Here is a 57,671-nt window from a genome sequence, read left to right on the forward strand (position 1 = left end):
TGGTAGAGCTCCAGCCTTCCAAGCTGGTTGTCGCGAGTTCGAGCCTCGTCTTCCGCTCCACAAAAAGCCTTGCAATTGCAAGGCTTTTTTTATTTCAATTCGTTTAGTTCGGTTTCAGGCGCTACTTCAATTGGTGTTTCGTTTCTTTTGAAAATTATAGCGGTAAAAGTTCCTTTTAATTTCACAGAATCGCCTTTAACTTGTAGCCAACTTCCTTCTCTCAATCCAACAACAGGTTGCGGATTAAAATGATGAAATTCATTAATTCTAGTTTCGCGTGTTTCTCCCATGTGTGTTGAACCTTCAATAGGATCTAAATAATGTGGATTAATATTGAAAGAAACAAATCCTAAAGTTCTAAAACTTGGTGGATATACAATAGGCATATCATTAGTAGTACTCATAGTTAAACCGCAAATATTACTTCCAGCGCTTGTTCCTAAGTAGGGTGTGCCGTTTTTAACTACTTTTTCTAAAGTGTCAATTACATTGTTTTTGTATAATTGGCTTACTAATAAAAAAGTATTTCCTCCTCCAGTAAAAATTCCTTGTGCTTTTTCAAGAGCTTTAATTGGATTTTCAAATTCGTGAATTCCTTTAACAGAAATATTAATTTTGGTAAAAGCTTCACTAACTTTTTTAGTGTAATCATCATGTGAAATACCACTTGGCCTTGCGTATGGAATAAAAATCAACTCTTTTACGTTCGAAAAGAAAGATTGCAATTCAGGTAATAAATAATCTAAATAGCTACCGCCATGTAAAGTTGATGTACTTGCAATTATAATATTTTTCATTAAATTATTTTTTACAAATTTATCAAATTGTATTAACATAAGTTTATCATCTCATTAGGATTTCATTTTGATGAGAACTAATTACATTTACAATGTGATAATATTTCATTTATGATAAAAAAACTATTTTTCTTTTTTTTACTACTTCCAACTTTTGTTTTTTCTCAAAACGACTCTATAATAAATGGTAAAGTCGTTTCTGAGTCATCTTTATTGGAAGGAATTCATATTATTAATTTATCCAAAAAAAATGGTGCTGTTACAGATGCAAGAGGTTATTTTCAAATAAGCGCCAAAGTTTCCGATACACTTCAGTTTAGCGCTGTTAATCTGAAAGCTAGACAATATGTGTTAACTACAAATGATTTTTTAAAAGATTTGGTTTTTGTAAAAATGGAATCACTCATTAATAAATTAGATGAGGTTGCTATCATTCAATATAAAAATATAAATGCAGTTGCTCTTGGAATTGTACCTGCCAACCAAAAAACATATACTCCTGCAGAACGTAAGCTTGCTGCGGCAGAAGAATTTCACTGGTATAGTCCATTATTAATTCCTTTAGGAGGAATGAGTGTAGATGGTTTGATTAATTCGATAAGTGGAAGAACAAGTATGTTAAAGAAAGAACTAGTTGTGGAGCGAAAAGAATTTCTTTTATCAAAGATTTCAGATTATTATGAAAGAGAATATTTTACAAAAACATTAAAAATTCCAGCAGATTATGTTGATGGATTTTTGTTTTATGTAGCGGAAAACGAAAGATTTACAAGAGCAATGAGAGATAAAAATAAAACCATGGCGTCTTTTATTTTGTCAGAACTTGCAGTGGAATATTTAAAAGTTAGTGAATTAGAACCTTCAGATTCAAATAAGAATGAAAAATAGTTTTATACTAGTAATTGCGATTTTATTTAGTCAGTTGTTCTTTTCTCAAGAAGTAGAACGAAAGATTTTGAAAGGAAGAATAATTGCAGATTCTATAGAAGTTGAAAATCTAACAGTTTTTAATATTACATCTAACATTGGAGCTGTCACTAATGTAGATGGAAAATTTTCTATCAAAGCAAAAGCAACTGACACTTTATATATTCAAGGGCTTTCATATGATTCTAAAAAATATGTTTTAACAGAAAAGGATTTTTGGCTAGAAGAATTACAAATTAAATTACATATAAAAGTTACAGAATTAAATGAAGTAGAGGTTACACCCTATACATTAAGTGGAAATCTTACTCATGACACAAAAAGAATTCAAGTTTATGGCGAAGGCTTTTCAAAAATAGATATGAATATAAAACATTATGAAGATGATGTTCGGTCTGGAACTCCTATAAATAGAGCAATAACAAGTCAGTTGGCTCCTAATGGTTCGAATTTTAATTTTCTTGCAATTGGAGCTGGATTAGTGAGTTTATTAGTAAAAGATAGAAACCCTAAAAAGAACTCTGAACGCGTTTTTGAAGAACGAAGACAACATGATATCATGTCAAAATCTTTTTCCGATCATATGTTTGAGCGTTTTTCTCATAATTTTTTTGTAGAAACCTTGAAAATTAAGAATGAAGATATTCCAATGTTTTTACAATATGTCGAAATGCCTGCCAAAGACTTATCCTTGTTTTTAAAGCCTGAATGCGAGTTGCAGCTTATTCAATATTTAACCGATAAAGCAAAAGCATACAAATTAGAAAATCAAAAAGAATAATTACTATTTTTACCAAATGAATAAGAACTTGTTACGATTTTTTTTACCAACCATTATGATTGTGATGTTGAGCTCATTTGCTTGGCATAAATTTTATGTTTCTGTAACCCAAATCGATTATGTGCCTAATAAAAAAAGAATAGAAATTACACACAGAATTTTTATTGACGATTTAGAAAAAGCATTGGAAAAAAAATACAAGAAGAAAGTGTATCTGACTTCTAATAAAGAATTGCCCGAAGCCGAAACCTTAATCAAAGATTACTTAAAGGAAAACGTAAAAATTTCCATCAATAAAAAAGTACAAAACCTCGAATTTTTAGCTCGTGAAATAGAAGGCGATGTGTTAATTTTTTACACTAAAATTGCTATTTCAAAAAAAATAAATACCTTCGAAATCTTTAATTCATTACTAACCGATGTTTACAGCGAACAACAAAATATTGTTCATGTAAATATTAATAGTAACAAAAACAGCTTTTTGTTTACTAATAATGATACGCAACAAAAAATAGTCTATTAAAAGAAACTAAAATACCATGAAAAAGTCAATTGTACTATCTGTCTTTTTAACTTTAGCTGTTGCTTTTGGGGCAGTTGCTCAAGAATTAAAAACAGAAGAGAAAAAGCGTGAATTAGGACATTATAATGAGAATAAATTCCGTCAAATGTATGACGAAATGGCTACTCCTAATATGTACAGAACAGCTTCTGGAGCTCCAGGACCTGCTTATTATCAGCAAAAAGCAGATTATAAAATGAATCTGGAATTAGATGATAAAAACAAGAAATTATATGGTTCTGAAACAATTACCTATCACAATAACGCTAAAGAATCGTTAGAATATTTATGGGTGCAATTAGAACAAAATATTGAAAGACCTGATTCGAAAACACCTTTAGTTGAAAATCAAAATATGGACAAAGCTATTTCAACAAGTGGTTTTGCAAAAAAATACATGGGAAGTCCTTTTCCAGGAGGTTTTAACATCGAATATGTTAAAGATGCTAAAGGAAATCCAATGAAATACACCATCAATCAAACTATGATGCGTATTGATTTGCCTAAACCATTAAAAAATGGTGAAAAGGTTTCGTTTTCAATCAAATGGTGGTACAATATTGTAAATTACATGGAGCAAGCCAATAATGGTCGTTCTGGTTATGAACAATTTCCTGATGGAAATCGTTTGTTTGTAATGGCCCAATTTTTCCCAAGAATGGCTGTCTACAATGATGTAGAAGGATGGCAAAACATGCAATTTTGGGGTAGAGGCGAATTTGCTCTAGTTTTTGGAGATTATGAAGTAAATATCACAGTTCCAGCTGATCACGTTATGGAAGCAACAGGAGTTTTACAAAATAGAAGCGAAGTCTTTACAGCAGAACAAGTTAAAAGATGGGAATTAGCTGAAAAAACATTTGATAAACCAGTTGTGATTGTTACGCAAGAAGAAGCAGTTGCAAAAGAAAGTAGCTTTTCAGACAAAAAGAAAACATGGAAATTTAAAGCTCAAAATGTGCGCGACTTCGGTTTCTCAACTTCAAGAAAATTCATAATCGATGCAATGGCAGTTGATTTACCAACAAACAAACCATTAGCAATTTCAATTTATCCAAAAGAAGCAAATCCACTTTGGGGAGATTTATCTACAAAAGCGGTAGCACACACTTTAAAAACGTATTCACATTTTACATTTGATTACCCTTATCCAAAAGCAGTTTCAGTTTCTGCAGAAGATCAAGGAATGGAATATCCAATGATTTGTTGGAACTACGGTCGTCCTGACGAAAAAGGATTTGTAAGTGATAGAATTAAATACGGAATGTTAGGAGTTATTATTCACGAAGTAGGACACAATTTCTTTCCAATGATTGTAAATTCAGATGAAAGACAATGGTCATGGATGGATGAAGGTTTAAATACATTCTTAGAATATTTAACAGAAATTTCATTCGATCCAAAATTTCCTGCTACGAGAGGTCCAGCTAAAAACATTGTGCCTTACATGAAAGGAAACCAAAAATATTTAGAGCCTATTATGTCAAACTCGGAGAATATTTACCAATTTGGAGCTAATGCTTATGGAAAACCAGCAACAGGGTTAAATATTTTGAGAGAAACTATTATGGGTCACGAATTATTTGACCATGCTTTCAAAACGTATGCAAACCGTTGGAAATTCAAACACCCAACTCCAGAAGATTTCTTTAGAACAATGGAAGATGCTTCTGCTGTTGATTTAGATTGGTTTTGGAGAGGTTGGTTTTATTCTACAGATTATACAGATATAGGAATTAAAGAGGTAAAACAATACTATGTAATTGAGCAAGATCCTTCAGAAGCTAAAGCGCAATTTAATAGAAGAGGAAGAAAAATTGGAGATGCAAATCAACCAATGTTAAAAATGGTGTTAGAAGCTTCAAATGATTTTAAACCAGAATTAGCAAAAGGTTTTGATTATTCTAAAGTTCAAGCTTTAAATGATTACTTAACTAAAAACTATTCAGTAGCCGAAATTAATGCATTAAAAACACCAAGTTTTTTCTATGAAGTTGAATTTGATAAGCCTGGAGGTTTAATAATGCCAATTATTGTAGAACTTCAGTTTGAAGATGGAACTACTGAAACTCAAACGTTTCCTGCTCAAATTTGGAGAAGAAACAATGAGACTGCAAAACGAGTTTTTGCTACTGAAAAGAAAGTGGTAAAAATTCAATTAGATCCTAAATTAGAAACTGCCGATATAGATGTTACAAATAACTATTGGCCAAAAGAAGAAACAGAATCTAAATTTGATACTTTAGAAAAAAAATAAGAATTAAGACTATCTTCGGATAGTCTTTTTTTTTGATTACTTTAAGATAAATCGCAATAAAACTTTGTAACTTTGCGAAGTTAAATTTTCAAAATTAAACTATGTTTGGAATAGGCGGAGGTGAATTGTTTTTCATCATTTTGGTTGTTTTAATGTTATTTGGATCAGATAAAATTCCAGATATTGCTCGTGCTTTAGGAAAAGGTATGGCGCAATTAAAGAATGCAACAAACGAAATAAAGAATGAAATTCATAAAGGAACTCAAGACGCTGGATTGGATATGAATACTTTAACAGGAGGTGTTTCAGATGAAATAGCAAAAGCAAAAGAAGGAATCACTAAAATGGTAAATCCTTTGGAAAATATCAATTTAGATGTTCAAAATCCGATTGAAAAAGTAAAAGAAGATATTGAAAGCATTACCGGACCTGTAAAAAGACAATTGTAATTTGGAACAGTTAATTAACTTAGATAAAGAATTATTCCTTTTTTTAAATGGATTGGGTTCAGAACCATTCGATGGTTTTTGGAAAATTATCACCAAACAACTCTATTGGTCACCACTTTTTGTTGGTGTTTTTTATCTTCTTCAAAAGAAAGTGGGTTGGAAAGGTTTAGGAATCATAATTCTTTTCTTGGCTGCTTTAATTACGTTTACAGACCAAATTACGAATCTATTCAAATATTCTTTCGAACGTTTACGACCATGTAATAATCCCGAATTTGATGGAATAATTAGAGAAGTAATTACAAGAAAATCATTTAGTTTTTTCTCTGGACATGCGGCCAATTCAATGGCATCAACAATGTTTATTTTCTTAATTGTCAGAAAGTATTATAAGTTTGCATATTTATTGTTTCTATTTTCGTTAATTTTTGCTTATAGCAGAATTTACTTAGGATTACACTATCCCGCGGATATTGTAACTGGTTATGTTTTTGGTGGATTTTTTGGATTTTCGTTTTATAAATTATACTGTTATATAAACAATCGATACAAAATAAATTCAGAAATTATTACTGAATAACTGTTTTGACTTCTTTTAAAATTGCATCAATTTCTTTTCCATTAGTATCTATCCCAAAATTATTATCATGATAAGGTTGGTATAATTTTTTCTCTGTTACTGAAAAAAGTCCAATTGTAGTTGTATTAGTAGAATTAGATAAATGCATAATGCCGCTATCAGCACCTATGAAAAGTTCTGTATTAGCAATTAATGCAGCTATTTTTCGCACATCTTTACTATAATAGGATGGTGCTTTAAAGTTAATTTGCGAAACATTTTCGGCGGGTAAAACTTCAATAATTGTATAATTATTAAATTCTTTTTTTAAAACTTCATAAAAAATAGTCCACCATTCTTTTGTGTATTTTTTATCACTCGTTGCATACGTGAAAATACAGATGGTTTTTTTTGTATTACCAGTAAGTTCAAATAAATCGTTTGCTCCTTTTTTTAATTCTTCTGAGTCCAAGCGTATGTTGATTTTAGGAATTGAATTATCAGGTAATTCTAATCCTAGTATTTTAATCTCTTCTCTAAAATCGTAAACAGGACGTTTGGCGTTATGTAAGTAATCATTGTAAACGGAAGATTCCAAATCTTTAATACGTCCAAATATTTTATATTTTGATTTTGTAATTTTTGTAGCAATAGAACCAGAGGAAGAATAACTAACGGTATTGATAATTAAATCATATTTATGTTTGCGTAAATAAAGCCAACATCCTAAGTATTTTATAAATTCTTTAAAATGTTTTCGCGGTAATGAAATTATTTTATTGACTTCAGGATAATTTTTAAATAATATGGAACCAAGGTTACCCTTGAGAAAAAGATCAATTTTTGCGTCTGGGAAAGTGGTAATTAATTCTTGTAATAAAGGTGTAATTAGAAGCTGATTTCCCAATCTGTGATTTGGTCTAACAATTAGTATTTTTTTAATTTCAGACGGATTTTTTATGCTGTTTTGATACGATTTTGTCTCGTTAATCGTTTTTACAAACAGATTTTTTGTAATACTTTTTCTAAATAAATTTATTTCTTCTTTCAAATTCATTATAAAACTCGACTTACGGTTAAACCATCACGAATAGGCAATAAAACCGTTTCTACTCTTGGGTCAGTGTTTAATAGTTGATTGTATTCTAATAAAATGGGAGTGCTTTTATCGTTTGGTTTTACTTCTTCCAAAACTTTTCCGCTCCATAACACATTATCCGATAAAATAATTCCGCCTTTGTTCATCATCGGAACGATTAAGTGGAAATAATTCACATAATTTTCTTTGTCAGCATCAATAAAAACCAAATCAAATTTTTTATTCAAAGTTGGGATAATGTCAACCGCATCACCTAAATGTTGAAAAATTTGATCTTTCCATGGCGAAGCGTCAAAATATTTTCGCTGAAAATCTACTAATTCTTCTTCAATATCAATCGTATCTAAAGTTCCGTTTTCCATCAAACCTTCTGCTAAACACAAAGCTGCATAACCTGTATATGTACCTATTTCTAAAATATGTTTCGGACGAATTATTTTAGAAAGCATACTCAAAACTCTACCTTGAAAATGGCCACTCAACATACGAGGTTGCATGATTTTTTGGTAAGTTTCTTTGTTTAATTTCGCTAATAATTCAGGTTCCGCTTGTGAATGATTGGCTACGTAATCTTCTAAATCTTCTGATATGAAATGCATTTTATAAACTTTTGGTTGGGTCTTGTAATGTGTTAAAAACTCTAATTACGAATATTTCAGAATCTTTGATGTAATAAAGAATTTTGTAATTTCTGACAATAATTCTCCTACAATCTTTTCGGTATTCATCAATTTGAAATTGCTCTACAAAAGTAATTGAATTTGGCGCTTGATAAATTTCGTCAATTATTTTATTTGCAGTTTCTGATGAAATTTTATTGGAGAGATAATGATGTATGTTTGAAATATCTTCGAAAGATTTAGAAGTCCAAATAATTGAAAACATTATTTATTGCTTTTTTAATTGCTCAATTTTAATTGCCATTTCTTCGTTGGTAAAAGTTTTATTATTCTTAATATCTTCAAAACCTTCTTCAACTTTTAGTTGGTATTCTTCTAAATTTAGAGCATATCCTTTTGAATCAAAAGCGATAGTTTCTTTCGAATATTCATTTAAAACCGAATCTACAATGCGAAGCACACGCTCATCGGCATTTTCGAGTTTTAATTTTATAATTTCTTTTAATTCAGGAATTCCCATAAAATTCTTTTTAACAAAAATACAAAAAGAATTCATCCAATTTTCTAATTTTTGAATTCTAATTTCTAAATTCATTACTTTTGCACCATGCAAATCGAGAAAAAAGACATACGAGCACTTACCAAAGAACAATTACGTAACTTCTTTGTTGCTAACGGAGACAAAGCTTTTCGCGGCAATCAAGTTTATGAATGGTTGTGGCAAAAGCGAGCGCACACTTTTGAAGATATGACCAATGTGTCTAAAGAAACTCGAGCTATGTTAGAAGCTAATTTTGTAATCAATCACATTAAAGTTGATACGTTACAACGTAGTGAAGATGGTACCGTTAAAAATGCTGTTCGTTTGCATGATGATTTAATTGTAGAATCGGTTTTAATTCCAACTGAAACTCGAACTACTGCTTGTGTTTCTTCGCAAGTAGGTTGTAGTTTAGATTGTAATTTTTGTGCGACAGCGCGATTAAAACGTATGCGTAATTTGGAACCGGGAGAAATCTACGATCAAGTGGCTGCCATTGATAACGAAAGTCGTTTGTATTACGACCGACCGCTATCAAACATTGTTTTCATGGGAATGGGAGAGCCTTTGATGAATTATCCAAACGTGATGAAAGCGATTGATATGATTACTTCAAATGAAGGTTTAGGAATGTCGCCAAAACGTATTACAGTTTCTACTTCTGGAATTCCGAAAATGATTAAGAAAATGGCAGATGATGAGGTGAAATTTAAATTAGCGGTTTCCTTACATTCGGCGGTGGAGGAAATTCGTAACGAAATCATGCCGTTTACTAAAAACTTTCCGCTAACCGATTTGCGTGAGAGTTTAGAATATTGGTACAGAAAAACCAAAAGTAAAATTACTTACGAATATGTGGTTTGGAAAGGAATCAACGATGATAAAAAATCGATTGACGCTTTGGTGAAATTTTGCAAATATGTACCATGTAAAGTGAATTTGATTGAGTACAATCCTATAGATGACGGCATGTTTCAACAAGCGTCGGAAGAAGCTACTAATGCTTATATTACGGCTTTAGAAAAAAACAATATTGTTGCTAAAGTTAGAAGAAGTCGAGGAAAAGATATTGATGCAGCTTGCGGACAATTGGCAAATAAATCTTAGTTTATTTTGTTATACTGAATCTGTTTCAGAATCTAATTTTTTGCCTATATCAATTGTTTTCGTACTTTTGATACCTCAATGAAAATAACCGAACAAATAAAGCTACCCATCGCAAATGAAATGGAACTCTTTGAAGAGAAGTTTCGCGATTCCATGTCTTCAAAAGTGGCTTTATTAAACAGAATCACACATTATATTGTAAATCGAAAGGGAAAACAAATGCGACCAATGTTTGTTTTCTTAACCGCAAAAATGGTTTCAGGAGGTACTATTAATGAACGAACGTATCGAGGTGCTTCGGTTATTGAATTAATTCACACTGCAACTTTAGTACATGATGACGTAGTTGACGACAGTAACAAACGTCGTGGGTTTTTCTCTCTAAACGCACTTTGGAAAAACAAAATTGCCGTTTTAGTGGGCGATTATTTGTTGTCAAAAGGATTGTTGCTTTCTATCGATAATAACGATTTCGATTTACTAAAAATCATTTCTGTTGCTGTTCGTGAAATGAGTGAAGGCGAATTACTTCAAATTGAAAAAGCGCGCAGATTAGACATCACCGAAGATATTTATTACGAAATCATCCGACAAAAAACAGCTACTTTAATTGCGGCTTGTTGTTCGCTTGGTGCATGTTCTGTTGCTCCAGAAGATAAAGTGATGGTCGAGAAAATGCGCAAATTCGGTGAACTTATCGGGATGGCGTTCCAAATCAAAGATGATTTATTCGATTACACCGATGACGCCATTGGTAAACCAACTGGAATTGACATCAAAGAGCAAAAAATGACTTTACCATTGATTTACGCTTTGAATAATTGTTCCCCAAAAGAAAAAAGTTGGGTAATCAATTCGGTAAAAAACTACAACAAAGACAAAAAGCGCGTAAAAGAAGTGATTCAATTTGTAAAAGACAAAAACGGATTAACGTACGCCGAAGAAAAAATGGTACAATTTCAACAAGAAGCACTTTCATTATTACAAGATTTCCCAACATCCACTTATAAAGATTCCCTTATTTTAATGGTAAATTACGTTATTGAAAGAAAAAAATAATTTTCTTTTTCCAAAATTTCTCCATTGATTTTGTCATTCCGAAGGAATCTTATAATTTTTAGTTGGTAGATAAAACCTTTTCAATTTCATTCTAGTCTTTTATTTGGGATATAAATAATCTACTTATATGTTAAATATGACTTAAATCCGATGTTCAAGAACAATAATATTGATCAAAACAACGTTTCATTAGGAATACGCTTTGATTTTAATTAGATTTAGGGTTAAGTTAAGTTCTCTGTTTAAAAAAGCACTTCAGTTACATGAAGTGCTTTTTTGTTTTTATAAGTTTTTTTGTAGATTAACTTTACAACTTTGTATCTTTGAAACTTTCCGAATTAAAATTGCAATTTGATATCAAAAGACACCATAGAAAAAGTATTTGAAACCGCCCGAGTTGAGGAGGTAATTGGTGATTTTGTACAACTCAAACGCGCAGGAAGTAATTTGAAAGGATTGTCTCCGTTTGTAAATGAGAAATCGCCTTCATTTATGGTTTCTCCAGTAAAGCAAATTTGGAAAGATTTCTCCTCAGGAAAAGGTGGGAATGCTGTGACTTTCTTAATGGAACACGAACATTTTACGTATCCAGAAGCTATTAAATATTTAGCGGTAAAATATAATATTGAGATTGAAGAAACCGTTCAAACTGATGAAGATGTAGCGCAAGCCAATGAAAAGGAAAGTATGTATTTGGTTTCCGAATTCGCTCAGAAATATTTTCATTATACTTTATTGGAAACCGAAGAAGGAAAAGCTATCGGATTGTCTTATTTTAAAGAACGTGGTTTTACTTCTGAAACAATTAAGAAATTCGGATTAGGATATTCGCCTGAAACTTGGGACGCTTTTACCAAAGAAGCACTTGGAAAAGGTTATAAATTAGAATATTTAAACAAAACCGGACTTTCCATTGTGAAAGAGGACAAGCAATTCGACCGATTCAAAGGTCGTGTGATGTTTCCGATTCAGAGTATGAGTGGACGTGTTTTGGGTTTTGGAGGTCGTATTTTGACCAATGATAAAAAAGCTGCAAAATATCTGAATTCACCCGAAAGTGATATTTACCACAAGAGTAAAGTTTTATACGGAATTTTCCATGCAAAACAATCCATTGCCAAACTGAATAATTGTTATTTAGTGGAAGGTTATACCGATGTTATCCAAATGAATCAAGCTGGTATTGAAAATGTTGTAGCTTCTTCTGGAACTGCTTTAACTCCAGATCAAATTCGTTTAATTAATCGCTTAACGCCAAATATTACGGTGCTTTTTGATGGTGACGCAGCCGGACTTCGAGCTTCGATTCGAGGAATTGATTTGATTTTGGAAGCTGGAATGAACGTAAAAGTTTGTACGTTTCCTGATGGAGATGACCCAGATAGTTTTGCTCGAAAAACGTCGTATGAAGATTTGCTATTGTATTTTGAAGAAAACGCCAAAGATTTCATTCAGTTCAAAGCTTCTTTATTGATGCAAGAAGCCAAGAATGATCCAATTAAAAAAGCAGATTTAATTCGTGATATGGTCATCAGTATTTCAAAAATTCCAGACCGAATTAAGCGTGAAGTGTATATTAAGGAATGTTCCCGAATCATGGATATTTCCGAAGATGTGCTTTTTAATACCTTAGCGCAATTAGTTAAGAAAGATTTATCAGAAGCTAACAAACAATATAAAGAGGAACAAAAAGCATTTGAAGTAGTTAAGAATGATGTTTCTCAACCTACAGCAAAAGTTGATATTCAGTACGAATTAGAGCATAAAATCATCCAAATTTTATTGTTGTACGGAGATAAAGAAGTTACTTTTGAAGACACTATTTTAGCTCAAAATGAAGATGGCGAAATGGTTGGGGTAAAAGAACAAAATAACTATAAAGTATACCAACGTATTTATCTGAGTTTGCAAGAAGATGAGGTAGAATTGGCTAATCCAGTTTTCAAAGCAATTTATAACCATTTGATTGCTTATTTTAATGAAAATGAAGTTTTTGAATTAGATAAATATTTGATGTATCTTCCAGAAGAATTAGCACAAGAAGTTACGACAGTTCTTATGAATGAAGAACGCGAAGTGCTACATAACTGGGAAGTACAACAAATTTACGTAAAACAAAAAGAAGCTACTATAAGTCAATACGTTACCGAAACAATTATTACATTGCGGTGGTATTTGGTCAATAATATAATTGACGATTTGAAAAATAATCTTTCTAAAGAGGAACAATCTGATAATTCAGATACATTAGAAATGGTTATGGCCTATTTAGGACTTACACATGTTTTTTCCCAAAACTTAGGGCGAGTTTTGTCAAGATACAATTAAATTATATCTAAGTCTTTTGCTTTTTTCAACAAGTCTACTAAATTAGTAACGTTTAATTTGGCTAGTAAACGCAATTTATAAGTACTGATTGTTTTTTCATCTAGACCTAAAATTTGAGCTACTTCTTTATTTTTCTTGCCATCATTAAGGTAACGAAGTACTTCAATTTCTCTGGTAGATAATTTTTTAAACAAGCGTTCCGATTTTTTTCCTTTGCTCAGCATTTCGATACTTTTTTTAACCGTTTCGCTGAAAACAATTTTACCTTCTGAAACTTTTGAAATAGCGTTTTCTAACTCTTTTAAATCACTATTTTTAGAAATATATGCCGAAACTCCAGCTTTAATTGCAGTTGGGGCATACATTTGCTCGGTTACTGAAGTGAAAAGGATTATTTTAGTTTCAGGGAAATCTTTTAAAAGACTTTTAATATCTCTAATGCTAGATAATCCTGATAATTCTATATCTAAAAGCAATATGTTGCATCTTTTTTCATCTAAAATTGTAAGTAAAGATTCTAAATTTTTAGCCGATGCAATAATTTCCATTCTGTTATTATTATGAAAATAAGATTGTAATCCTTGGATTACAACGGGTAAACTGTCTGCAATACATATTTTAATCATAACTAAAAAATTAAATTACACCTTGATTTACTTTCAAAGTTACTAAAAAAAATGTAATTACTTGTTAATTAGTATAAATATTATTTTAATCCAAATGGTATTTTACATATAGGAATTGGATTCATTTTGTGTTGATTAATCGTATTTAACCTTTTGAAGATATTAAAAACTTCGGCTTCTCTTCCTGAAAAATCTTCCAAGGTTTTTCCGTTTTCCATTTGAATCATGGCCCATTCTAATTCATCATAATTAGCGCCTATTTGATCTTCATCGCTTCTGTCATCTCCAAATAAGCCATCTGTTGGTTTAGCTTTCAAGATGCTTTCTGGGACTTTTAAATATTCGGCAAGCAATCGTACTTCGCTTTTTACTAAATCTGCAATCGGACTAACATCAACGCCACCGTCGCCATATTTTGTAAAAAAACCTACGCCAAAATCTTCTACTTTATTTCCTGTTCCAGCTACCAATAATCCATGAATTCCAGCAAAATAATACAAAGTGGTCATTCGTAAACGCGCACGCGTATTGGCTAAAGATAAATTCAAAACGGCTTCATTTTCTGATGAAGGAACTTGATTTTTAAATGTTTCAAATACGGGAGTTAAATCGGCTCTTTCGTTAAAAACATTTGGGAAACGTTTTTTTAATTGATCAATATGCTCGTTAGCTCTATTCACATGACTTTCCGCTTGATGTATTGGCATTTCCACACATAAAGTGGGTAAACCAGTTTGCGCGCAAAGTGTAGAAGTTAATGCACTATCAATTCCGCCCGAGATTCCCACAACAAAACCCTTTACTTTTGCGTTAGTAGCATAATCGAGTAACCATTTTACGATATGTTGATTGATTTTTTCGGCTTGAAAGGTGGTAGAATTTGTCATTTTTTTATGAAAATTTATTAGTCGATAACTGTATATTTGCAAACCAAATTAGTTTTGATAAAAATATAAAAAATACGCTATATGAAGCAATTATTATTTGTCCTTGTTGCGATTACTTTATTTTCATGTAAAGATGATAATAAGGTGGAAGAAGCGGTCGCTAATATTCCAATTGAATTTAAAGTAGAACGTTTTGATCAAATCTTTTACCAATCAAAACCAGAGGATTTAAATAAGATTAAAGCGCAATATCCTTTCTTTTTTCCTGCTGGAAACCCAGATTCTATTTGGGTAAACAAACTAAAAAATCCGTTGTTAAAAGAGTTGTACAAAGAAGTGCAAATGAAATACGCAACTTTAGGTCCAGTTGAAGCAGATATGGAGAAAATGTTTGCTTACGTGCAATATTATTTCCCAAAATATAAAACACCTCGAGTTATTACTTTAATTAATGAAGTAGATACTGAAGCTAAAGCGTTTTATGTAGATACGTTAGCTTTAGTTTCTTTAGATTGTTATTTAGGAAAAGATCATCGTTTTTATGTAGATTTTCCAGAATTTAAGAAGACAGAATTAGAAGAAAATCAAATCTTACCTAATTTAGTTTCAACTTTTTGTTATGGAAAAATTGCACCTCCAACAGATAGAACATTGCTTTCTGCTATGATTTATTATGGAAAAGAACTGTATGTAAAAGACAAATTGATTCCGTTTTATTCCGATGCTGTAAAAATTGGTTATACCGAAACTCAGTTGCAATTTTGTCAAGCAAACGAATATTACATGTGGAGTAATCTGGTAGAAAATAAGCTATTATTCGATTCTAACCCTAAGAACGAATTGCGATTCATTAAACCAGCACCATTTACTAAATTTTATTTAGAAATCGATAATCAAACACCAGGAAGAGTAGGGCAATGGTTAGGTTGGCAAATCGTAAGAAGTTATATGGAAAACAACGATGATGTAACTTTAGAGCAATTATTAGCAATGGATGCCAAATCCATCTTCGGCAATTCAAAATACAAACCAAAGAAGCAATAAATATGAAAACATCAGATATAAAAATCACCGTAGGTTTAGACGAAAATAACGTTCCTGATACATTATTATGGACGGCACAAGATGGTGGAATTGAGCAAGAAGAAGCAAAAGCATTATTGTTGTCTGTTTGGGATAGCAAAGCAAAAGAAACACTTCGTATTGATTTATGGACAAAAGATATGCCTGTAGATGAAATGAAACAATTCTTTCATCAAACTTTAGTAGCAATGGCAGATACATTTCAACGTGCCACTGCTGACGAAAAAATGTCGGATACGATGCGCGATTTTTGTGATTACTTCGCCGAAAAAATGGATTTAAAAGCATAAAAAAGTCGCTAGAAATAGCGACTTTTTAATTTTGTTTGTTTTTTAAACAAATCCATTATCTTTAAAAATATCTTCATTAATCTGACCGATATACTCTAGAATCCCTTCTTTTCCTTTAGCTTCTAAAGATGAAGTAACAAAATAAGGAGGCATTTCGGCCCAATCACCAGCTAACAATTGTTTCTTGTAAGCTTCTACATGATTGTTTACTTTGTTTTTTCCAAGTTTATCTGATTTGGTAAAAATAATCGCAAACGGAATTTCGCTTTCGCCTAAATATTCCATGAATTCTAAATCAATTTTTTGAGCCTCTAACCGGATGTCAATTAATACAAAGGCGCAAACTAATTGTTCTCTTTGCTCAAAATAATCCATAATAAATTGTTGGAAAACGGCTTTAGTTTTCTTAGAAACTCGCGCATAACCATAACCAGGTAAATCCACTAAAAACCAATTGTTGTTGATTTTAAAGTGATTGATCAACTGCGTTTTTCCTGGTTTTGACGATGTTTTTGCCAAATTTTTATGATTCGTCAACATGTTAATCAATGAAGATTTTCCTACATTGGAACGACCAATAAATGCGTATTCAGGTAAGCGGTCTTTCGGACACTTATCTACTTCTGAATTACTAATTACGAATTCGGCGGTATTAATTTTCATATGCTATAAAATAAAATTCCCCAAAAAGGGGAACTATTATAAATTCTTCTTTTGTAACCAATCAAACAAAATTTGATTGAATGCTTCAGGATGCTCCATCATGGCAGCGTGCCCACATTTGTCAATCCAAAACAACTCTGAGTTTGGTAGTAATTTATCAAATTCTTCAGCTACATTTGGAGGTGTTACTTTGTCATTTTTGCCCCAAATAATACACGTTGGTGTAGTCATTTTTGGTAAATCTTTTGCCATGTTATGACGAATAGCGCTCTTTGCAATGGTTAAGGTTTTAATCAATTTGATTCTATCATTAACCGTTGCAAAAACTTCGTCTACAATTTCTTTAGTTGCAATTTCTGGATTATAAAAAACGTCTTCGGCTTTCTTTTTGATGTATTCATAATCCCCACGTTTTGGGTAACTTTCACCCATTCCGCTTTCATATAAACCTGAACTTCCGGTAATTACTAAAGCTTTTACAAGTTCTGGATACATTTTAGTGAAATACAATCCAATATGTCCGCCTAGCGAATTTCCCACAAGAATTACTTGATCAAATCCTTTGTGAACAATAAAATCTTTTACAAATTTTGAAAAGGCTTTAACGTTGGTTTTTAAAATATTTTGAGTGTAAATAGGTAATTCAGGAATCACCACTTTGTATCCTTTAGGAGGAAAAAAATTAGCCACACCATCAAAATTGCTTAGGCCGCCCATTAAACCATGAAGTATGATTATTGGAGTTCCTTCGCCAGCTTCAAAATAGGTGTATTTTTTTTCTTTTCTTAACATAAATTCCACTTAAGGTATTAGTTCTAATGATTGACAAATATACTATTTTATTAAAGAATGAAAAGAAAAATTTAACAGAGTTGTTTTTAAACTTTTACAGTTTGTAAAATGTTAGTTATCAACAATTTTAATGGTTTTTTACTGGAAAAGGATGAAATATTAGATTTTCATTTTTCTGCTAAAATTCTCCTTAATTATTGATTTTGCAAATATTCTTTTGTTAAAAGTGGTAAAACGACTTTTGAAATCTAAAAACTTATTAACAAAGTGGTAGTTTGTGGTAAAAAGTGGTAAAATTTTTCTAAATTTGTCCTTATTCTAATCGAAATAAAAAATTGAAAACATTAATCGGAACATACGAGTGTAAAGTAGATGCCAAAGGAAGGCTGATGCTACCTACGTCGCTAAAGAAACAATTGGGTTCTTTGGAGGAAGGTTTCGTGTTGAAACGTTCGGTTTTTCAACCTTGTTTGGAATTGTTTCCAATGGCTGAATGGAATAAAATGATGTTGAAAATCAATAAACTAAATCGTTTCAATAAAAAGAATGACGATTTTATTAGAAGATTTACGGCAGGAGTTAAAATGATAGAGATTGATGCGACAGGGCGGCTTTTAATTCCAAAAGATTTAGTGGTTTTTGCTCATATTGATAAAGATATTGTGCTGAATTCAGCGATTAATATCATCGAAATTTGGGATAAAGATAAATACGAAAATGCGATTGAAAACGCAGTGGGTGATTTCGCAGATTTGGCAGAAGAAGTAATGGGTAATTTTAATGACGACGAAGATGGAATATCATAATCCAGTATTGTTAAAAGAAACAGTTGATGGATTGAATATTCATCCTGATGGTGTGTATGTGGATGTTACTTTTGGTGGTGGCGGACATTCGAGAGAGATTATGAGTCGTTTGGGTGAAAACGGAAAATTATTCGCTTTTGACCAAGATTTAGATGCATTGAAAAATGCAATTGATGATGAGCGATTTACTTTAATTAATGAAAATTTTAGATTCATAAAACGTTTTTTACGTTTCCACGGAATCAAGCAAGTAGATGGGATTTTAGCTGATCTAGGTGTTTCATCACACCAATTTGATGTAGCAGAAAGAGGTTTTTCAACTCGTTTTGATGCAGAATTAGATATGCGAATGAATCAAAAAGGTGATATCAGTGCTTATCATGTTGTTAATGAATACGATGAACAAGATATTGCAAGAGTTTTGTTTGATTACGGCGAATTAAAAAACGCAAGAGCTATGGCAAACGTAATCGTAACGGCTCGAAAAGATAAAGAAATCCGCAATTCGGACGAATTGAAAAAAGTGTTAGCAAAATTTTTACCAGGACATAAAAGCAATAAAATTCTAGCTCAAATATACCAAGCCATTCGTATTGAAGTCAATCAAGAAATGGATGTGTTGAAAGAATTCTTAGAACAATCCTTAGAAATTCTAAAACCTGGAGGTCGACTGAGTGTTATCTCGTATCACTCATTAGAAGATAGATTAGTAAAACGTTTTGTAAAAAACGGCATGTTTGAAGGAGAGCCAGAACGTGATTTCTTTGGAAATTTTGAAGTTCCTTTTAAAACCATTGAAAAACTAATTGTACCAACCGAAGAAGAAATTGCAATCAATAATAGAGCACGAAGTGCAAAATTAAGAGTAGCCGAAAAATTATAAAGTATGAAAGACGGAATTTACAGTTTATTAAAAGCCAAGTTTCTTGTTAGTGATGACGCTCTTAAGAATTGGAAATTTATTGTTTTTCTAGTGGTTTTAGGAATGATGGCTATTGCAAATAATCATCAATACGACGCAAAAAATTACCGAATTACTGAATTGAATAATCAAGTTAAAGAATTACGCTCTGAGTTTGTAGATCGTCGTTCTGAATTGATGAAATTAAAAATGGAATCTACGGTTGCAGAAAAAATGGAATCGCGTAATATTTTGCCTTCCGAAGTTCCGCCTGTTAAAATCGTTGTTGAGCATAAAGAAACTAAAAAAAGTTTTTGGGATAAATTAAAAATATGGCAATAGAAGATAAAAAAATATCGTATCGCATGTATTTTGTAGCTGTTATGTTTTTCATAATGGCTGTATTTATTTTGATAAAACTCAACAATATTCAATGGGTTGAAGGAACATATTACAGAAAATTAGCAAAAGAAAGAACCGTTAAAAATTTTACTATTCCAGCAAATAAAGGAAATGTGTATGCTGCTGACGGAAGTTTGTTAGCAACGTCAATTCCAGAATACACGATTTATTTTGATGCGGTGGCACCATCTTCAGAGCATTTCAAAGAAAATATTCAAGCACTTTCTGATTCGTTATCGATTATGTTTGGAAAATCTTCCGGACATTATCAAGCAAAATTACAAAAGGCAAGAGCTAATAAAAGTCGCTACGTTTTCATCGCAAAAAAATTAAGTTATACCGAACAAATGCGTTTGAAATCGTTTCCATTATTTAATAAAGGAGCTAACAAAGGAGGAATCATTATCGAGCAAAAAATAGTAAGAGAACATCCGATTGGTTTGGTAGCAAAAAGAACCATTGGTTACGAACGTTCAAACGAAGATGGGAAAGGATTAGAATACGCTTTTCGCGATTATTTGAATGGAAAGAATGGCCACAGAATGATGCAAAAAATCGCAAAAAATCAGTGGAAACCTATTAGCGATGTAAACGAAAAAGAGCCACAAGATGGTTATGATATTATTTCAACAATTGATGTTTACATTCAAGATATTGCACATCATGCTTTATTGAAGCAATTAGAACATTATAGTGCTGATCATGGTTGTGTGGTGGTAATGGAAACAAAAACAGGACACATTAAAGCCATTTCAAATTTAGGAAGAGCAGATGATGGGTCTTATTATGAAACACAAAATTATGCAATTGCAGAATCTCACGAACCAGGTTCAACTTTTAAATTAATGGATTTGATAGCGGTTTTAGACGACAAAAAGGCAGATACAAGTACTGTTTATGATTCAAAAGGAGGAGAAATACAATATTACGGAAGAAGAGTAAGAGATTCTCATAAAGGAGGTTATGGAAAAATTTCTTTAGCAAGAGGATTTGAGTTATCATCGAATACGGTTTTAGTACAATCTGTTTACAACAATTACAAAGACAATCCTAAACAATTTGTAGATAGAATCAACAGTTACGGATTAAATAAGCCTCTTGGTTTACCAATAAAAGGAGAAGGAATTCCAGTTATTCCTCAGCCAGGAACTAATCGTTGGTCGGGAGTAGCATTACCTTGGATGGCTTTTGGCTATGGACTATCAGTAACTCCTTTGCAAACTTTGACTTTATACAATGCGGTTGCCAATGACGGAGTAATGGTAAAGCCAATTTTTGTTAGCGAGATTAAAGAATGGAGTAAAACCATCAAAAAATATAATACCGAAGTAATTAATCCGAAAATCTGTTCACAAGAAACTTTAGATAAAGTACAAGCTGTTTTAGAAAATGTTGTAAAGAAAGGAACAGGTTCAAAGTTGTATTCGAAAGATTTTTCTATGGCGGGAAAAACAGGAACTGCTCAGGTGAATTATAAAGACAAATCAAAATTATATTATGCTTCATCTTTTGTGGGCTATTTTCCTGCGGACGAACCAAAATATTCTTGCATCATAGTAGTTCACAAGCCAAATGTTGCAGCAGGATACTACGGAGCTGATGTGGCTGGACCCGTTTTTAAAAGAATTGCACAAAAAATCTTTACCGATTCGCCATCAACTAATCATGTGAAAAATATCGATGCTAAAGTAGTTTCTCAAGAAAAAAATTACGCTGAATATTATAAAAAAGTTGAAAATGAAGAGCGAATTGTTCCAAATGTAAAAGGAATGGATGGAATGGACGCTGTAGCTTTATTAGAAAATTTAGGATTAAAAGTAAAAGTAATTGGTGTTGGAAGAGTGAAAAAACAATCGCTAACATCTGGACAAGCTTTTAACAAAAATCAAACAATCATAATCGAATTATCGTGAAGCAATTAAAAGACATATTATATAAAGTACACATTGAAGCAGTTCATGGAGCTACCGATATTACTGTTTCTAAAATTGAATTCGATTCGAGAAAAATTGAATTGAACGATGTTTTTGTGGCAATCAGAGGAACACTTTCCGATGGTCATGATTATATTGAAAAAGCATTAAGTCTTGGTGCAATTGCTGTTGTTTGTGAGGAATTTCCCAGTGTAATTGTAAACGGCGTTACTTATATTAAAGTAAAAGATTCTAACGAAGCTTTGGCTTTTTTAGCGGCTAATTACTACGAAAATCCTTCAGAAAATATCAGATTAGTTGGTGTAACAGGAACTAATGGTAAAACAACTATTGCATCACTATTATATCAATTATTCAAAAAAGCAGGTTATAAAGTTGGTTTGTTATCAACTGTAAAAATTATGGTTGATGAACAAGAATTTAAAGCCACACATACAACACCTGATTCTTTAACCATCAATAAGTATTTAGATTTAATGGCACAAGATGGTTGCGAATTTTGCTTCATGGAAGTTTCTTCGCACGGTGTTCATCAAAAAAGAACAGAAGCGTTACGTTTTGAAGGTGGCGTTTTTACTAATTTATCACACGATCATTTAGATTACCACAATACGTTTGCTGAATATCGCGATGTAAAAAAATCTTTTTTCGATAATTTACCAAAATCAGCTTTCGCAATTACCAATATTGATGACAAAAACGGATTGGTAATGCTTCAAAATACTAAGGCTAAGAAATTAACTTATGCACTAAAGTCATATGCTGATTATAAAGCGCAAATTTTAGAAAACCAATTATCGGGATTGTTATTAAAAATCAATGATAACGAAGTTTGGGTAAAATTAATTGGTTCGTTCAACGCTTATAATTTATTAGCAATTTACGGAGTAGCAGTAGAATTAGGAATCGAAAAAGTAGAAGCGTTACGTTTACTTTCAGAATTAGAAAGTGTCTCAGGACGTTTCCAATTTATTGTTTCTGATTCGAAAATCACGGCAATTGTTGATTATGCACACACGCCTGATGCCTTGGAAAATGTATTGAAAACGATTGAAGATATTCGTACAAAAAACGAACAATTAATAACAGTTGTAGGTTGTGGTGGCGATAGAGATAAAACTAAAAGACCAATTATGGCAAACATCGCTTCATCAATGAGCGACAAAGCCATTTTTACGTCGGATAATCCAAGAACCGAAAATCCAGAAACGATTATTGAAGAAATGGAAAAAGGTGTAGAACCTCAAAATTTCAAGAAAACAGTTTCAATTTTAGATAGAAAACAAGCCATTAAAACCGCTTGTCAATTGGCAAATCCAAACGATATTATTCTTATCGCAGGAAAAGGTCACGAAACCTATCAAGAAATTAACGGAGTACGTCATGATTTTGACGATTTACAAATAGTAACGGAGTTATTAAAACAATTGAATAAATAATTGTTTCGAGTTAAGAGTTACGTGTTTAAAGATAACCCGCAACTTGAAACTTGAAACCTGAAACTTAAAAATATGTTATATTACATTTTTCAATACTTAGACAAAGCCTTTGATGTTCCTGGCGCAGGGGTGTTTCAATACATTACTTTTCGCTCGGCATTAGCTTTTATTTTGTCGTTGTTAATTGCTACGATTTACGGTAAAAAAATCATCAATTATTTGAGAAACCAACAAGTAGGTGAAACGGTTCGTGAACTTGGTTTAGAGGGTCAAACTGCAAAAGCAGGAACGCCAACGATGGGCGGAATTATTATTATTTTGGCGACATTAATTCCGGTTTTGTTATTAGCGAAATTGAATAACATTTACATCATTTTATTGATTGTAACCACACTTTGGATGGGAACTATCGGTTTTATTGATGATTATATCAAGATTTTCAAGAAAGATAAACAAGGTTTAAAAGGAATTTTCAAAGTAATTGGGCAAGTTGGTTTGGGTTTAATTGTAGGAACCGTTTTATATTTAAGTCCAGATGTAACGGTTCGTAAAGATACTTTAACATCAAGAGTAAAAATTGAAAACAACATCAAACCAGCGGATTTAGAAGAAAAATCGACAGCAACTACCATTCCATTTTTCAAAAATAACGAATTCGATTATGCTGAAGTATTGTCGTTCATGGGAGATAATTACAAAGATTACGCTTGGTTGATTTTTATTCCAATGGTAATTTTAATAATCACAGCAGTTTCAAACGGAGCCAATCTTACGGATGGAATCGATGGTTTAGCCGCAGGAACTTCCGCAATTTCTGTTCTCACACTCGGATTATTTACTTTCGTTTCGGGAAATATCATTTTTTCTGATTATTTGAACATCATGTACATTCCAAATGCTGGTGAAATGACGGTTTATATCGCAGCATTTGTTGGTGCTTTAGTTGGCTTTTTGTGGTACAATGCGTATCCAGCATCAGTATTCATGGGTGATACAGGAAGTTTGACTATTGGTGGAATCATCGCTGTAATTGCAATATCAATCCGTAAAGAATTATTAATTCCAGTATTCTGTGGAATTTTCTTAGCCGAAAATTTGTCAGTAATGATTCAAGTGAGTTATTTCAAATATACCAAAAAGAAATACGGCGAAGGAAGAAGAATTTTCCTAATGTCGCCATTACATCACCACTATCAGAAAAAAGGCTATCACGAAAGTAAAATCGTAACACGTTTTTGGATTGTTGGAATTCTATTGGCGATTTTCTCACTCGTTTCTTTAAAATTAAGATAAGATGCGACTGGTAGTTTTAGGCGGAGGCGAAAGTGGAGTAGGAACCGCCATCTTAGGAAAGAAAAAAGGATACGATGTTTTTGTATCGGATTTTGGAAAAATAAAAGAAAATTATAAAGAAGTTCTTACCATTAATGGAATCGCTTGGGAAGATGAAAAGCATACAGAAGAGTTAATTCTGAATGCCGATGTAGTAATGAAAAGTCCAGGAATTCCCGAAAAAGCACCAATCGTAAAAAAGCTAATCGAGAAAGGGATTCCCGTGATTTCTGAAATCGAGTTTGCAATTCAGTTTACCGATGCGACAACGGTTGGAATCACCGGAAGTAATGGAAAAACAACCACAACGCTTTTGACTTATCATTTGTTAAAACAAGGTGGTTTAAATGTGGGATTAGCAGGAAATATTGGAAAAAGCTTCGCTTGGCAAGTAGCCGAAAACAAGCACGATATTTATGTATTAGAATTGAGTAGTTTTCAGTTAGACGGAATCATAAACTACAAACCACACATTGCAATTTTGACAAATATTAGTCCAGATCATTTAGATAGATACAATTACGATTATAATTTGTACATCGATTCTAAATTTAGAATTACAAAAAATCAAACAGAAGCCGATTATTTGATTTATGACAATGAAGACGAAGCGATTCAAAATTGGCTAAAAAACAATACGATTAAAGCAAATAAAGTTCCTTTTTCATTGGTTGCAAAACCAGATAACGAAGGAGGATTTTTAGAAGAAAACAACATGAATACCACAATTAAAAACCACACATTTACTATGCCAATCAACGAACTTGCATTAGAAGGAAAACACAACATTAAAAACGCAATGGCAGCAACTGCTGTAGCGCAATTGTTGAATATTAGAAAACAAACCATCAGAGAGAGTTTGACTAATTTCCAAGGTGCTGAACACCGATTAGAAAAGGTATTGAAAATTCAAGGAGTGCAATATATAAACGATTCAAAAGCTACCAATGTAAATTCGGTTTTTTATGCTTTGGATAGTATGACTACGCCAACGGTTTGGATAGTAGGTGGTGTAGATAAAGGGAATGATTACGATGAATTAATGCCTTTAGTTCGCGAAAAAGTAAAAGCGATTGTTTGTTTAGGTGTTGATAATACAAAAATTAGCAATGCTTTTAACAATGTGGTAGATGTGATGGTAGAAACTACTTCAATGTCAGAAGCAGTTCAAATTGCACAACGTTTAGCTGAAAAAGGAGATAGCGTTTTGTTATCGCCAGCTTGTGCAAGTTTCGATTTGTTCGAAAACTATGAAGACAGAGGAAAACAATTCAAACAAGCAATTTATAATTTATAGTTAATGTTGTCATTTCGACGTAAGGAGAAATCACATATTAAATTCATAAGAAAAGTAAAAAAATAAAAGATAATGTTCGATATCATTGGTAAAATAAGAGGAGATAAAACCATTTGGGCCATAGTTTTTCTATTGGCTTTGGTTTCTTTTTTACCAGTATATAGCGCTAGTACCAACTTAGTTTACGTAATCGGAAACGGAACTACAATCGGACATTTAATTAAGCATGCTATTCATGTTTTGTTAGGTTTTGTAATCATATATTGGATTCACAAAATGCCATATCATTACTTCAAAGCCTTATCCATTTTCGGAATTCCTTTAGTAGCCTTATTGTTAGTTTATACATTATTGAAAGGAACAGAAATTGGTGGTGCAAATGCTAGCCGTTGGATTCAAATTCCGTTTGTAGGAGTGAGTTTTCAAACATCTACGTTAGCATTTATTGTTATAATGGTTTATGTGGCTCGTTATTTGGCAAAGGTTAGTGATAAAGTGTATTCGTTTAAGGAATCGTTTTTAGAATTATGGATGCCTGTTGGAGCCGTTTTAGTACTGATTTTACCTGCCAACTTTTCAACAACAGCCTTAATTTTTGCAATGATTTGCATGCTAATTTTCATCGGACATTATCCTTTAAAATATTTAGGATATGTTTTAGCTATGGGAGTTTCAGCCATGCTGCTGTTTATATTATTAGCTAAAGCTTTTCCAGATAATAAGTTTTTTAGCCGTGTGAATACTTGGGAAAATCGTATCGAACGTTTTACCAAAGACACGCCAAATGAAGATGATTACCAAATTGAAAAAGCAAAAATCGCCATCGCTTCTGGTGGAGTAATTGGATTAGGAGCTGGAAAAAGTGTTCAGAAAAATTTCTTACCTCAATCTTCTTCCGATTTTATTTTCGCCATTATTGTAGAAGAATGGGGATTAGTTGGCGCTTTAACTATTATCGGATTGTATTTGTTGTTATTAATTCGATTTGTCATCAATGCTCAAAAGGCTTCGAGTTTATTCGGAAAATTATTAATCATCGGACTCGGATTCCCTATTATATTCCAAGCTTTTGTAAATATGGGAGTTGCAGTCGAATTATTGCCAGTTACAGGGCAGCCTTTGCCTTTAATAAGTAGTGGAGGAACTTCGATTTGGATGACGTGTATCGCTGTCGGAATTATTTTAAGTGTTACCAAGAAAGAAGAAGAAGTGGCGTTAGATTTAGAAGAAAAACGCAAACGTGATGAAGCTTTACAGCAAATTATCGATGCGCAAGTAGCTTTGAATGAAGAGAAAGAAACGGATGAAAATCAGCAAAAAATAAACGATATTAAAAGTTCGATTAGAGAATCTTTAATTGAAGATGAAAACGGAGATGTGTTAGTAAACGGACAAAATCCAAGGAACGCAGTTTTAAATAAAAAATAAAAAACAAAATCATATAATTGTCCCCTCGAGGGGACTTTAGGGGTGTAAAATGAAAAATCCAAGATTCATTATTAGCGGAGGCGGAACAGGCGGGCATATTTATCCAGCCGTTGCGATTGCTAACGAATTAAAATCTCGTTTTCCAGAAGCAGAGTTTCTTTTTGTAGGGGCCAAAGATAAAATGGAAATGCAAAAAGTACCTCAAGCAGGTTACGCCATCAAAGGATTATGGATTTCGGGAATTCAACGCAAACTGACTTTAGATAATGCGATGTTTCCATTCAAACTGCTTTCAAGTATCTGGAATTCATTCAAAATCATCAAAAGTTTTAAACCAAATGTTGTTATAGGAACAGGAGGCTTTGCAAGTGGAGCAGTGTTGAAAGTGGCTTCGATGTTGGGTATTCCAACAGTGATTCAAGAGCAAAATTCGTATCCTGGAATCACGAATAAATTATTGGCTAAAAAAGCGAATAAAATTTGTGTGGCTTACGAAAATTTGGAACGATTTTTTCCAAAAGATAAAATGATTTTAACTGGAAATCCAGTGCGTCAAGATTTGATTAATGAAGCAAGTAAAAGTGAAGCTATCGCTTATTTTAAATTAGATGCAAATAAAAAAACACTTTTGGTTTTAGGCGGAAGTTTAGGTGCAAGAAGAATTAACCAATTGATTGAAAAAGAATTGGATTTTTTATTAAGTCAAAACATTCAAATCATCTGGCAATGCGGAAAATTATATTTGAATGATTATTCAAAATATAATGAAAAAGAAAACGTTCAAGTAGTAGCTTTTATTGATAGAATGGATTTGGTTTACGCTGCTGCAGATGTAGTAATTTCGCGTTCAGGAGCGTCATCCGTTTCGGAATTGTGTATTGTAGGAAAACCAACGATTTTTATTCCGTCACCAAACGTTGCCGAAGATCATCAAACGAAAAATGCAAAAGCAATTTCAGATAAAAACGGAGCCATCTTAATTAAAGAATCAGAATTAGAAGCTCAATTTGAAACGATTTTTTCTGATTTAATTTCAAACGAAAGCAAACAATCAGAATTAAGTCAAAACATAAAAAAATTAGCTAAACCAAACGCAACAAAATACATTGTTGAAGAAATAGTGAAGCTAATAAAATAATATTTCAAGAGCAAGTTCAATTACAAGAACAAGCTCAATAAAAAAATAAATAATAAAAGTTTGAAATTGAATTTTGAACTTGAAATTGAATTTGAAAATGAATCTAAATCAAATACATAACGTTTATTTCATCGGAATCGGAGGCATCGGAATGAGTGCTTTGGCGCGCTATTTTCAATACATTGGAAAAAAAGTAATGGGTTATGACAAAACGCCAACGCAGTTAACAGATGAATTGCAAGCTATCGGTTTAGAAATTCATTTTGAAGATAACATCAGCTTAATTCCAACTGATTTCTATGTTGAAAATACATTAGTAATCGTAACGCCAGCCATTCCAGTTTCGCATTCGGAATGGAATTATTTCATCGAAAGAGGATTTACAATTAAAAAGCGTGCTGAAGTTTTAGGAATCATAACAAAAGACACCTACTGTTTTGCTATTGCTGGCACACATGGGAAAACAACAACATCAAGTATTTTAGGCCACGTTTTATATGAAAGCGGAGTAGATGTAACTGCTTTTTTAGGCGGAATTGTGGAGAATTATAATTCCAACTTAATCGGTTCAGGAAAAACGGTTACCGTTGTTGAAGCAGATGAATTTGATCGATCGTTTTTGCATTTGCATCCTAATGTTTCTTGCGTAACGTCAATGGATGCCGACCATTTAGATATTTATGGTGATGCAGCCAGTATTGAAGAATCATTCAGAGAATTCGCGGCCAAAACATCAAGCGAAAATTTATACGTAATTAAAGGATTACCATTAGAAGGAAATACTATCGGAGTTAATAACAATGCTGATTTTTCTGCCCAAAATATCCGAATTGAAAACGGTTTTTATGTGTTCGATGTGAAAACTCCAACCGAAGTGGTTCAGAATGTGAAATTTGGTTTGCCAGGTCATCATAATTTGACAAACGCATTATTAGCTTTTGCGATGGCGAAATCTTATGGTGTTTCTAATGAGAAAATTAGTGCAGCATTAGCAAGTTTTAAAGGCGTAAGAAGACGTTTCTCTTTTCAAATTAGAGAAGAAAAATTAGTTTATATTGATGATTACGCACATCATCCAACGGAAATTAACGCGGTGCATCAAGCCGTTCGTGAATTGTATCCGGAAAAAAAAATCATTGCAGCTTTTCAACCACATTTGTTTAGTAGAACGAAAGATTTTGTAGATGGTTTTGCAGAAAGTTTAAGTCAATTCGATGAGGTTTTACTGTTGGAAATTTATCCCGCTCGCGAGTTGCCAATGGAAGGTGTAAATTCGACTTGGTTGTTAAATAAAATTATTAATCCAAATAAGAAATTAGTAACCAAAGACGAGTTGTTTTTGGCTTTTGAAAATTCCGATGCTGATGTGTTCATAACTATTGGTGCAGGCGACATTGGTGAGCTTGTAAAAGATCTAAAAAAAGTGCTTAATGAAAAGAATTAATTGGCATACTATTCGCTTGGTGTTAATCATTTTTACAATGATTTTCCTTTATTCTTTTTCTTCAAAGCGGAATAGTGAGCGTAAAATCAGTAAGATAGACATCAAATTCGAGTCAAATGAAAATATGTTTTTAACACATGAAATGGTTAATAACTTGTTAATACAAAATTTAGGAGGTGCTTCAAGAATACAAAAAGATAAAGTAGATTTGAATACTTTAGAAACTGTTCTCGATGATCACGAGATGATTGAAAAAGCACAAGTTTTTTCAACAGTAGACGGATTTCTAAATACGCGTATTACTCAAAAGACCCCAATCGTAAGAGTTATTACTGATAATGAAACCTATTACCTTGATTCGAAAGGAAGTAGGATGTCGTTGTCGGAGAATTTTTCAGCACGAGTTCCGCTAGTTACTGGCGAAATAAGTGAAGAAAATTGCAAGCCGTTTTTGTTCTTATTTAACGAAATCAAAAAAGATGATTTCTTAAGTAAAAATATTACTGGCGTACAGGTTATGGCTTCAGGAAATGTGGTGTTAACCAACAGAAGTTATGATTATAAAATAGCATTTGGGAAACCAATAAATGTGGAAAAAAAGCTAAAGAATTACAAGGCATTTTTTCATCATGCTATAAAAGATACATTGATTAAAAGTTATAAAGAGGTAAACGTTATGTTTACACAACAAGTGGTTTGTAAGAAATAGTTAGAGTTATGAACAAAGACAACATTGCAGTAGGATTAGACATTGGTACAACTAAAATTGTAGCAATGATAGGGAAGAAGAATGAATACGGAAAGCTAGAGATTCTTGGAGTAGGAAAATCTAAAAGCTTGGGTGTTCATAGAGGTGTTGTAAATAATATTACACAAACCATACAATCCATTCAGCAAGCAGTTGCTGATGCAGAAAATGATTCAGGTTATAAAATTAATGATGTTGTTGTAGGTATTGCTGGGCAACACATTAGAAGTATTCAACATAGCGATTACATCAGTCGTCCAAATGCAGAAGAAGTAATTGGAGATGCCGATATCGATGCATTGATTGGTCAGGTTCATAAATTAGCGATGTTACCAGGTGAAGAAATTATTCACGTGTTACCGCAAGAATTTAAAATCGACGGTCAAGCCGAAATTAAAGAGCCTATTGGAATGTACGGTGGAAGATTAGAATCTAGTTTTCACGTAGTAGTTGGGCAAGCGGCTTCGATTCGAAATTTAGGAAGATGTATTAAAAGTGCCGGATTAGAATTATCTGGATTAACATTAGAACCATTAGCTTCGGCTGATGCAGTATTGAGTCAGGAAGAAAAAGAAGCAGGAGTTGCTTTGATAGATATAGGTGGTGGAACAACAGATTTAGCCATTTTTAAAGATGGGATCATTCGTCATACAGCTGTTATTCCTTTTGGAGGAAACGTAATTACGGAAGATATTAAAGAAGGATGTTCGATTATTGAAAAACAAGCAGAGTTATTAAAAACTCGTTTTGGTTCAGCTTGGCCAGGAGAAAATAAAGACAATGAAATTGTTTCTATTCCAGGATTAAGAGGTAGAGAGCCAAAAGAAATTTCGTTAAAAAACTTGTCAAAAATTATTCACGCAAGAGTGGTAGAAATTATTGAGCAAGTATATGCCGAAATTAAATTATACGGACACGAAGATCCTAAGAAAAAACTTATTGCTGGTATTGTATTAACGGGAGGTGGAGCGCAATTGCAACACATCAAACAACTGGTAGAATACATTACAGGTATGGATACTAGAATTGGTTATCCAAACGAGCATTTAGCAGGAGATTCAGACGAGGAATTGTCAAGTCCATTATATGCTACTGCAGTTGGTTTAGTAATGAACAGTATTAGAAACAATACAAAAAGTGCTACACCATTTGTGGAAATGAAAAAGGAAGAGCCAGTAGTGGTGGCTCGTCCTCAAGTTGTGGTTGAAGAACCAATTATTGAGGAAGAAAAAGAGGAGGCAATAGCAACTCAATCTACTGGACAAGAAACAACGGATGATAGAATCAAACGTTCGTTTTTTGATAAGTATATAGATAAGATTAAAGAATTTTTAGATAACGCAGAATAAAAGGAGATACTATGTCAGAATTTGGAAACATTTCATTCGATTTACCTAAAAACCAATCTAACGTAATTAAAGTAATTGGCGTTGGAGGTGGAGGTAGTAATGCCATAAACCACATGTTTAAGCAAGGCATTAAAGGTGTTGATTTTATAGTTTGTAATACTGATTCTCAGGCATTGCAAAATAGTCCAGTACCAAATAAGATTCAGTTAGGTGTTAACCTTACCGAAGGATTAGGTGCTGGAGCAAATCCTGAAGTAGGTCAACAATCTGCAATAGAAAGTATCGCCGAAATTGAAAAAATGTTGGACAGCAACACCAAAATGGTTTTCATCACCGCAGGAATGGGTGGAGGAACTGGAACGGGTGCAGCTCCTGTAATTGCGCAATTAGCAAAAGAGCGCGATATTTTAACAGTTGGTATTGTTACGATTCCTTTTCAATTTGAAGGAAAAGTTCGCTCTGAGCAAGCGTTAGCCGGAGTAGAACGTTTACGTAAACAAGTAGATTCTTTAGTTGTTATCAATAATAATAAATTACGTGAAGTATACGGAAACTTAGGTTTCAAAGCAGGTTTCTCTAAGGCTGACGAAGTGTTAGCTACTGCGTCAAGAGGAATTGCTGAAGTAATTACACACCACTATACTCAAAATATCGACCTTAAAGATGCTAAAACCGTGTTATCAAACAGCGGAACAGCAATTATGGGTTCTGCAACAGCAGCCGGTTCAGATAGAGCAAAACAAGCGATTTCAAGTGCATTAGATTCTCCATTATTAAATGATAATAAAATCACAGGTGCTAAAAACGTATTGTTGTTAATCGTTTCTGGAACTGATGAAGCTAACGAAATTACAATCGATGAAATCGGAGAAATCAATGATTTTATTCAATCTGAAGCAGGTTACAACGCAAACATCATTATGGGTGTTGGTGAAGAAGAAGCTTTAGGTGAAGCCATTTCGGTAACGGTAATTGCAACAGGTTTTAACATTGAGCAACAAGCTGAAATCGTTAATACAGAGCCTAAGAAAATTATTCATTCTTTAGAAGACGAACAAAAAATTGTTCACGAATTGTTGAATAAAACAATAGCTAGTCTTCCAGTTAATGAGCCAATTTTTGAATCTCCAATAGAAACAGAAATTAAATCGGATATCATCAATCCTATTTGTGACGAAGTAGTAGAACAAAAAGTGATTTTTACTTTAGAAGAAGAAGTAGAAGAGCCAGTTTTCGAAATTCATACACCAGTAGCGGCAATTGATTTAGTTCCTACAACTGAGTTTTTAAAGAATATCGATGTAACTTTTGAAGTGGTTAGCCCAAATGTAGCGCCAACTTTCGAAATCATTACACCTCAAATCAGAGAAATCGAAGTAAAAGATCCAGAATTTGTTGTGGCAACTGAAGAAGTAAGTTTTTCTTTGGATTTATTCGCAACAAAAGAAGAAGTAAAAGAAAGCTCTATTGTTTTTGATTTATCTGCTGAAACACGTGCCATGGAAGTAAAAGATCCAATTAACGTTGTTCCGGTTACTGAAGTTAATCAAAACGGAATTATCAAATATTCGTTAGAAGATTATTTAGAAAAAGAAAACGAATTAGTAGCTTCTAAGCCAGTCGAGATTGTAGCGGAACCAATTGATGAAGAGTTAAACTTCACTATGAAAACGAATGTTCAAAAATTTGAAGATGCACATCAATTAGACAATACGTCGCCTTTAGAAATGTCAATCGAAGATACATTAAAACTTAGAGCCGACGAACGTAAAAGAAAAATGAAAGAATTCAATCATAAATTCAACAATAGCGCTTCGCAAATTGATGAGTTTGAAAGAATTCCTGCCTATAAAAGAATGGGGTTTGATGTAACATCTACACCAAACACTGCTAGTAATCAATCTAGAATGTCTTTAGGAACTGATAGTAACGACGATATCCAATTGCGTTCAAACAATTCATTCCTTCATGATAATGTGGATTAAATCTACAACAAACTAACCTACCCTAAGAAACCCGAAGAGCAATTTTCGGGTTTTTTTATTACCTTTGCACCATGTTTGCAAAACCTGTTTCTAGGGTTTGGACATGAATCAACTACAATAAATAAAAAATACAATATGAGTTTAGAAGCAAAAATCATGGATCACATGAAAGAAGCCATGAAGGCAAAAGATAGTGTAGCTTTAGAAGCGTTAAGAGCTATTAAGTCGGCAATTATTTTAGCAAAAACAGAAGCTGGTGCAGGAGATGGTTTATCAGAAGATCAAGAAATTAAAATGTTACAACGTTTAGTTAAAATGCGTAAGGATAGTGCTGAAATTTTCGCGACACAAAACCGTCCTGATTTAGCAGAACCAGAATTGGCACAAATCGCCGTAATTGAGAAGTTTTTACCAGCTCAGTTGTCAGAAGAAGAAGTAGAGGTGGTAATCGCTAAAATCATAGCTGAAACAGGTGCTTCAGGTATTGCTTCTATGGGGAAAGTTATGGGATTAGCTTCAGCTCAAATAGGAGGACAAGCAGAAGGAAAAGTAATTTCTGGAATTGTAAAGAAATTATTAGTTTAATAAAATAGTGAAAAGTGATGAGTGAAAAGTGAAAAGTCCAAATTTGCTTATCACTTTTCACTCATCACTTTTCACTCAAAAAATGGCTTCGTAGTTCAACTGGATAGAATATCAGATTTCGGCTCTGAGGGTTGCAGGTTCGAACCCTGCCGAGGTCACAAATAAACGTCAAGATTTCTTGGTGTTTATTTTTTTAAAACACATTATTTTTACGTTATTTGTAAAATAGTCCCAAATAAATGAATCCACAACCAATAGAATACGAATTATTTTTAGCTGATTACATTGCTATGTTTGTTGTTGTGGCTCCATTTGCAGCTATATTTTTTACCTTTGCTTTTTACGTAACAGAAATCGTTTATCTACGTAATTATAAAAAACCTTTAGTGGTATTTGCTAATGTGAATTTTTTAAAGTTAAATGATTCTCGAAAGCATATCTTAACAACAAATTTTCATTTTTACAATCGATTAAAACCTAAGTATAAAAGATATTTCGAACATAGAGTTGCTAAGTTAATTTTGCATTATAATTTTGAAGGTAGAGATATAGAAATTACCGAAGAAATGAAAGTAACTATATCGGCAACATACGTAATGTTAACTTTTGGAATGCGTGAATATTTAAATCCATTGTTCAAACGAATTGTTGTTTATCCGGATATTTATTATTCATCTCAAAATGATAATTACCACAAAGGAGAGTTTAATCCAAGGATGGAAAGCGTTGTTTTTTCTTGGAAACATTTTAAAGAAGGAATTGACATTACAAATGATAATTTGAATTTAGGGTTACATGAATTTACCCATGCTTTTCATATTTATGCATTAAAAAGTGATAAAGCAACTTTTGTTTTGTTTAACGAATCTCTTAAAAATTTATTTCGCGTGGTTTCAAAGCCAGAAGTAAAGCTACGTCTAATTGAGTCTGGATTTTTACGTGATTATGCTTACGAAAATCAATTTGAATTTGTTGCTGTTTTATTGGAATACTTTTTTGAATCTCCACAGGAATTTAAAACGAAATTTCCTTCTATATTCTTGAAAGTCAAGCATATGATTAACTATAATGAAAAGTATTTTATTTCAACTATAGTTTAAAATACTGATATCTATCATGTTTTCGTGCCAATATTTTGACTAACTTTATGTCATTAAAATTTCGGTATCATGAAACAAAAAGTGCCCGTATCAACTATCATGACAAAAAACGTAGTGAAGTTGAACTTATCAGATGATTTAACAAAGGCGGAAAGCTTGTTTAAAAAGTACCACATTAGACACATTCCTGTGGTTTACAGTAATAAAATTGTTGGAATGTTAAGTTATACCGATTTGTTGCGAATTTCGTTTGCAGACGCTATTGATGACGACGAAGATGTTGTGGATACAACAGTTTATAATATGTTTACCGTAGAACAAGTAATGGCTAAAAAAATAGTTTCGATTTCACCTGAAACCACTATTAAAGAAGCGGCTCAAATTTTAGCTACTAAAGAGTTTCATGCACTTCCTGTATGTGAAGGAGAATTGTTAGTAGGAATTATAACCACAACCGATTTAATAAAATACTTAATCGATCAATATTGATTTTTAAATTAAAAGTATATTTTTAGTATATATAATTTTTTAAAAATTGTGTTTTAATATCTTTATTTGTGAAAAATTTATAATCATGAATAAAAAAAATTACTTATTATTAGTTGTGTTGCATTTTTATTATGTAACTTCATTTGGACAAGTTGTGTATAGTAATGGTGGTTTATCCACAGGTAATATAGCTTCAGACGGGACAGTTGCGCCCACAGGTTATAATTGGAGTCAATGTCAAGCTAATGCAGGAAGTACTACAGAAGCAAACGGTTCTATAGGTTATAATGGAGGTTTTAGTACAGATAATTCTATTAATGTACGTTTAATAGATGATTTTATTGTACCTTCTGGACAAACATGGACTATTACAGATTTCGATTTCTATTGTTATCAGCCTAATTATACTGGTACTACGCCTCCAATTGATGGGTTTCGTATTCAAATTTGGAATGGTGATCCTCAACTAACTACTTCGTCAGTAGTTTTAGGGGATTTAACTACCAACATATATGATGCTGCAAATAGTGGTGAGGCATTTTTATATAGAGCATCACATCCAACTATTCCTAATACTATTAACCCAATAACAACTACAAGAAAAATTTGGAGAGTTAGAGCTAATTTATCTGCAAGTTTACCAGCAGGAACATATTGGATAGTATTTCAAGCGCATGCATTAAATAATTCTAATGTTTTATTTCCTCCTGTTACAATTAGTGAGATTCGTGGGTTACCTGGATGGAATGCAAAGCAATATAATGCAGTTACAAATTTATGGTTTAATTTGTTTGATGACGGTTTGCCTTTAACTGCAACAAATGTTAATCAGGATATTCCATTTGATATACTAAATATAATTCCGTTATCAAACGAAGATTTTGATTTACCACAAATAAAATTGTTTCCAAATCCAGTAGGAGATTATTTCCAAGTTGCAAATGGTAATGATGTTGATAGAATTGAGATTTATTCAATTCATGGTCAAAAAGTTAAAATTTTCACTAGGCAAGACACATACTCTATCGCAGATTTAGCTAAAGGTGTATATGTTGCGAAATTAATTAAAAAAGATAATTCAGAAATTACCAATGTTAAAATAGTTAAGCAGTAACTTATTTTTTAATATTTTGAGATATATAAAAGAAGCTTTAAGCTTCTTTTATATATTTTGTAAGAAATTTGAAATATTTTCTTCTTTGGAAATATTTAATTTTTTTCTGATTGACGCTCTATAGTTGTTTATGGTTTGATCGTTAACAGATAATAATGAGCCAATTTCTTTTGTTTTATAATTTAACTTTAAGTAAGTAACAATTTGGATTTCTTTTTGGTTTAGGGCTGGAAATTTATTTTTTAATTTAAATAAAAATTCATTTGTAGCATTATCAATTTCGGTATTTAACTTAATTTTTTCGTTATTATGCTCTATTGAGGTGTTAATATCAAATAATAAATTTTTAATTTCGTCTGTATTTTCGGTTTTTTTCAAATTTTTTAATAAAGCAGAAAGTTTTGTTTTTAAATTAAAAAGAATTTTATTTTGATCTTGAATTTGAATAGCAAATTCTACAATTTGATTTCCAGAAAAATCAACTTTATTTTCAAGGCTTTTTTGTTTTAATAAGTTAATTTCGTTTTCAAATGCGGCATTTTTTTTCTGAATTGTATTTAATTTGCGTTGTCGGTATCCAAAGAATAACAACCCAATTGCTATTGCTGTCAGTGTTCCAATTTGAAAATAACTTTTTATATTTTTTAAATTGAGTAATTCAATTTCTTGATTTTTAAGTTGTAGTTCTTGTTCGTATTTAGAAATATTATTTTTTATTTCTAATAGTTTTAATTCCTCATTCAATTTCAAACTATCAATTTTTTTTTCGACGCTAACGTGTTTTTTGTAATATTCTAGAGAAGTTTTGTAATCATTACTTTTGTTATGTAAATTGGATAATTTAAAATAAGCACTAGATTCTAAAGCTGTTCTGTTTACTTCATTGGCAATTTCTCTTGCTTTTAGATAATTTTTTTTTGCTTCTTCAAATTTTCCTTGCTTTTCAAAAATTGCTCCTCTTAATAAGTAAGCAGAAGCCACTCCATCTTTGTTTTTTGAATCCTCAGAGTTTGTAATTACTTCGTTGTTAAGTGTAATTGCTTTGTTTAAATTTCCAAGGTTAAAGTAAGTGTCGGCTAATAAATGTTTGTTTCTTTCATTTATGAATTTATTTTTGGAATTTTTTATTAATGGCTGAGCCTTAAGAAGATATTTTTGTGCTTGTTTAAAATCTTTTAAATCACTGTAATATGTGCCTAAATTATTTAAACAAAGAATTTCGCTTAAATGATCCTCGATTTCGGTTGCTATTTCTAAAGCATTTTTGGTGTATTTTATAGCATTATTATAATCGTTATTATAACTATAGTTTACTGCGATTAAATTATATGAGGTTAAAAGGCTTTTTTTATTTGATTTGTTTTTTGCTTCTTTTTCAGCTTTTCTTGCATAGAATAACGACTTGTTAATATCATTAAAATGATAATATATAGCGCCAAGATTAGCCCAATAGAATGATTTATCATTTAGTTTTTTTTCATCTATTTTGAGAAGTATTTGTAAGGCTTCCTCTCTTTTTCCAATTTTAAAATTAATTAATGATTCGAAAATACTTACTTCATTTAATCTGTTGTTTAAATCACTTTTAATAAATAAATTATTAACTATATCAATATGTCTTAAAGCAGCTTCATATTCAGAACTGTAGTAATAGTTTTTTAATTTAAAAAATTCAAATTCTGCAATTAATGAATCACCAAGTTCTTTTTTTATAGATTCTATTTCTTTAATAATAGCTTTTTTTTCATTACTATCTTTTGTTGACTCTAATTTTCTCAACAATTCAGTTTTGTTTTTTGAAATCGACTGAGCATAAATACTGCTTTTGTAAATAAAAACATGTAAAACACATAAAATCAATAAAATGTAATATTTTTTCATTGTATTTATTTTAATTCGAGTATAAAAATAGTATATTTTTTTGTAACTAAAGTATGTTTTTAGTATATTGTTTTTCTTAACCATGTTACATTATAGTTAATTTTGTGTTATTCAAAATCTTTAACACAATGAAAAAAATATTAATTTTATTATTGCTTACTATTGGTGTTACAAATGCGCAAGTAGGTATTGGAAACACTGATCCAAAAGCAGCTTTAGATGTAACAAGTGCAAATAATGGTTTGTTAATTCCAAGAGTGGCATTAACTTCTACCGCAGACAATACAACAGTTATTTCGTTAGAAGAATCAGAATTAGTTTATAATACTGCTACGGTTGCAGATGTTATTCCAGGTTATTATTTTTGGAATGGAACCTTCTGGGAAACTCTTGGAAGTAGCACTTCAATGAGTTGGGATTTAGTTGGTAATACAGCAACCTCACCAGGTACGTGGGCTGCGCCAGGAACAAATTTCCTTGGTACAACAGATGCGCAAGATTTCTTTTTAAGAACAAATAATATTAATCGTTTAATGGTTTCTCAATTAAATGGAAATATGCAATTAGGCGGAAACTACACTAATAATAATGCAAAGTTACATATTTTAGTTCCAAATACAGATGCATCTACATTTGGATTAAGAATAAATTATGAAGGTACACCAAGTTTAAGTACAAACAATACTTATGGGGCATATATTCAAAATAATTCATCAGTAGCTAGCCAAACCGGTTTTAGATTTGGTATTTATAATACTGTATTACCATCAACAGGAGCAGCAAGATCTTATGGTATTTATAATTCTACTTATACACCTACTGTGGCTAGTAGTACAAGACACACAGGGTTTTTAAACGAAATGTTTATTCAAATAGGTAATGTTGCAGGTACAGATCATATGTCGGCAATAAATAATGTCATTTCAGTTGCATCTGCGGCTACCAATACAGGTGGTGTTTTTGGTATACGAAATGAATTTAGCACTACTAATGCAGCTTCCACCAGTAATATGTATGGTATTCATTCACAGCTTGTTGGTAGAAGTGCAGGTAAACAAATAGGTATTAGTAATTTTGTACAACCACCAACTACAATGAACGGAAGTACACAGCCTAATGTGGGTTTTCTAAATCAAACTTTTGCTAGAGGTTCAGGAACATCAACAATTGGTTCAGCAGCACTTGGAGGTTCATTAACTCAATCAGGTCATTTTGGAATTGTAAATCAAATACGTTTAGTTAATTATTCTGGTGGAACTCCTGCAGGAATTTACGGTGTTGACAACATTATGGAAGGATTAGCAAGTGCGGGTACATCTTATACTGTAATGGCAGAAAGAAATAGAATAGGTTCAGGTTCTATTGATAATTTTTCTGGTGCGGCTTATGGTAGTTATACTAATTTCTTAGCATCTGGTAATGGTAATAGGTTTGGTTATTATGCGGATTACACAAATTCACCTGTAACTGGTACTGGAGATAAATACGGATTTACTTCTTTTATTCCGTCTACAGTAGGTGGTACTCATTACGGTATTTGGTCGTCTGCTACAAAAGCTGGTTCTTATGCAGGTTACTTTTTAGGCTCGGTTTCTATTGGAACTACAACTACTAATAATTATTTAATGCCATCTTCTAGAGGTGCAGCTGGACAAATAATGGTAACTGATGGGGCAGGAAATGTTACTTGGACAAATGCGCCAATAATTACTAATGATTGGTCAGTTACAGGAAATGCAGGAACAAGTACTGCAACTAATTTTATAGGAACTACTGATAATGTTGGGTTTATTATTAGAACAAATAATTTAAATAGAATGACTGTTAATTCTAACGGAAATATAGGAATTAACACAACAGGTTATGCTAATGTTAAAACGACTATTGCAACTACTTCAGATTTAGATAACGGATTGTTTGTTGATACTGATACAAATACAACTGCTAATGATGCAGAAGACGCTATTATTGCAGTTGGAGATAATAATAGCGGTTTTGGTGGTGGTTTCTTTGTTAACACATCTACAACAAATGGTATTGGTTATGGTTCTAATCAAATGGGGTATGGTGTTTTAGGTAGTGCAATAGAAGGAGGGGAATACAAAGTTGGTGTATATGGACAAACAGGTAGTGGAAATAGAAGCGCTGGAGTAATGGGGTCACAAGACAATAATGCAATTGGTGCTTTAGGTTATAAAACAAGTACTGGATTAACTTATGGTGGTTATTTTTTCGATGTTAACGCAGGTGTTGATACAGCAGAAGGATTGGGAAGATTGTCTAATGCTGCGATATCTAACATTGGAATAGGAGCTTATGGTAAAGATATGTCAGGTGTTTTTATGTCAAATAAATTTGGTTTAACAACAATGGGTAAAAACTACGGACTATTTGTAAAAGGAAAAGCTGTTGTAACAGATGAACTAATAAAAAGGACTAAAACTAATTCTGAAACTATAGAAACTTTTGCAGTTTTTTCAACAACTAATGAAGTTTCTTGTAAAGGAAAATCGAAATTAAATAATGGCGAAATTAAAGTAGTTTTTGACGATAAGTTTAAGAAATTAGTAAAAAATTCAGAGCAATTAATTATCAATCTTACAGCTATGGGATTCACAAAAGGAATTTATGTTGATTCTTATTCTGTAGATGGTTTTGTAGTTAAAGAAATAGAAAATAACACTAGAAATATAGAGTTTTCTTGGTCGGTTTCTTACGTTGAAGCATCAAATGGTTCTAATTTAGATGAAAATTTTGAAAATGAAATTTCAAAATTAAAAACAAATGAAGTAGATGGTAAATTCATTAAAAAAGAATATAAATCAAAAAAATAATACAATGTATAAGTTTGTTTTAATTTCTTTATTTTTTGTAATTACAATCGTCTTGTTTTTATCTATTTGTGATTGTTATGAACTAATGCAATTTGAAAATTTATTTTTCTATATCATTCTTTTTTTGATTACTTACATATTGCCAATTAGTTTTATGAAAATCAATAATTCTTTTAAAGAAATTGATAAATATTAAGATTATTTTTTTAAATATTATATAATTAAAAAGTGTGATTTTGTACTTGTACAAAATCACACTTTTATTTTTTTCTATTTTACTTGGTAATTAATTTCAAATCAGCAATAGTTGCTATCGGATTTTCTGCTCCAAATACGTAACTTCCAGCTACTAAAACATCTGCACCAGCTTCAACTAATTGTTTTGCGTTTTTATTGGTTACGCCACCGTCAATTTCAATTAGAGTTTCTAAACCTTGCTCTGTAATCATTTTTTTAAGTTTTTTTACTTTTTGATAAGTAATTTCTTCAAATTTTTGACCTCCAAAACCAGGATTTATAGACATAATAAGCACCATGTAGCATTCTGGTAAAATATCTTCCAAAACAGAAACGGGTGTGGTTAAGTTTAAAACAACGCCAGCTTTACATCCTGCAGCCTTTATTTGTCTTAATGTTCTATGAAGATGAACTGTTGATTCATAATGTACAGTTATAATATCAGCGCCAATTTTCGCAAATTCTTCAATGTATCTCTCTGGTTTTTCTATCATTAAATGAACATCTAATGGTTTAGTGGCATGCTTTTTTATAGCCTGAATTACAGGCATTCCATATGATATATTAGGAACAAAATGACCGTCCATTACATCAATGTGAAACCAATCCGCTTCACTAGCATTAATCATTTCGATGTCGCGTTGTAAATTAGCAAAATCAGCTGCCAAAACTGAAGGAGCGATAAATGTATTTTTCATAAAATCTTTAAGTGTGTGTTGTTGTGTGCAAAGATAGTTTTTAGTTTTTAGTTTAAAAGATTATGAGTTTAAAAGTTTTGGCTAAAGCTAAAAAACAAAACCTCGGCTAATTAGCCGAGGTTAAATTCTAAATATTTATCTAAATTATTCTATTTGTTTATCTATTTCTTTTTGGATTAAGTTCCAATCGTAATAATGAAAGGTCATTCCATTGCTCATAGCAACTAACATTCCCTTTGAAAAATCTTTATTAAGATTTATGGATGTTGCATCGGCTCCATCGCATTCAATTGTTGATGTTGGTATTTCTGCAATTTTAGTATGCTTGTTTTTTTTGTTAGAATTTTCTTCTCTAGTATATACTATAAAAGTATTAGCTTGTTGGTTGGAAACTAAAATATATCCAGTAGTTTCAGTCTTTTTATAAATAGCTATTCCTTCATTGTCGGATTTGAAATCATTTTGTCCAAAAATTGTTATTTCATTATTGTCATTCTTTGTAGGATCTGCTATATACTTTCGAATTCCTGTTTGCTCGTCTGAATAATATACATAGCCTAATTCATTATCAACGGCTATTGCTTCTATTTCTTTTTTACCACTATAATTTCCAAATTTTCTTATGATTTTTGCTTGTACCATTCCATTTTTAGATTCTAATTGGTATTGCCACAAATAACTTCCAGATGGGCCATTTTTTCTTCCTACTATTACAAAAATTTCACCGTCTGAAGGTCTTGTGTAAAGTGCAATTCCCATAGGGTCTCTTTCGGTTTCTCCTTCAAATACTTCAATCCCTCCATTATCAATTGGTTCTAAATTTGGTAAAGAAAACACTCTGATTTTATTTGTTTCTCTTTCAGTAGTTACTGCTATATCTAAAGTTGTTTTACCTACTTTTAATTTATAAGCAACATCTACATTGTTTGGTCTTTTTAATGGAATTGATTTCTTTATAATTTTACCATTTAAATCATATAAATAAAGACCACCATCAGAGTCTTTATCAGTTCCAATTATTAAGCTGCTTGAAGGATTAGTTGGGTGAATCCAAATGGCTGGATCATCAGTATCATGAGGTGTGTTCTCAGTAATAATTTTAGGTTGTAGGGCGTTTTTAGCTATGGGAGCTAATTGGTCTTTGCATCCAATTAGAATGACAAATGAAAACAGTGCTAATTTTAATTTATTCATTATTTTTTATTAATTTCATGTGTATATAATACAGTTCCTGATTCATTAATTAGATGAACTAACATTTTTTCTGTATTTACAGAAAAAGTCATAAATCCTGGAAGTGAAATAGCATAGATTGTACCTTCTCTATTTCCTGTTGGTCTTACTTCGCTTCCTGCTCCAGATAGAAATTGAGTGGTATAGCAATTTTTTGATTTAATAATTTGTAAATCATGTTCGTGACCACACAAATAGGCATCTACTTTATATTCGTTAAATATAGGTGTCAATAAGTTTTCTATATCTTTAGTATCTTGGCTTTTTAGTCTTTTTCCTCCAGAATACATCGGATGATGTCCTACAACTATTTTCCAATTAATAGAAGCGTCTTTTTTGTTTAAAGTTTCGATCAGCCACTTTTTTTGAGCAATAGTGTCTTGTTTTTTTACGTTACGTCCTTTTTCATCATTATTTTCATAGTAACTTTTTATAAAAGGATTTGTATCAATAAAAATTAACTGAAGTTTTTTTCCTCCTTTTAATTCAATTATTTGTTCAAAATATTGACTTGGCATATGCCATCTTCTACTAATATTAGAATAGTCTATTTGTGCTTGTATATTTCCTGAATAATCATGATTTCCTAATCCTAAATACCAATCACATTGCAAATCAAAATGATGATATACATTCTCAAATGATTTTTCAAAATGAGGATCTTGAGTGCTCTGAACACCATATGGATAGAAATTATCTCCAACTGAAACTACAAAGTCTAAATCTATTTCAACAGCTGTTTTAGCCATTTGATTTGCAACTTCTTTTTGATTGTATTCTCCAAATCTTCCAAAATCTCCTATTACAATAAAGTTTTCACTATTCTTTAATGTTTTCTGTCCTTCTTTTTGTGCATTTGTAATTTGTATACTAAGTAATAGTACAAAAAGGTATATATAATGTTTCATAATCGTAAATTATTTTTCTATATAAATATAAATTCGGCAAGCTTAAAAGTTTGCCGAATTTATTAAAAATTAACGTTAAATTAAAAGTCAAATTTTAATCCTAGATTAAATCTTGCTTGATAATATTCCATTTGCATTGTTCTAGCAGAAACCCCTTGATAGTAGCGTAAAGGCTGATTTGTAAGATTATTAGCTTCAGCAAAAATTCTTAATTGTTTTGTAAATTTATAGGAAGCATTAGCATCAACAAAGGTTTGTTTGTCATAAAATCTATCATCGAAAGAATCGCCACCAAGTTCATCTAAATAGTCTGCAGTATAATTTAATGAGATACGAGCAGAGAATTTTTTGTTTTCCCACGAAAGAGAACTATTAAACATGTGAGGCGCTGTTCCTGGTAAAGTTACATCTTTTCTTTCATCTCCATCTGCATTTGTAATACCTTCTGCTTTAGAATCTGTGTAAGTATAGTTTAAGTAGATTCCTAATCCTTTAAAGAATTTTCCAGGAATAAAATCTAATTGTCTTTGTACTGCAACTTCAAATCCATATACACTAACTTTTTCTCCATTTCTTTGTTGTGTTAAAGACCAATTTCCTGGATTGATTGTAGGTATTGGATTCACTAAGTTAGGGAAGTCTTGTGTAAATTTTGCATTTGTATATTGATTATCGCGATAAGTATAAATAAAATCATTCATTTTTTTATAAAATACACCTCCTGATAATAAACCAACAGATTTGTAATATTTTTCTAACATTAAATCAAAATTGTATGCGTAAGTAGCTTTTAAGTTTGGATTACCTGCGTCAATTGCAGAATCATCATCAGGTATAACACTTAAAAATGGAGATAAGGCATAGTAATTTGGTCTTGCAATAGATGTTGTAAATGCAGCTCTATATACCCAATCTTTTTCATTATTATATTTAAAAGCTAAACTAGGTAAAACATTTGTATAAGAGTTAGTATTGTTAATTTCTCCTACCAAGTCTTCTTCGTTTTCAATATAATTTGCTGTATAATCAATGAAAGTGTTTTCTAATCTCAAACCGGCAATCATAGAAAGTTTATCATTGAAATCCTGATCATATCTTATATATCCTGCATAAATATTTTCTTTTGCTTTGTAATTTAATCCTAAATATTCAGAAGGAATATCTTGTTTGTTGAATATTACTGAGTTATTAAGGTCTAAATTTCCTAAAAATGAATTGCTTACAAAAGTTCCAGGGATATATTGTGAACCAGCTTGCCAATTTTCTCCACCATATGAGGTGGTTTGAAGCGTGTTAAGATTTCCAAAATCTACAATTGGTTCATATTCGAAAAAATTATTGTTTCTAAATTTATCTTTTATTCTTAATCTTGCTCCAAAGCGAATTCTACCTTTTTGATTTTCAATAATTGAAAAAGGAACTCTAAAATTAATTTTAGCACCTAATTCACTTTCTTCAGTATAGTTTTTGTTTTCAGATAATGTTCTAAATTCAAAATCTTCGGCTAAATTATCTCCAATTCCAGTTATTAATGGGAATCTTGTATTGTTTAAATTCATATCAAAATCTAGACCCTTATTTTGAAACTCGATATAACGTTCATTTGGTCTATCTTCACTAGCTTCTGCATAGTTTACAGACCAATCCATAGCTAATTTAGGACTTAATAAATGTTCACCTCCAATAGAATAGTTTTGAACTTTTTGTCTTTCTAAACGCGCGTTTTTATTTTTTTTGTTATCTATACCTCCTTTTGTTTGTCTTCTTACGTCTCCCTCAAACCCAATAATGTTATCATTTACATCATAAATTGGATCTATGCCTCTGTATCTTGCACGATAACGATTTTCTCTGTCATCTCTTATGTTGTACATTGCATTAAAATAAATGCTATTGTTATTGTTAAACTTGTAATCTGTTGCAAATGCAAATGAATTTCTAACTCTTTGTACATCATATTTTCTAACATCATATTCTTCGATATACACGTTATCAAAATCATCTTTAACCCATACAGCTTCTACATTGTCAGATCCAAAAATATTATTAAAGTATGAAGCACTAAATACAACTCCTAATTTGTTTTCCAAATATCTATTTCCATATACAAAACCTGCAGTATAATTTCCTTTTTCACGAATTGGTCCATAACCACCCGCAAGTGTAGCAGAAATTCTTTCGCCATTTGGAGTTGCTCTTGTTATTAAATTTACAGATCCACCAATTGCATCTGCATCCATATCTGAAGTTAAAGTTTTATTTACTTCAATTGTTGAAATCATATCTGCTGGAATTAAATCCATTTGAACATTTCTATTGTCTCCTTCAGCAGATGGAATTCTATCTCCATTCAAGGTAACAGAGTTTAAGTTAGGAGCTAGACCTCTTATGATTATATTTCTAGCTTCACCTTGATCATTCTGCATGGTGATTCCTTGAACTCTTTTAAGTGCATCTCCAATATTTGCGTCTGGGAAACGACCAGTTTGGTCAGATGAAATAACATTTGTAATATTTTGATTGCTTTTTTGTTTATTTAAAGCTTTTGCTTGCCCTCTTAGACGGTCTCCAATAACAACTACATTTTCAAGTTCATTTGAAGCCGTAATTAACACAAATTTTATGTTTGTGTTTTTGCCTGCTTCCACTTTTACTTCTTGGGTTTGTTTTTCATAACCAATATAAGTAATCTCAACTTGGTAATTCCCCTCAGGAATATTTAAAAATTCAAATTCACCATTTTGATTAGAGTACGTATATTTATTAATACCTTCTAATTTTATTGTTGCTCCAGGTAGTGAAAAGTTAGTTTCAGCCTCAGTAATTTTACCGGATATGATTCCGTTTTTTTGTGCATTGACAATCTGGTTTGATGCAAATGCAAGTATTATAAATAATACAATTTTTTTCATTTTTTTTTGGTTTAGTATTTAAACCGCAATATTAGATGATTAATTCTGCTTACTTGTTATCGTTTATTTACTATAGGTTTACTTTTTTGTAATTGAATATTGGTATGTGTTAATAATGTGTTAATAAAAAAAACTCCGGTAATCAGCCGGAGTTTCAATCATCAATCAAAAAACGAACAGTCTTAGACTGTTGTTATCTTTATAGTGTCACACTGAGTGTAGTCGAAGTGTTATCCTAAATACGTTTTTAAAATTTTACTTCTAGAAGTATGTTTTAATCTTCTAATCGCTTTTTCTTTAATTTGACGTACACGCTCACGAGTTAAGTCGAAAGTTTCTCCAATTTCTTCAAGAGTCATAGGATGTTGGTCACCTAAACCAAAATACAAACGAACTACATCTGCCTCTCTTGGAGTTAATGTTTCTAAAGCTCTTTCGATTTCAGTTTGTAATGATTCATGAATTAATTCTCTATCTGGATTTGGAGATTCACCTGAACGTAAAACGTCATATAAGTTAGAATCTTCTCCTTCAACAAGAGGTGCATCCATAGATAAATGACGGCCAGAGTTTTTCATTGACTCTTTTACATCATTGACTGTCATGTCTAATTCTTTTGCAATTTCTTCAGCAGAAGGCGGACGCTCATTAGATTGCTCTAACAACGCATACATTTTGTTGATTTTATTGATAGAACCAATTTTGTTTAATGGTAAACGAACGATACGAGATTGTTCTGCTAAAGCCTGAAGAATGGATTGACGAATCCACCATACTGCGTATGAAATGAATTTAAATCCACGCGTTTCATCAAAACGTTGAGCTGCTTTAATTAATCCTAAATTTCCTTCGTTAATTAAATCAGGAAGTGTAAGTCCTTGATTTTGATATTGTTTTGCTACAGAGACTACGAAACGTAAGTTAGCTTTTGTAAGTTTTTCTAAAGCGCGTTGATCTCCGGCTTTAATTTTTTGTGCTAATTCTACTTCTTCGTCAGCAGTAATAAGGTCAACTTTTCCAATTTCTTGTAGGTATTTGTCTAAGGAAGCGGTTTCACGATTGGTAACCTGCTTGGTGATTTTAAGTTGTCTCATTGAATTTTTCTCCTTACTTTTTAAAAGTTCTGGTAGTTATACGTAAGTGGTTTTAAAAAAGTTACAAAGAATTGTAAAATATTTTTTAATTCATTTAAAATCAGCCTTGTGTTAGTTTACTTCGAAGTATTCTTTTATTGAAAGTGGTTCTCCTTTTGCTGAAAATCCTTCTAAACTAATTTCATATTTCCCTTCAATATCTGAAGTGAAAAAATGAAATGGAGTAGTATTTTTTGATAAGCTTACTATTGTGTTCCAAGCCAATTGATATCTGAAATCGGGTAAGCGTGAGAAATCTTTTTCGGTTTCATAGTTTGTTGAATGATAGGCTTTGTCTAAATTACTTCTTTCAATTTGAATTGGTAAAATATTTTTAGATTTTGGATTGTATTCTCTATCAAATGTTGTAATTGAAATTAAACCACTAAATATTTTTGAACCATAAGCATAGGCTTTATTTACAACACTTATTTTATAAATATTTTTAGTATTGTAATTAAAAAGTTCGTTTACATCTTGTAGTAACATTCCGTCTACTAATACTAATGCACTACCAAACGATTCGCCAGCGGTAACATAATCTCGTATATGTAATGAATAATCTCCCTCATTCTCTTTAAAAAAAACAGCTGGAACAATTTCGATGATTGTTTCTTTGAAGGTTGAAAATCTCTTGTAATCATCTAATATATAGTCTGTTGCGTTGTTGTTGTAAAACGGAATGAAATTTTTTGATGTTATTGCTAAACTGTCTTTAGTACTATAAGCGTTTACAATTTGGCAAGCAACTAATCTTGCTTCAACGTCTTTTATAGAAGTTTCTGAGAAGTTTAAATTGTTTTTGAACGTTGTGTTAACTTCTACTTTTGCAGGTGGATCGATTGTAATTTGAAAATCGTTAATTTCGTTTTCTAAGACTTGAAGTACAACATCTGATTTCTTTTGTTCCTTGTCTAAAATAAAGTAAAATTCGCCATTATTATTTGTTTTAACAATTTTAAAATCAAACGGTTCGCCTATTGCCGATAAGCCAAGGTGCTTGTCTTTTGTTGTCTTTGAACTGTCGTTTGTGGTTAATTTACCAGATAATAATTCTCCTCTAAGTTCAGGTAAATGTTTAATAGAGTTTGAATAAATGAATTTGTCTGAATGATTATTGAAAAAATCTTTACTACTGATATTGTCTCCAAATGTTAAGCCATCAATTCTTCTTACAGAAATGGAATAATTTCCATTAGTAAATTTTTCTGAATTTGAAACGACATCGAACAAAACTTTTTCCCTTTTTGAGAAGTTATTTTTTACAAGTTTAATTGTAACTTCATCATTTTTTATATTTGCATCATCACTTTTTACTATTTCTAAAGTAGTATCTTGTTTATTATTTTCTTTATTTTTAAAAGGTAAGAAAGGATTTATAATTGCAATATTAGTCTCAAAATATTTTGAATTGGAGTTATTTAACATCCAATTTGTGTAGGCAATTAATTTATAGTTTCCAGTGTTAAAAGTGGTGTTAATGAAAATTTCATTTGCGCCAATTCCATTGTTTAATGTAATTTTATTACGAGAAAGAGTTTTACCATTAGGGTCTTTAATTTCTATATATGCAATTTTGCTAATTGTACTTAATTCTTTAGAATTTGCATTCAAACAGTAGATTTTAAAGAGAAGAGTTTCTCCAGTCACAAAAGTAGTTTCATTAGTGTGTAGAAAAATGGCTTCGCTCTCATAACGTTGTACTTGAGCATTGTTTTTTTGGGTAAACCCAAAATAAATGATTACTAATAAAATTATATATTTTTTCATTGCCAAAAAGAAGGTATTATATTAGAAGAAAAAGAGTTGCAATCACCGCAGACTGGTTTTACCATTTTGTAATAAGGACCATTATTTTGATAAAATATTAATTTACCTGTTTGATAAGCATTTTTCAAAGCATTAAAACCGCTTGCAGGACAAGTTATTCCAAAGCAGGAGCTGTCGAATTCTGTAATTTCGCACGTATATGGATATTCAGGAGATAATTCTCCAGGAAAAACGTCTTCATAGTCGAAGAAAATCCTTACTGATGAAACTGTGGCGATATCAAATAACCCAACCACGATTTCATTTGGTTGTTCTATGCAGGTAACATTACTAGGAATTAAACCAGGTTGTACTTGTGACAAATTACTTCCTTCTTCTGATATACTTTTTAAGATCTTATAAAATTCAAATGAAGTTGCATTGTGAATGTATTGGGATACTAATATACTATATCTGTTTGCTATTTTATAATCGGATTGAGGTATAAAATGTACAGGAAAATTTAAAATTCGATCTTCCTGAAAGTTAATTGTGTTTTCTAAAATAATCGTTCTAGATTTGTCATTTGAATAGCATGTTCTAGTTTCAGGATTGTCTCTAAGTGATATAGTTATTGAGTTATCAGGATTAAAAGTTAATTTGTTTGGAGACCAATACGGCACAATTACTTTATAGGTTTCTTCAAATGTAAATCGGTAAAACTTAGATGAATTAGTTGGATCAAAACTATTGGCTTGAATTTCGACACCATCTGTTCCTAAATCGTTTGTTTTTCTTATAGCAACAACTGATTCGAGTTCAGAAATTGATGGTAGAATTTGTTCTGTAGAAATATATCTCTTTCCGTTTTCTGTTTCTATTTCTAGTCGGTATGCTACATTTGGTAATGGTTCAAATTCATCAACTGAAACATATTTTTCATTTTCTTCTTCAAATAAAAAAACCGAGCCGTCATCACCAAAAACTTTAACGGTAGCATTTTGTTCTGCGGTAGGTTCTCTTTCTTCTAAGCGGTAGGTTCTTGTTAATTTTACTTCTTGTTTTTTTAAACCATTTGTTAGCGTAGCTTCTACAACTAAATAATTTTGGTAATTACTAGATTGAAGAGCATAGGGTTCGGTACATGCATTACAAGCGACTAGAATTACAACTAGTAGTAAAATATTTTGTATTTTTTGAATTGCTTTCATAACTAAAATTTAAAATTATAAGTAATTGTTGGAACTGGAATAGAAAAAATACTAGTTTGATACGCCTTAACTTTTCCTTCTTCGGTTACAAAATAAATTGAGTAAGGATTGTTTCGTCCTAATACGTTGTAAATAGAAATATTCCAGTAGCTATGAGCTAGTTTTTTTATTTTATGATTACCTTCTATATTGAATCCAATATCTAATCTATAGTAATCTGGAACCCTGAATTCATTTCTGTCGCTATATAAAGTATATTGATTTCCACCAAATTCATAACTACCTATAGGATACGTAATTGGTCTTCCAGTTTGATAAATAAAATTAGTAGAAAGACTATATCTCTTTGTAAATTTATAGTTTAAAATTACGCTTAAATCATGAGGTTTGTCAAAATTTGTTGGGAAATAATTGCCGTTATTTACAACTTCCTCATTAAACTGGCTGTCTAGTTTTATAAGTGATTTTGAATAACTATATCCAATCCATCCATTTAGTCTACCACTTGTTTTTTTTAGAAGTAACTCTATTCCATACGATTTTCCTTCTCCTTGCAATACTTCTGTTTCAATGTGCTCATTTAGGATTAATTCAGCTCCTACTTTGTAATCTAAAATGTTAGACGATTTTTTATAGTAAGTTTCAAGACTTATTTCATAAGGTTGTCCATTAAAGTTTTTATAAACGCCAAACGCGACTTGTTGTCCAAAACTTGGTTTGATATTTAAATCGGCAAGTTTCCATGTGTCTGTTGGAGATTGTGTTGTATTGGTAGAAAGTTTATGTAAATACTGATAATTGGTGTCGTAACTTAATTTTACCGAAATGGTTTCAGTTAAAAGTTGTCTTAAAGCTATTCGATATTCTAAGCCATTATATGTTTTAATTGTTTCATTGTTTTTGTGCGTAATTTCATTTATTACATTTTCTTCGTTAATAGGTGCGTTTGCTCCATATTCTCTTTGTGTAGATGGACCAAGAGCCATAAAGTTAGTATAACGTAGACCTAAATTTATCGATAATTTTTTATTTAATGTAATATTGTCTGATATAAATAACGCGCTTTCTAATCCTTTTTCTTTTTGAATAGACTGGTATGTTAATAATGAATTTTTATCTGTTGGTGTAAGCGTTCCGGGACTAATATTGTATAAAGTTGAGTTCACTCCGTAAGTAAACTTATGTCTATTGCTATAGTTGTATAAACCTTTATAAATTAATTTTGTTTCGTTTACTTTAAACCCAAAATTAAATGATTTTTGATTGTTTTTCTCAAAGTCAATTCCAAATTTATACTCCGAATTTGTAATTCCAAACTCGGCTTTGTTTTTTTCATTAAAATTATGTTTTCCATTTAATGTTATAATTCTATTGCTGTAAGTGTAAGTAGAATCGGAAGTTAAATTAAAAAGGTCATTACTATAATAAATGGTAGATTCTAAAGACGTTTTTTTTGAAATTTGATGATTGTATTTTAAAATTAAATCATAAAATGAGGCCTTACTGTTTTTGATTTCAGGATTATCAATTTGCTTTAATATCCAGTCAGAATATGTTGCGCGACCTCCAAGTAAAACACTCGATTTGCCTTTTACCACAGGAATACTAACTGTTAAATTACTGGTGACTGGACCAATTCCGCCTTCTCCACTGATTTTTTCACTATTACCGTTTTTTGATTTTATATCAAATACAGATGATAGCCTTCCACCAAATTCAGCAGGAATACTTCCTTTGTAAATTTCAGCATTTTTTATTACATACGGATTTATCGATGAGAAAAATCCAAAAAAGTGTGATGGATTGTAAATAGTTGCATTATCTAAAAGGAATAAATTTTGATCTTCTTTTCCGCCTCTTACATTTACACCAGCTGCGCCTTCACCTGTAGATTTAATACCTGGGAGCGTTGTGGCTACTTTTAAAATATCACGCTCTCCTAAAACCATCGGAACGCTTTTTACATCTTCCATGTTAATTGAAGTTACGCCAGATGTTGTACTTTTTACATTTTTATCGCTAGCGCCTTCAATTACAACTTCATTTAGTTCTGTAATGGCTTCACTTAAATTAAAATTTTTGGTTCCATTGCCATAAGCAACAATGGTAAGATTTGTTTTTTTATGACCTGGAGCTTCAATTTCAATTGCGTGTTTTCCGTAAGGCAACATCAATTTATAGAAACCTTTATCGTTTGTTGTGGTAATGATTTTGTTTTGGATTCTTATGTTGGCATCGGCAACAGGATTGCCATTTTTTGGGTTCATTATAAAACCTGAAATTTCATAGGTAACTTTTTGTTTTGTTACTGATTCTTTACCTACAACTATCAAGTCATTGTAGTTATTATCTGTATTTGTATTGCTTTTTTGAGTTTCCTGAATGAGTATTGGTTTTATAACAGTTGTTGTAATTTCTTCTCTTCCAATAAAGTTTGTTGCTACTTTGTCATAAATAACACTATTTTCAGTTAGAATTATTTGGTTTTTGCTCAGATAAAAATTAATATTTGTGTCTTTAAAAACAAATTTTAAAATTTCAGCAATCGTAGTTTTCTCAAATTTTTCGTTTATTGTAATTGCATTATTATCTAACCATTTTTTTTTATAAAAAAATGAATAATCGGTTTGTTTTTCTATTTGGTTTAATGCTTCGGTTAAATTTGAAGCGTTAATTTCGACTGTTATAATAGAGTCTTGTTGTGAAAATATAGAAAAACTAACAAATAAAACAAGAATTGAAAGGGCTTTTTTCATATCGACTTATTTTGTAAAGTTAATTGGTCAATAAATCGGAAAAGCTTTTCATAGAATTCTGTTTTATTGTCTTTTAATAGTTTTGAATTGTCGCTGTAAAACGTATTGATTTCTTTTTTAAATGTTGGAAACAAACTTGTTACGTTATTTTTACTTTTAATAGGATAATAAGAATCGTCTTTAAAAATTAAAAATTCGTTATAGATTTCAAAATCGGTGTAGGTAACTTGATTTTTAATAAATTCTCTTCTGTCTTTTTTGTGTTTGATATAAAAAGTAAAATATTTTCCTTTTACATTTTCTTCATAATATCCTTTTATATCTCTTAAGATGTTATTTGTAACAAGACTTAGATTTACAAAATTTCTATTGTTTAAAGTGAATTTAGATACTTTTTGTTGAATTAATATAATCCCAAAATTTTCAGATTCGCCATACGGTTTAAAAACCAATACATCTCGATACGAATCATATTTTAAATTTACGGTATTATAAAATTGATTGTCATAAATCAAATTTTCAGAAGAATACTTATTGGTGTGATAAAACTGATGGGTATTAAGTGTTTTTAAAGTATTAAAATAAAAAACACCATTGTTTAATGGTAAATTTTCTTTTCCTACAGTTGTATCAAATAAATCTTCAATCTTATTTTGAGAATATAGATTGCAATTTATCAAGAGAATGACTGTAAAAATGAAATTATAATATGATTTTATGTTCATTTTTCATCTAAATTTCACGCAAGGTAATTAATTTTTGCAAACAAAAATGTTAAAATTATTCTTACAGAATATTTTTGTTTGTGTGAAATTTAAAAACCCCAATTCAACTAAATGAATTGGGGTTTTATATGAACTAATATTTAAAGTATTAACCTTGTGGGGTATCCTTTTTTTCAATAGGTCTTTCTTCTCTTGGAGGTCTTGGTAAAAGTGCTTTTCTAGAAACTTTTTCTTTTCTAGTTTTAGGATCAACTCCTAAGTATTTTACCATAAATACGTCACCCATGTTTACTACATCGGTAACATTTTCTGTTCTTTCCCAAGCTAATTCAGATACGTGTAATAAAACTTCGTTTCCTGGTGCTTGTGTATATTCTACAACTGCTCCAAAATCTAACATTTTAATTACTTTTACTTCGTAAGCTTCTCCCATTGCTGGTTTAAAGATGATAGAATCAATTTTAGCTAATACTGCAGCAATACCATCAGGATTAGTTCCTAAAATTTCAACTACACCTTGCTCATCTACTTCATTAATAACGATAGTTGTTCCAGTAGCTTTTTGTAATTCTTGAATTACTTTTCCACCAGGTCCAATTAACGCTCCAATGAAAGCTCCAGGAATGGTTCTTGTAATAATTTTTGGTGCTTTTGGTTTTACTTCAGCTCTTGGCTCAGCAATAGTTTCAGTTAATTTACCTAAAATATGCATACGCCCATCGCATGCTTGACCTAAAGCTTGTTCCATGATGTCATAACGTAAACCATCAATTTTGATGTCCATTTGACATGCTGTAATTCCGTCAGCAGTTCCAGTTACTTTAAAGTCCATATCTCCTAAGTGATCTTCATCTCCTAAAATATCAGACAATACAGCAAATTTTTCTCCGTCAGTAATTAATCCCATCGCAATACCAGAAACTGGTTTTACCATTTGAACTCCAGCGTCCATTAACGCCATTGTACCAGCACAAACCGTTGCCATTGAAGAAGAACCGTTAGATTCTAATACTTCAGAAACGATACGGATTGTATATGGACAATCAGCAGGAATCATATTTTTTAAAGCACGTTGTGCTAAGTTTCCGTGACCTACTTCTCTTCTTGAAGTTCCTCTTAAAGGTTTTGCTTCACCAGTTGAGAAAGGAGGGAAGTTATAATGTAAATAGAATTTTTCTTCACCTTGTTCAGATGGTGAGTCTATTTGGTTAGCTTCTCTTGAAGTTCCTAAAGTTACCGTAGCTAAAGCTTGTGTTTCTCCACGTGTAAATAAAGACGAACCGTGAACAGAAGGTAAATAATCTGTTTCACACCAAATTGGTCTGATTTCAGTTGTTTTTCTTCCGTCTAAACGAACACCTAATTCTAACACTACATTACGAACAGCTTCTTTGTTTGTTTTGTAGAAATATTTAGATACTAAATCACCATCAGTAGCTAATTCTTCTTCTGTAAATAAAGCTTTTACTTCTTCTTTTACTTCAGCAAATGCAGCACTTCTTTCATGTTTAGCCGAACCAACTTTTGCAATTGCATAAATTTTATCGTAAGCCGCAGCTTTTACTTTTTTGTAAATTTCTTCGTTTTCTTTCTCACCTTCATACGTACGAATTTCTTTTTTACCAAAAGCAGCTTGTAAACGTAATTGTGCTTGAATTTGAACTTTGATAGCTTCGTGAGCAAATTTGATAGCTTCTACCATTTCTGCTTCTGAAATTTCTTTCATTTCTCCTTCTACCATCGCAACAGAATCCATAGAAGCTCCAATCATCATATCAATATCTGATTGTGCTAATTCTTCTCTGCTTGGGTTGATAACGAATTTTCCGTCGATACGTGCTACGCGAACTTCAGAAATTAAGTTATAAAAAGGAATATCTGAAACTGCTAATGCTGCAGAAGCTGCTAATCCAGCTAATGCATCTGGCATAACGTTTTCGTCGTGCGACATTAATTGAATCATTACTTGTGTTTCAGCATGATAATCGTCTGGGAAAAGTGGACGTAATACACGGTCTACTAATCTCATTGTTAAAACTTCGCTGTCACTTGGACGCGCTTCTCTTTTGAAGAAACCACCAGGAAAACGACCTGCTGCTGCAAATTTTTCGCGATAATCTACTGTTAAAGGTAGAAAATCTACTGCAGGATTTGAGGTTCTTGCAGAAACTGCTGTTGCTAATAACATGGCATCGCCCATACGAACAACAACAGATCCATCTGCTTGTTTGGCTAATTTCCCGGTTTCGATTGTGATGCTTCTTCCGTCACCTAAATCGATAACTTCTTGGAATACTTTTGGAATCATAAATTTTTTAATTCTAAATTAAACAAAGGGTCAGTTGTGTTGTTGTTGTGTGTAGTTGTTTGTAACCCAATGAAAAACCAAACTTTTTCTGTCAATATAAATAAAACAAAAAGGGGCACGAAGCCCCTTTAGTTGATTATTTTCTAATACCTAATTCTTTAATAATCT

At 31.6% G+C, this 57,671-nt stretch carries 50 protein-coding genes and 1 tRNA gene (1 of these 51 only partly in view); 30 read left to right on the forward strand and 21 right to left on the reverse strand.

Going from position 1 to position 57,671, the window contains the following annotated elements:
• Nucleotides 1-89 precede the first annotated feature (89 nt).
• Nucleotides 90-797 carry a dipeptidase PepE gene (gene pepE, locus GFJ94_RS10135; protein ID WP_153201417.1) on the reverse strand — a complete coding sequence of 236 codons (708 nt, stop codon included), beginning with the start codon at nt 795-797 and terminating at the stop codon, nt 90-92.
• 111 nt (nt 798-908) lie between these two features.
• Between pepE and GFJ94_RS10140 the strand changes: the two genes are divergently transcribed.
• The 6 genes from GFJ94_RS10140 to GFJ94_RS10165 all read left to right on the forward strand — a co-directional run bounded on the left by GFJ94_RS10140 (nt 909) and on the right by GFJ94_RS10165 (nt 6,353).
• Nucleotides 909-1,685 (forward strand): carboxypeptidase-like regulatory domain-containing protein, encoded by a 777-nt coding sequence (locus tag GFJ94_RS10140; protein ID WP_153201418.1) that lies wholly within the window; start codon nt 909-911, stop codon nt 1,683-1,685.
• Nucleotides 1,675-2,505 carry a hypothetical protein gene (locus GFJ94_RS10145; protein ID WP_153201419.1) on the forward strand — a complete coding sequence of 277 codons (831 nt, stop codon included), beginning with the start codon at nt 1,675-1,677 and terminating at the stop codon, nt 2,503-2,505. The genes GFJ94_RS10140 and GFJ94_RS10145 overlap by 11 nt, the downstream gene beginning before the upstream one ends.
• A 16-nt stretch (nt 2,506-2,521) precedes the next feature.
• The gene (locus tag GFJ94_RS10150) at nt 2,522-3,028 is read left to right on the forward strand and encodes a DUF6702 family protein (RefSeq protein WP_153201420.1); all 507 of its coding nucleotides are present in this window, start codon (nt 2,522-2,524) and stop codon (nt 3,026-3,028) included.
• A gap of 16 nt (nt 3,029-3,044) precedes the next feature.
• A complete protein-coding gene (locus GFJ94_RS10155) occupies nt 3,045-5,324 on the forward strand; it encodes a M1 family metallopeptidase (RefSeq protein ID WP_153201421.1) in 2,280 nt (759 codons plus the stop codon).
• Nucleotides 5,325-5,425: 101 nt separating this feature from the next.
• Entirely contained in the window at nt 5,426-5,773 is a 348-nt protein-coding gene (locus GFJ94_RS10160) for a twin-arginine translocase TatA/TatE family subunit (RefSeq protein ID WP_153201422.1), read from the forward strand.
• Nucleotide 5,774: 1 nt separating this feature from the next.
• Nucleotides 5,775-6,353 carry a phosphatase PAP2 family protein gene (locus tag GFJ94_RS10165; RefSeq protein ID WP_153201423.1) on the forward strand — a complete coding sequence of 193 codons (579 nt, stop codon included), beginning with the start codon at nt 5,775-5,777 and terminating at the stop codon, nt 6,351-6,353.
• On the opposite strand, the gene GFJ94_RS10170 is transcribed toward GFJ94_RS10165, so the two are convergent.
• From GFJ94_RS10170 to GFJ94_RS10185, 4 genes are read right to left on the reverse strand one after another with little or no spacing between them, the layout of a single operon-like run.
• On the reverse strand, nt 6,343-7,389 hold the full coding sequence (locus GFJ94_RS10170) for a glycosyltransferase family 9 protein (protein WP_153201424.1): 1,047 nt from the start codon (nt 7,387-7,389) through the stop codon (nt 6,343-6,345). The genes GFJ94_RS10165 and GFJ94_RS10170 overlap by 11 nt on opposite strands.
• Nucleotides 7,389-8,030 (reverse strand): O-methyltransferase, encoded by a 642-nt coding sequence (locus GFJ94_RS10175; RefSeq protein WP_153201425.1) that lies wholly within the window; start codon nt 8,028-8,030, stop codon nt 7,389-7,391. The genes GFJ94_RS10170 and GFJ94_RS10175 overlap by 1 nt, the downstream gene beginning before the upstream one ends.
• A 1-nt stretch (nt 8,031) precedes the next feature.
• Nucleotides 8,032-8,316 (reverse strand): type II toxin-antitoxin system RelE/ParE family toxin, encoded by a 285-nt coding sequence (locus GFJ94_RS10180; protein ID WP_153201426.1) that lies wholly within the window; start codon nt 8,314-8,316, stop codon nt 8,032-8,034.
• A gap of 3 nt (nt 8,317-8,319) precedes the next feature.
• Entirely contained in the window at nt 8,320-8,646 is a 327-nt protein-coding gene (locus GFJ94_RS10185; protein ID WP_153201427.1) for a hypothetical protein, read from the reverse strand.
• Nucleotides 8,647-8,658: 12 nt separating this feature from the next.
• Between GFJ94_RS10185 and rlmN the strand changes: the two genes are divergently transcribed.
• The 3 genes from rlmN to dnaG all read left to right on the forward strand — a co-directional run bounded on the left by rlmN (nt 8,659) and on the right by dnaG (nt 13,086).
• Nucleotides 8,659-9,699, forward strand: coding sequence for a 23S rRNA (adenine(2503)-C(2))-methyltransferase RlmN (gene rlmN / locus GFJ94_RS10190; RefSeq protein WP_153201428.1), 1,041 nt, complete (start codon nt 8,659-8,661; stop codon nt 9,697-9,699).
• Between the two features lie 78 nt (nt 9,700-9,777).
• Complete coding sequence (locus GFJ94_RS10195; RefSeq protein ID WP_153201429.1) at nt 9,778-10,758, forward strand: polyprenyl synthetase family protein; 981 nt, start codon at nt 9,778-9,780, stop codon at nt 10,756-10,758.
• Nucleotides 10,759-11,109: 351 nt separating this feature from the next.
• Nucleotides 11,110-13,086, forward strand: a complete 1,977-nt coding sequence (dnaG, locus tag GFJ94_RS10200) for a DNA primase (RefSeq protein WP_153201430.1) — start codon at nt 11,110-11,112, stop codon at nt 13,084-13,086.
• Here the strand turns inward: dnaG and GFJ94_RS10205 are convergent.
• Nucleotides 13,083-13,712, reverse strand: a complete 630-nt coding sequence (locus GFJ94_RS10205) for a response regulator transcription factor (protein ID WP_153201431.1) — start codon at nt 13,710-13,712, stop codon at nt 13,083-13,085. The two genes, dnaG and GFJ94_RS10205, sit on opposite strands and share 4 nt — an antisense overlap.
• Nucleotides 13,713-13,792: 80 nt before the next feature.
• Nucleotides 13,793-14,599 carry an NAD(+) synthase gene (gene nadE, locus GFJ94_RS10210; protein WP_153201432.1) on the reverse strand — a complete coding sequence of 269 codons (807 nt, stop codon included), beginning with the start codon at nt 14,597-14,599 and terminating at the stop codon, nt 13,793-13,795.
• An 81-nt stretch (nt 14,600-14,680) separates the two neighbouring features.
• On the opposite strand from nadE, the gene gldB reads away from it, so the two are divergent.
• A complete protein-coding gene (gene gldB, locus GFJ94_RS10215) occupies nt 14,681-15,643 on the forward strand; it encodes a gliding motility lipoprotein GldB (protein WP_153201433.1) in 963 nt (320 codons plus the stop codon).
• Between the two features lie 2 nt (nt 15,644-15,645).
• Entirely contained in the window at nt 15,646-15,972 is a 327-nt protein-coding gene (gene gldC, locus GFJ94_RS10220; RefSeq protein ID WP_153201434.1) for a gliding motility protein GldC, read from the forward strand.
• 42 nt (nt 15,973-16,014) lie between these two features.
• Here the strand turns inward: gldC and yihA are convergent, their stop codons facing one another.
• Entirely contained in the window at nt 16,015-16,635 is a 621-nt protein-coding gene (yihA, locus tag GFJ94_RS10225; RefSeq protein ID WP_133608195.1) for a ribosome biogenesis GTP-binding protein YihA/YsxC, read from the reverse strand.
• A gap of 36 nt (nt 16,636-16,671) precedes the next feature.
• Nucleotides 16,672-17,427, reverse strand: coding sequence for an alpha/beta fold hydrolase (locus GFJ94_RS10230; protein ID WP_153201435.1), 756 nt, complete (start codon nt 17,425-17,427; stop codon nt 16,672-16,674).
• A gap of 335 nt (nt 17,428-17,762) precedes the next feature.
• On the opposite strand from GFJ94_RS10230, the gene mraZ reads away from it, so the two are divergent.
• From mraZ to GFJ94_RS10320, 18 genes are all read left to right on the forward strand, one after another.
• Nucleotides 17,763-18,233, forward strand: a complete 471-nt coding sequence (gene mraZ, locus GFJ94_RS10235) for a division/cell wall cluster transcriptional repressor MraZ (RefSeq protein ID WP_153201436.1) — start codon at nt 17,763-17,765, stop codon at nt 18,231-18,233.
• A complete protein-coding gene (gene rsmH / locus GFJ94_RS10240; RefSeq protein WP_203228654.1) occupies nt 18,208-19,116 on the forward strand; it encodes a 16S rRNA (cytosine(1402)-N(4))-methyltransferase RsmH in 909 nt (302 codons plus the stop codon). The genes mraZ and rsmH overlap by 26 nt, the downstream gene beginning before the upstream one ends.
• Before the next feature lie 3 nt (nt 19,117-19,119).
• A complete protein-coding gene (locus GFJ94_RS10245; RefSeq protein ID WP_153201438.1) occupies nt 19,120-19,476 on the forward strand; it encodes an FtsL-like putative cell division protein in 357 nt (118 codons plus the stop codon).
• The gene (locus GFJ94_RS10250; RefSeq protein ID WP_153201439.1) at nt 19,467-21,449 is read left to right on the forward strand and encodes a penicillin-binding protein; all 1,983 of its coding nucleotides are present in this window, start codon (nt 19,467-19,469) and stop codon (nt 21,447-21,449) included. The genes GFJ94_RS10245 and GFJ94_RS10250 overlap by 10 nt, the downstream gene beginning before the upstream one ends.
• On the forward strand, nt 21,446-22,909 hold the full coding sequence (locus tag GFJ94_RS10255; RefSeq protein ID WP_162523837.1) for a UDP-N-acetylmuramoyl-L-alanyl-D-glutamate--2,6-diaminopimelate ligase: 1,464 nt from the start codon (nt 21,446-21,448) through the stop codon (nt 22,907-22,909). Before GFJ94_RS10250 ends, GFJ94_RS10255 begins: the two co-directional genes overlap by 4 nt.
• Before the next feature lie 72 nt (nt 22,910-22,981).
• Entirely contained in the window at nt 22,982-24,202 is a 1,221-nt protein-coding gene (mraY, locus tag GFJ94_RS10260; protein ID WP_153201440.1) for a phospho-N-acetylmuramoyl-pentapeptide-transferase, read from the forward strand.
• 1 nt (nt 24,203) lies between these two features.
• The gene (murD, locus tag GFJ94_RS10265; protein WP_153201441.1) at nt 24,204-25,538 is read left to right on the forward strand and encodes a UDP-N-acetylmuramoyl-L-alanine--D-glutamate ligase; all 1,335 of its coding nucleotides are present in this window, start codon (nt 24,204-24,206) and stop codon (nt 25,536-25,538) included.
• 72 nt (nt 25,539-25,610) lie between these two features.
• A complete protein-coding gene (locus GFJ94_RS10270; RefSeq protein WP_153201442.1) occupies nt 25,611-26,966 on the forward strand; it encodes an FtsW/RodA/SpoVE family cell cycle protein in 1,356 nt (451 codons plus the stop codon).
• Between the two features lie 49 nt (nt 26,967-27,015).
• The gene (gene murG / locus GFJ94_RS10275; RefSeq protein ID WP_153201443.1) at nt 27,016-28,104 is read left to right on the forward strand and encodes an undecaprenyldiphospho-muramoylpentapeptide beta-N-acetylglucosaminyltransferase; all 1,089 of its coding nucleotides are present in this window, start codon (nt 27,016-27,018) and stop codon (nt 28,102-28,104) included.
• A gap of 97 nt (nt 28,105-28,201) precedes the next feature.
• Nucleotides 28,202-29,548, forward strand: a complete 1,347-nt coding sequence (murC, locus tag GFJ94_RS10280) for a UDP-N-acetylmuramate--L-alanine ligase (protein WP_153201444.1) — start codon at nt 28,202-28,204, stop codon at nt 29,546-29,548.
• Nucleotides 29,535-30,257 (forward strand): cell division protein FtsQ/DivIB, encoded by a 723-nt coding sequence (locus GFJ94_RS10285; RefSeq protein WP_153201445.1) that lies wholly within the window; start codon nt 29,535-29,537, stop codon nt 30,255-30,257. The genes murC and GFJ94_RS10285 overlap by 14 nt, the downstream gene beginning before the upstream one ends.
• An 8-nt stretch (nt 30,258-30,265) precedes the next feature.
• Entirely contained in the window at nt 30,266-31,645 is a 1,380-nt protein-coding gene (ftsA, locus tag GFJ94_RS10290) for a cell division protein FtsA (RefSeq protein WP_153201446.1), read from the forward strand.
• Between the two features lie 11 nt (nt 31,646-31,656).
• Nucleotides 31,657-33,630 carry a cell division protein FtsZ gene (gene ftsZ, locus GFJ94_RS10295; RefSeq protein WP_153201447.1) on the forward strand — a complete coding sequence of 658 codons (1,974 nt, stop codon included), beginning with the start codon at nt 31,657-31,659 and terminating at the stop codon, nt 33,628-33,630.
• 135 nt (nt 33,631-33,765) lie between these two features.
• Nucleotides 33,766-34,215 carry a GatB/YqeY domain-containing protein gene (locus GFJ94_RS10300; RefSeq protein ID WP_153201448.1) on the forward strand — a complete coding sequence of 150 codons (450 nt, stop codon included), beginning with the start codon at nt 33,766-33,768 and terminating at the stop codon, nt 34,213-34,215.
• A gap of 84 nt (nt 34,216-34,299) precedes the next feature.
• Nucleotides 34,300-34,373, forward strand: a tRNA-Arg gene (locus GFJ94_RS10305).
• An 81-nt stretch (nt 34,374-34,454) separates the two neighbouring features.
• Entirely contained in the window at nt 34,455-35,315 is an 861-nt protein-coding gene (locus GFJ94_RS10310; protein WP_153201449.1) for a zinc-dependent peptidase, read from the forward strand.
• 69 nt (nt 35,316-35,384) lie between these two features.
• On the forward strand, nt 35,385-35,804 hold the full coding sequence (locus tag GFJ94_RS10315) for a CBS domain-containing protein (RefSeq protein WP_153201450.1): 420 nt from the start codon (nt 35,385-35,387) through the stop codon (nt 35,802-35,804).
• Nucleotides 35,805-35,889: 85 nt separating this feature from the next.
• Nucleotides 35,890-36,918, forward strand: coding sequence for a T9SS type A sorting domain-containing protein (locus tag GFJ94_RS10320; RefSeq protein WP_153201451.1), 1,029 nt, complete (start codon nt 35,890-35,892; stop codon nt 36,916-36,918).
• 48 nt (nt 36,919-36,966) lie between these two features.
• On the opposite strand, the gene GFJ94_RS10325 is transcribed toward GFJ94_RS10320, so the two are convergent.
• On the reverse strand, nt 36,967-38,799 hold the full coding sequence (locus tag GFJ94_RS10325) for a tetratricopeptide repeat protein (RefSeq protein ID WP_162523838.1): 1,833 nt from the start codon (nt 38,797-38,799) through the stop codon (nt 36,967-36,969).
• Between the two features lie 128 nt (nt 38,800-38,927).
• Here GFJ94_RS10325 and GFJ94_RS10330 point away from each other — a divergent pair, with 128 nt between their 5' ends.
• Complete coding sequence (locus GFJ94_RS10330; RefSeq protein ID WP_153201453.1) at nt 38,928-41,633, forward strand: hypothetical protein; 2,706 nt, start codon at nt 38,928-38,930, stop codon at nt 41,631-41,633.
• A gap of 275 nt (nt 41,634-41,908) precedes the next feature.
• On the opposite strand, the gene rpe is transcribed toward GFJ94_RS10330, so the two are convergent.
• The 11 genes from rpe to rpsO all read right to left on the reverse strand — a co-directional run.
• Entirely contained in the window at nt 41,909-42,568 is a 660-nt protein-coding gene (rpe, locus tag GFJ94_RS10335; protein ID WP_153201454.1) for a ribulose-phosphate 3-epimerase, read from the reverse strand.
• Between the two features lie 144 nt (nt 42,569-42,712).
• Nucleotides 42,713-43,762, reverse strand: a complete 1,050-nt coding sequence (locus GFJ94_RS10340; RefSeq protein WP_153201455.1) for a phytase — start codon at nt 43,760-43,762, stop codon at nt 42,713-42,715.
• Nucleotides 43,762-44,709, reverse strand: a complete 948-nt coding sequence (locus GFJ94_RS10345; RefSeq protein WP_153201456.1) for a metallophosphoesterase — start codon at nt 44,707-44,709, stop codon at nt 43,762-43,764. The genes GFJ94_RS10340 and GFJ94_RS10345 overlap by 1 nt, the downstream gene beginning before the upstream one ends.
• A gap of 80 nt (nt 44,710-44,789) precedes the next feature.
• Nucleotides 44,790-47,621, reverse strand: coding sequence for a TonB-dependent receptor (locus GFJ94_RS10350; RefSeq protein ID WP_153201457.1), 2,832 nt, complete (start codon nt 47,619-47,621; stop codon nt 44,790-44,792).
• A 230-nt stretch (nt 47,622-47,851) separates the two neighbouring features.
• On the reverse strand, nt 47,852-48,715 hold the full coding sequence (locus GFJ94_RS10355) for an RNA polymerase sigma factor RpoD/SigA (protein WP_153201458.1): 864 nt from the start codon (nt 48,713-48,715) through the stop codon (nt 47,852-47,854).
• Nucleotides 48,716-48,826: 111 nt separating this feature from the next.
• Nucleotides 48,827-50,524, reverse strand: a complete 1,698-nt coding sequence (locus tag GFJ94_RS10360; RefSeq protein WP_153201459.1) for a hypothetical protein — start codon at nt 50,522-50,524, stop codon at nt 48,827-48,829.
• Nucleotides 50,521-51,714 carry a DUF4249 domain-containing protein gene (locus tag GFJ94_RS10365; RefSeq protein WP_153201460.1) on the reverse strand — a complete coding sequence of 398 codons (1,194 nt, stop codon included), beginning with the start codon at nt 51,712-51,714 and terminating at the stop codon, nt 50,521-50,523. The genes GFJ94_RS10360 and GFJ94_RS10365 overlap by 4 nt, the downstream gene beginning before the upstream one ends.
• Nucleotides 51,715-51,716: 2 nt before the next feature.
• The gene (locus GFJ94_RS10370; protein ID WP_153201461.1) at nt 51,717-54,470 is read right to left on the reverse strand and encodes a TonB-dependent receptor plug domain-containing protein; all 2,754 of its coding nucleotides are present in this window, start codon (nt 54,468-54,470) and stop codon (nt 51,717-51,719) included.
• Nucleotides 54,467-55,195: a hypothetical protein gene (locus GFJ94_RS10375; protein WP_153201462.1), complete on the reverse strand. Its 729-nt coding sequence runs from the start codon at nt 55,193-55,195 to the stop codon at nt 54,467-54,469. The genes GFJ94_RS10370 and GFJ94_RS10375 overlap by 4 nt, the downstream gene beginning before the upstream one ends.
• Nucleotides 55,196-55,343: 148 nt before the next feature.
• Nucleotides 55,344-57,503 carry a polyribonucleotide nucleotidyltransferase gene (locus tag GFJ94_RS10380; RefSeq protein ID WP_153201463.1) on the reverse strand — a complete coding sequence of 720 codons (2,160 nt, stop codon included), beginning with the start codon at nt 57,501-57,503 and terminating at the stop codon, nt 55,344-55,346.
• 136 nt (nt 57,504-57,639) lie between these two features.
• Nucleotides 57,640-57,671: the 3' end of a 30S ribosomal protein S15 gene (gene rpsO / locus GFJ94_RS10385; protein WP_133608153.1), read on the reverse strand. The gene runs 238 nt beyond the window's last position; 32 of the gene's 270 nt are visible here — the last part of the coding sequence; its start codon lies off the right edge, out of view; its stop codon occupies nt 57,640-57,642.

Origin of the sequence: Flavobacterium sp. LMO8 (assembly GCF_009495755.1) — a bacterium.
Lineage (GTDB): Bacteria > Bacteroidota > Bacteroidia > Flavobacteriales > Flavobacteriaceae > Flavobacterium.

What these genes read in the sequence shown, in the direction of transcription:
- GFJ94_RS10375 (WP_153201462.1), bottom strand. Translation starts at nt 55,195, where the DNA reads ATGAACATAAAATCATATTATAATTTCATTTTTACAGTCATTCTCTTG.
- murD (WP_153201441.1), top strand. Translation starts at nt 24,204, where the DNA reads ATGCGACTGGTAGTTTTAGGCGGAGGCGAAAGTGGAGTAGGAACCGCC.
- GFJ94_RS10315 (WP_153201450.1), top strand. Translation starts at nt 35,385, where the DNA reads ATGAAACAAAAAGTGCCCGTATCAACTATCATGACAAAAAACGTAGTG.
- rpe (WP_153201454.1), bottom strand. Translation starts at nt 42,568, where the DNA reads ATGAAAAATACATTTATCGCTCCTTCAGTTTTGGCAGCTGATTTTGCT.
- gldB (WP_153201433.1), top strand. Translation starts at nt 14,681, where the DNA reads ATGAAGCAATTATTATTTGTCCTTGTTGCGATTACTTTATTTTCATGT.
- pepE (WP_153201417.1), bottom strand. Translation starts at nt 797, where the DNA reads ATGAAAAATATTATAATTGCAAGTACATCAACTTTACATGGCGGTAGC.
- GFJ94_RS10340 (WP_153201455.1), bottom strand. Translation starts at nt 43,762, where the DNA reads ATGAATAAATTAAAATTAGCACTGTTTTCATTTGTCATTCTAATTGGA.
- GFJ94_RS10330 (WP_153201453.1), top strand. Translation starts at nt 38,928, where the DNA reads ATGAAAAAAATATTAATTTTATTATTGCTTACTATTGGTGTTACAAAT.
- GFJ94_RS10145 (WP_153201419.1), top strand. Translation starts at nt 1,675, where the DNA reads ATGAAAAATAGTTTTATACTAGTAATTGCGATTTTATTTAGTCAGTTG.
- GFJ94_RS10285 (WP_153201445.1), top strand. Translation starts at nt 29,535, where the DNA reads ATGAAAAGAATTAATTGGCATACTATTCGCTTGGTGTTAATCATTTTT.
- nadE (WP_153201432.1), bottom strand. Translation starts at nt 14,599, where the DNA reads ATGACAAATTCTACCACCTTTCAAGCCGAAAAAATCAATCAACATATC.
- yihA (WP_133608195.1), bottom strand. Translation starts at nt 16,635, where the DNA reads ATGAAAATTAATACCGCCGAATTCGTAATTAGTAATTCAGAAGTAGAT.
- ftsA (WP_153201446.1), top strand. Translation starts at nt 30,266, where the DNA reads ATGAACAAAGACAACATTGCAGTAGGATTAGACATTGGTACAACTAAA.
- GFJ94_RS10150 (WP_153201420.1), top strand. Translation starts at nt 2,522, where the DNA reads ATGAATAAGAACTTGTTACGATTTTTTTTACCAACCATTATGATTGTG.
- GFJ94_RS10325 (WP_162523838.1), bottom strand. Translation starts at nt 38,799, where the DNA reads ATGAAAAAATATTACATTTTATTGATTTTATGTGTTTTACATGTTTTT.
- GFJ94_RS10185 (WP_153201427.1), bottom strand. Translation starts at nt 8,646, where the DNA reads ATGAATTTAGAAATTAGAATTCAAAAATTAGAAAATTGGATGAATTCT.
- GFJ94_RS10180 (WP_153201426.1), bottom strand. Translation starts at nt 8,316, where the DNA reads ATGTTTTCAATTATTTGGACTTCTAAATCTTTCGAAGATATTTCAAAC.
- GFJ94_RS10195 (WP_153201429.1), top strand. Translation starts at nt 9,778, where the DNA reads ATGAAAATAACCGAACAAATAAAGCTACCCATCGCAAATGAAATGGAA.
- GFJ94_RS10270 (WP_153201442.1), top strand. Translation starts at nt 25,611, where the DNA reads ATGTTCGATATCATTGGTAAAATAAGAGGAGATAAAACCATTTGGGCC.
- murC (WP_153201444.1), top strand. Translation starts at nt 28,202, where the DNA reads ATGAATCTAAATCAAATACATAACGTTTATTTCATCGGAATCGGAGGC.
- gldC (WP_153201434.1), top strand. Translation starts at nt 15,646, where the DNA reads ATGAAAACATCAGATATAAAAATCACCGTAGGTTTAGACGAAAATAAC.
- rlmN (WP_153201428.1), top strand. Translation starts at nt 8,659, where the DNA reads ATGCAAATCGAGAAAAAAGACATACGAGCACTTACCAAAGAACAATTA.
- GFJ94_RS10310 (WP_153201449.1), top strand. Translation starts at nt 34,455, where the DNA reads ATGAATCCACAACCAATAGAATACGAATTATTTTTAGCTGATTACATT.
- murG (WP_153201443.1), top strand. Translation starts at nt 27,016, where the DNA reads ATGAAAAATCCAAGATTCATTATTAGCGGAGGCGGAACAGGCGGGCAT.
- GFJ94_RS10140 (WP_153201418.1), top strand. Translation starts at nt 909, where the DNA reads ATGATAAAAAAACTATTTTTCTTTTTTTTACTACTTCCAACTTTTGTT.
- GFJ94_RS10245 (WP_153201438.1), top strand. Translation starts at nt 19,120, where the DNA reads ATGAAAGACGGAATTTACAGTTTATTAAAAGCCAAGTTTCTTGTTAGT.
- GFJ94_RS10170 (WP_153201424.1), bottom strand. Translation starts at nt 7,389, where the DNA reads ATGAATTTGAAAGAAGAAATAAATTTATTTAGAAAAAGTATTACAAAA.
- GFJ94_RS10160 (WP_153201422.1), top strand. Translation starts at nt 5,426, where the DNA reads ATGTTTGGAATAGGCGGAGGTGAATTGTTTTTCATCATTTTGGTTGTT.
- ftsZ (WP_153201447.1), top strand. Translation starts at nt 31,657, where the DNA reads ATGTCAGAATTTGGAAACATTTCATTCGATTTACCTAAAAACCAATCT.
- GFJ94_RS10370 (WP_153201461.1), bottom strand. Translation starts at nt 54,470, where the DNA reads ATGAAAAAAGCCCTTTCAATTCTTGTTTTATTTGTTAGTTTTTCTATA.
- rsmH (WP_203228654.1), top strand. Translation starts at nt 18,208, where the DNA reads ATGACGACGAAGATGGAATATCATAATCCAGTATTGTTAAAAGAAACA.
- GFJ94_RS10155 (WP_153201421.1), top strand. Translation starts at nt 3,045, where the DNA reads ATGAAAAAGTCAATTGTACTATCTGTCTTTTTAACTTTAGCTGTTGCT.
- mraY (WP_153201440.1), top strand. Translation starts at nt 22,982, where the DNA reads ATGTTATATTACATTTTTCAATACTTAGACAAAGCCTTTGATGTTCCT.
- GFJ94_RS10250 (WP_153201439.1), top strand. Translation starts at nt 19,467, where the DNA reads ATGGCAATAGAAGATAAAAAAATATCGTATCGCATGTATTTTGTAGCT.
- GFJ94_RS10205 (WP_153201431.1), bottom strand. Translation starts at nt 13,712, where the DNA reads ATGATTAAAATATGTATTGCAGACAGTTTACCCGTTGTAATCCAAGGA.
- GFJ94_RS10350 (WP_153201457.1), bottom strand. Translation starts at nt 47,621, where the DNA reads ATGAAAAAAATTGTATTATTTATAATACTTGCATTTGCATCAAACCAG.
- GFJ94_RS10175 (WP_153201425.1), bottom strand. Translation starts at nt 8,030, where the DNA reads ATGCATTTCATATCAGAAGATTTAGAAGATTACGTAGCCAATCATTCA.
- GFJ94_RS10230 (WP_153201435.1), bottom strand. Translation starts at nt 17,427, where the DNA reads ATGTTAAGAAAAGAAAAAAAATACACCTATTTTGAAGCTGGCGAAGGA.
- GFJ94_RS10365 (WP_153201460.1), bottom strand. Translation starts at nt 51,714, where the DNA reads ATGAAAGCAATTCAAAAAATACAAAATATTTTACTACTAGTTGTAATT.
- GFJ94_RS10360 (WP_153201459.1), bottom strand. Translation starts at nt 50,524, where the DNA reads ATGAAAAAATATATAATTTTATTAGTAATCATTTATTTTGGGTTTACC.
- GFJ94_RS10320 (WP_153201451.1), top strand. Translation starts at nt 35,890, where the DNA reads ATGAATAAAAAAAATTACTTATTATTAGTTGTGTTGCATTTTTATTAT.
- GFJ94_RS10355 (WP_153201458.1), bottom strand. Translation starts at nt 48,715, where the DNA reads ATGAGACAACTTAAAATCACCAAGCAGGTTACCAATCGTGAAACCGCT.
- GFJ94_RS10345 (WP_153201456.1), bottom strand. Translation starts at nt 44,709, where the DNA reads ATGAAACATTATATATACCTTTTTGTACTATTACTTAGTATACAAATT.
- GFJ94_RS10300 (WP_153201448.1), top strand. Translation starts at nt 33,766, where the DNA reads ATGAGTTTAGAAGCAAAAATCATGGATCACATGAAAGAAGCCATGAAG.
- GFJ94_RS10380 (WP_153201463.1), bottom strand. Translation starts at nt 57,503, where the DNA reads ATGATTCCAAAAGTATTCCAAGAAGTTATCGATTTAGGTGACGGAAGA.